Origin of the sequence: Microcoleus sp. N9_A1 (genome assembly GCF_036701795.1) — a bacterium.
GTDB lineage: Bacteria > Cyanobacteriota > Cyanobacteriia > Cyanobacteriales > Microcoleaceae > Microcoleus.
Window position 1 is genome coordinate 1 of sequence record NZ_JAUBRI010000009.1, and the last position, 57,671, is coordinate 57,671.

Below are 57,671 nucleotides of genomic sequence, written 5' to 3' on the forward strand. Positions count from 1 at the left end.
GACCACCGTAGCGAGAGTAAAACTTTGGGTATTACCTAAAGCTGCTTTGTCCGCAGAATCTCAGCGGCTTCAGCCCTGAGAGTGTCAATTCCACTGACCCAACTGGCATCATCCAGACCTTTAATGCCGGGGCCGAACGGATGCTGGGTTACAGTGCCGCAGAAATAGTTGGCAAAGTCACACCCATACTCATCCACGATGTAAACGAGGTAATCGATCGGGCCGCATCCCTCTCAGCGGAACTGGGGCAAGATGTGCCTCCGGGCTTTGAGGTTTTTGTTGCCAAAGCACACCAAGGCATTGTCAGCGAAGAAGAGTGGAGCTATATCCGCAAAGATGGCGATCGCTTTCCTGTGTCCATATCCATCACCGCCCTCAAGGATGCCAATCAGCAAATTATGGGCTTTTTAGGCATCGCCAAAGATATTAGCGATCGCAAACGAACCGCAGCAGAACTACAGAAACTATCAGATCGTCTCGCCTTGTCCCTCAAATCTGGGGCGATCGGCTGTTGGGAATGGGACATTGTACACAACATCATCCTTTGGGATGAGCGGATGTACGAACTTTATGGTGTCACAAAACAATCTGATTCCCGTGTGGTCTACGACATTTGGGTAAGCGGACTACATCCCGATGACCGCACCTCCACCGAAACATTGCTCCAGCAAGCTGTTTTAGGACAGGCAGAATACGATACCGAGTTTCGGGTGGTACATCCCGATGGCAGCATCCACTTTATTAAAGCCTATGGGGTTGTGGTGCGAGATGCACAGGGCAATCCCCAAGGTATGACGGGAGTAAACTTTGATATTAGCGATCGCAAACAAGCTGAACTCGAACGGCAGCAGTTAATTCAAGAACTCTCCGCTTTCAAACTCGCCCTCGATCGGTCTGCCATTGTCGCCATCACCGATGCTCAAGGGGCGATATCCTACGTCAACGATCGCTTCTGTACAATCTCTGGCTACTCCCGGGATGAACTACTCGGCCAAACCCATCGCATTGTCAACTCTGGCTATCATCCCCCCGACTTTTTCCAAAACCTGTGGCGCACCATTACCAACGGTCAAATTTGGCGCGGTGAAGTTTGCAATCGGACGAAGAACGGTAGCCTGTACTGGGTTGCCAGCACCATCGTCCCCTTTCTGGACGAAGGCGGGCGGCCTTTTCAGTATCTAGCCATTCGCTTCGACATTACCGCCCGCAAGTTGGCTCAAGCAACGCTTCAGCAGGAAAATACTTTCCGTCAACAAATTGTAGAAAACATGGCAGAAGGGCTGTGTGTTTGCCATGAAGTTGAGGAGTTTCCCTTTGTCCGCTTCACGGTCTGGAATCAGCAAATGCAAGCGATTACGGGCTACACCTTAGAAGAAATCAACCACTTGGGTTGGTATCAAAGTGTGTACCCGGATGTAGAGGCTCAAGAACAGGCGATCTCCAACCTCAGACAGATACAAGAAGGGGAAAGCTTTATTGCTCAGGAAAGGGAAATCCAGCGTAAAGATGGGCAGAAACGCACAATCGCCATTACTGCCTCAATCCTATCGAGCAACGACGGACTGATTTATATACTGACCTTGATCCAAGACATTACCGATCGCAAACAGATTCAGGCTCAATTAGCAGAGAGTGAAGGTAAATTCCGGCGGCTAGTAGAAGGAGGTAAAGATGTGATTTGGTCATCCGATCGAGATGGCATTATCACTTATCTCTCACCGCAATTCAAGAATGTTTTTGGCTGGGAAGAGAGTGAATGGATTGGTAAGCCGTTTATAGAGCTGGTGCATCCAGACGATCTCCTATTCGTGCATAGTGATTATGAGCAGAATATCAATTTTTCTAAAAACTCAAGTAATTCTGAGTTCCGACATCACCACCACAATGGTAATTATATTTGGGTGAGAACCAGCATCACAGCTATTACAAATGCTCAAGGAGTAGTGATTAATATCCAGGGAGTTTTATCGGATATCACCGATCGCAAACAAGCCGAACTGAGATTGGAACAACAGGCAAAACAGGAACGCTTGCTGGGATCGATTACTCAAAGGATGCGGTCATCTCTGAACCTGAACGAGATTCTCAATGTCACTGTTGAGGAAATCCATCAGGTTTTGCAATCCGATCGAATGCTAGTCTATCGCGTGTTTCCGGGAGGAACGGGGGCTGCTATTGCGGAATCTGTTTTGCCCAAATGGCCGCGTATTCTGGATATCGTCTTTCCTGAAGAAGTTTTCCCAGAAGAGAACTACGATCGCTATCTCCAAGGAAGAGTGTATGCCCTCAGCGATCGCGAAGATGAAAACCAGCCAGTCTTACCTTGCTTGATTGAATTCCTCGAATCCATCCAGGTCAGAGCTAAAGTTGTAGTTCCAATTATTGTGAATCAAACTCTGTGGGGATTACTGATCGCCCATCAGTGCGAGCGTCCGCGCCAGTGGGATGATTGGGAAATTAATTTATTTAAACAAACGGCTAACCAATTAGCGATCGCGATTCAGCAGTCTAATCTTTTTGAGCAATTACAGACAGAATTAGCCGAACGTCAACGGGCAGAAGCCCAACTGACCGAAACGAACGCCCAACTCGGCATTTCCAACGAAGAATTAATCCGCGCTACAAGGCTCAAAGACGAATTCCTCGCCAATATGAGTCACGAACTCCGCACTCCTCTCAATGCCATTCTGGGCATGAGCGAGGGGCTACAAGATCGAGTCTTTGGCATCGTCAACGAACGACAAATTAAAGCTTTACAAACCATCGAGCGCAGTGGCTCTCATTTGCTAGAATTAATCAACGACATTTTGGATGTCGCCAAAATTGAATCGGGTCAAATGGAGCTGGATTGCACCCCAGTTTCTGTCAATCATCTCTGTCAATCCAGTCTAGCATTTATCTCACAACAAGCCCTGCAAAAACGCCTCCAGCTAGAGACTAAACTGCAACTCAATCTGCCCGACTTATTGATTGATGAACGGCGCATCCGCCAAGTCTTGATCAACCTGCTCAACAACGCTGTCAAATTCACTCCAGACGGAGGACGCATTACTCTAGAAGTCAGCCGTCAACAGCGCCCGGCCGACCCTGATTCTGCCGATTCCCCACCTCATTTTTTGGTCAAAGAGATACTGCGAATTGCTGTGATTGATACGGGCATCGGTATTGCCCCAGAAGATATCAACAAACTGTTTCAGCCCTTTATCCAAATCGATAGCGCCCTGAACCGCCAATATCAGGGGACAGGCTTGGGGCTTGCCCTGGTGAAACGCATTGTCGAACTCCACGGCGGGCAGGTGTTGCTCACTAGCGAGGTGGGTGTAGGAAGTTGCTTCGCGATTGAATTCGAGGGCAGGCACGGGGGCACTGCCCCTACTGGTGCGCCCTCCTCTCGTGACCTAGAATCCCAGACCGATCCCCGCATCGAACCCAGCCAGCCCGAACAGGAAGGTTCTCCCTTAATCTTGCTGGCCGAAGACAACGAAGCCAATATCAGTACGGTTTCGAGCTACCTGAGAGCTAAAGGCTATCGCATTCTTTTGGCTAAGAATGGAGAGGAGGCGATCGCCCTGGCCAAGTCGGAAAACCCCAATTTAATTCTGATGGACATTCAAATGCCTGGTATGGATGGTCTAGAAGCTATGCAGCAGATTCGCCTCGATCCTAACTTAGTCGATGTGCCGATCGTTGCCCTAACTGCCTTAGCCATGACAGGTGATCGCGATCGTTGCCTTACCGCCGGAGCTAATGATTACCTTAGTAAACCCGTTAAACTGAAGCAGTTAGCTGCCACCATTCAACACCTTTTAACTTCTCAGGGAAGATAATTCATGAATGTATTATCTGTTTTGGTCATTGACGACGAACCTGATAATTTTGATGTGATTGAAACTCTGTTGAACGATCGAGACTATCAATTGCATTACGCTGCCAGCGGACAAGAAGCGATCGATTCCTTAAACCTCTTTGAGCCAGATGTGATTTTGCTGGATGTGATGATGCCAGGGATGGATGGCATTGAAGTTTGTCAACGCATTAAAGCTATGCCCAAATGGGAAGCTGTGCCGATCGTTATGGTGACTGCCCTGACAACCAAAACGGAGCTCGCAAGATGTTTGACGGCTGGGGCGGATGACTTTATCAGCAAGCCCGTGAATCGCTTGGAATTAACAGCAAGGGTGCGATCGATGTTACGCATCCATCGACAATATCAGCAATTAGTAACCTTCAATGCCCGATTAGAAGCAACGGTGCAACAGCGAACCGCCCAGTTGCAAACCATGATTTTTCAGGATGCGCTTACAACGCTACCCAGTCGGACTTTCTTACTTCAGAAGTTGGCTGAGGTTTTACAAGCTGGGGAATCCTCCTTTGCGGTGGTTTATCTAGACTGCGATCGGTTCAAACTGGTGAATGGTTCCTTTGGCTACGCTATTGGCAATCAATTGCTGATCGCCATCACAGAACGGTTACAGCATCATCTGCGCCCCGGCGACGTGTTAGCGCGTATGGGTGAGGATGAGTTTTGCTTTTTGCTGCACCAAATTGATGGTGCGATCGCCCTTGAACCATTTATCCAAGCTATTCTACGGGGCTTTGACACATCGTTTGTGGTTGCCGATTGCGAACTCTTTATGACTGCTTGTATCGGCATTGCTCTAGGCAGTAGTGTTTATCAACAACCGGAAGAACCCTTGCAAGATGCTGATACGGCAATGTACAAAGCTAAACTTCGAGGTAAAGGCTGCTATCAAATCTTCGATCGCCAGATGTCTTTGGCAATGCTGAACCGCCTGACGCTGGAAAATGATTTGCAGCGAGCGCTGAAACATCAAGAGTTTGTCACCTACTACCAGCCGATTGTGAATCTTCAAACCCAAAACGTCGTTGGATTTGAAGCACTGGTACGCTGGCAACATCCCGATCGAGACATGGTTTTACCAGGAGAATTTATCCCCTGCATGGAGGAAACAGGGCTGATTGTGCCAGTCGGGATGCTGGTGTTGAAGCAGGCGTGTCAGCAACTGCGTGCATGGCAGCAACGGGGCTGGACGCAGTTAACCATGAGCGTAAACCTTTCGGTGCGGCAATTTACTTGCCCCACCCTCTTGGCTGATATCGATCGGGTTTTGGCAGAAACCGCTGTCAATCCCGCTCTCCTGAAACTGGAAATTACCGAAAGCGCGATCGTGGACAATGCTCAGAAGGCGATCGCGCTGACTGAACAATTGCGATCGCGGCAAATTCAGATCAGCATTGATGACTTTGGCACGGGGTATTCTTCCCTGGGTTATTTGCACTGTTTTCCTGTGGATAACCTCAAAATCGATCGCTCTTTTGTCAATCTGATCCAAGCAGGAAATCGCAACTATCAAGTTGTTAACACCATTATTACTCTGAGTAATCAACTCGAACTTGCCGTCATTGCCGAAGGCATTGAAACGACTCAGCAACTTCAGTGCCTCCAACAACTGGGCTGTGAATTTGGACAGGGTTATTTATTTTCTAAACCCCTCGCGGGGGCTGAAATTGAAAGGATTTATCTCAAATAGGTTGGGTTTAGCCTTTTGCAAAATGCTCGTTGAGGCACATGGCGAAATTTCTGTCAGAACCAACCAACCGCAAGGAAGCATTTTTGAAATCACTTGGGCAGCACAGCTAAAAACTATCACCTAAACCCCTAAAACTTTATACATTCTTGCACGGGTTACAACCATGTCTCAATTCTCTATCTTAATTGTTGATGATGAGCCGGATAACTTTGATGTACTTGAAACGTTGTTATCAGAGCAGGAGTATGAATTGTATTACGCTGCTAATGGTCAAGAGGCGATCGGATCTCTAGATTTATTTAAGCCCGATATAATTTTACTCGATGTGATGATGCCAGGAATAGACGGGATCGAAGTTTGTCGGCAAATCAAAGCGATGTCAAAATGGAAAGCTGTTCCAATCATTATGGTAACGGCATTAAGCTCAAAATCCGATCTTGCCCAGTGTCTAACCGCCGGCGCCGACGACTTTATTAGTAAACCTCTGAATGGAATTGAACTGCGTGCCCGCGTACATTCAATGCTCAGAATCAAGCAACAGTATGATAATATCCAGAACTTATACTACATCCAAGAAAATACCATTAATGTCTTGGAAAGCACCCTCAATGAACTGCGTGGCAACTTAGCTTCTAGTCTGTCCCACGAACTGAATACGCCCCTCAATGGCATCTTAGGCACGATCGGGTTGCTCAAGGACGATCTCGAAGACATGGATATCGCCGAAATCCGTGAGATGTTAGGCTGGGCCGATGAATCAGCCCGTCGCCTAGAAAAATTAACGAAAAAATTCCTGATTTATTTAGAATTAGAACTATCCGCAAGTCGCCAGCACAAGATCCAATCTGCCCGGACTCAATTTTCAGCTTCCGCCATTGAAGCCGCGTTGAAATCCCAGGCTGAGAGCGTCAACCGTAAGAACGATCTCGTGTTGGCATTTGAGGAAGCGGAGATCGCTCTATCAGAGCGATATCTATCAACGATTGTCTATCAATTAGTTGATAATGCGCTGAAATTCTCCTCACCAGAGACAACCATTAAAGTTAGTAGTCAAGTTGTAGGGAAGATGCTGAATATATCTGTACATGACTCAGGGCGAGGCTTGACTGAAGAGCAAATTGCTAAAATCGGTGCTTTCATGCAGTTTGATCGCAAGACTTATGAGCAACAGGGCCTCGGTATCGGCTTAAAAATTGTCAAGAAAATTGTCGAACTCGCAGGAGGAGAGTTCTCAATTACCAGTATCTATCAAAAGGAAACAACGGTACATATCACTCTGCCGATTGTCGGCAATTAGCATGAGTTTTTATATCAACTCCGGTGGCATCGTTTTTTCAATTTGATACTGATACCAGAGGAGGCAACATTGCCTGAATTGCGATATTGAACGCGGGAAATTCCAGCGGTGAAATGCTCGCAGTTTCCCCAATAATTACTTCGCTTTGATACCCATTTTCAGCGGGTTCTCGAAAAACATGGAGTTGTCGCTCATTCACATTTAGCACCCAATAATCGGCAATTCCCGATCGCCCGTAAGCTTTGGCTTTAATTTCGCGATCGAAAGTTAAGCTGCTGTCGGCCACTTCGATAATTAAATATACCTCTGAGGGAGTCGGATGGTGAGTCGCATAGTCAAACGGATCGATTCTGACTACGGCGATATCCGGTTCGGGTTCAGAATTGTCATCGAGTGCGATCGGATCTTGCATTCGTACCCACGCCAGATTTGCAAAAAGGCTTTGCAGCAATCTATCTGTACGCCCTAACGCGGAGGTGTGAGCAGTTCCTTTTGCACTCATTTTGATGATATTTCCTAAAAGTAATTCGACTCGTTCCTCTGGGTGAAAAAATCCCATCTCTCCCAGTTTGTGATACTCTTTAACTGTCCATTTACGGAGCGTGAAAGCAGGTTCTGTTGTTAGCATATCTCGATTGATAAATTTATAATTAGATGTGGGATGATTTTATTTTAGCTTATGATATTAACGGATTTAACTGGTTCCCAGGCAGAGCCTGGGAACCGATATCTAGAGGCTCTGCCTCGGAAGCTTTTATCGAAATTGGAGGCACAGCCTCCGGATCTGCGTTACCAGGCAGAGCCTGGTAACGAGTAGACCAGTTAAGATGCTCCGAGATTGATTTTTGTTACTTCACCGGCGACAACATTAACTGTTTGTTGAATTTGACTACCGTCAACTTTCAACTGATAAGTTCCTGGAGAAAGCTCGATCGCCCCAAACCATCCTTTACCATCCGCGCGCAGTTGGCGCACTTTGCCCGCAGCATCGATCGACTGCAATGTCAAGCTGGCACCGTCGCAAGTACGCGCGGCGAAGCTATCCCGTAGGGAATCGCAGCGCTGCAAATTTCCGGCGATCGCACCTGTAGTCGGCCGCGACTTCCAAGGCATATCGGGAACCGCTGCTGCTGTCGCCCACACAGGCTGTGTTTCATAGGTTTTGCCCGTCGCAGCATCAACGTATTGACTCGGCTGCGAAAGCGCGGTGTAAAACAAATCGTTGCTTTGGGGAACGTATTTCCAAGGCTGGCGGGGCAAATCACCGCTACCGCCCGATCGCAGTTCCACATTCGTGTACACGTTGCTGCTAGCGTAGGAATAGAGCACCGTACCGGCTACGTGATTTCCTTTTGCAGAGGGATCTTCGGCGCGGCGAACCTGCGCTAGGGTATCTTCGATGTAGTTGAGGTAATTGCCGGGGCCGATCGCAATTTGGCGGTTGTACTGGTGGTCTTTGGCGTACTCGATCCAGTGGTCATAAGCGAGTTTTTGCGATCGTTTGTACTCGCGCTGGTAAGTCATCGGCATCGCCATGTCTACGATCCCTTCTTCCAGCCAAGCGCGCCAATCCTGCAATACTTCTTTGTAAGGCTGCGTTTGATACCACCCTGCATCGTTTTTTGGGCCGTCGCCCCAGGCGATCGTGGCGGCGGTAATTTTAACACGCGGTTTAATCGCAAGGCTTTCTACATAAAGCTTCCGCACTAAATTTGTCACCTGATCTCGCCGCCACTGCATCCACGCGGGATCGGTGGGTGCGGGTTTGCCCGATCGACCTGTTTGCTGATTGAAACGGGCGATCGCAGTCGGATTGTAGCCCCAAGTCGGCCCGCCGTAGCGCACATAATCCAACTGTACCCCGTCCACATCGTAGCGCTTCAGCAAGTCCAAATAGACGGAAACAGTATAATCTAGGGCGTCTGGATGGCCGGGATCGAGATAGCCTTGGGCTTCCCCACCGTAAGTCAGCATCGCCCAATTGTCGCTGCCGGGGGCAGAAGGCCCGTGTTGTTGCCAAACGTGACCGGCGGGAAGTTTGGTGCCCGAAACCACCGGCAGCGTCACCATCCAAGCGTGTACTTCAATGCCTGCGGCGTGGGCTTTGTCAATCAAATCTTGCAGGGGATCGAAACCGGGGGGAACGTTGGGATCGAGGGTGCGGGGTTCGATCGCACTCGTGTAAAAAGCATCGCCACGGCGGCGGACTTGGGCGACGATCGCGTTGGCATTTGCCCGCTGCGCGTCTGCGATCAATTTTGTGACTTCTTGAGGGGTTTTGAAGCCGGGGTTGAAGGCGTCCACCCAGAAGGCGCGAAATTCGGCGGTTTGGGTTGGCGGGGGCATAGTTGCGTTAGCGCGGGATGGGAAGTTGGAGAACCAACCAGGAGTCAGCAGAAAACTAATTGTTAAGCCAATCAGGAACAAGCTTGACAAAAAGAATGTTTTGGTATTTCGCATCAGAAATGTGTGAGAGAGCGTTTAACAGTCCTTTACGGACTTTTGGTTTGAGCGTCCGCTTGACATTTTCGCACAATCGTACATTAATTGGGTCGATCGGTAAATAGTTGAGTAATACCGCTGGGAGAGTCGAGGATGAGATTAAAATTGACCTCGGCAAAATTGGCGATATTTTCCGATCTTTCAATATAGCGGTTGAGCCAGTAAATTGAATCCGCTACACCACTTAACATAGTTTTAGAGGCTAAATAGGGTTTTAATGATTTTCATTTTGGCTGTATCAAGGCCGGGTTCAAGTTTGGCAATTGGAGTTAGGCTTTTCCACTTGCCTTTATTCGCGGTGAAGATAGCATCGGCTGTTTTTTCGGCATCAATATTTTCAAAGCCTCCTATTTTATTGGTTGATAAGTAATTGAGACGATCGAAAATCTCATCTCTTGATGCACGTTTCACGCTGACTGCTTGAGGAGGAGGAGGCGACGGCGGTGGCGGTGATATAGAAAATACTTTAGTAATACAATCTAATCTCGCCTTAGTCAATCCACATTGTAGCTTAGTCAGAGGGGTAAAATCTGACCATTGCTTACGGTTAGAGTCTACAATTTTTTTGGCAGCTTCAACCGGTTTTACTGTCTTCCAATTATGTTCTTTAACTAAGTATTTAAGTACAGCTATAATAGTATCTTCTGATGCTGTACTCAGATTGACTGTGGGAATTGCTTCTCGTGCTAAAATCTTTGCTTGTTCAATATTTGATGGTTTTGGATCAATAACAATGCACCATACTAGCTTTAATTTAGCTTGTTGAGCTACAGCATAGACAAAGTTATTGCTCACAACTTGATACTTAGAATCGCCTGTTTCTTTGACGATAATCGGAATCCAGTTGCGATTACCTGCTTGTAGGACGGTTTCTGCTGCTCCGGCAATGATAAACTCTGACTCTGAGCATGGTTCTGCTGATTCAATTTTAGCCAACTCCAAGTGCATTAACTTACCGATATTCTCTGAATTACTCATACAAAAAATACTCCTTCGCTAATTTTAAATAATATTCAGCGGCTTTTTTGTGTTGAAAAACCGCTGGTCTTCGAGAAAAAGCTGCACTTGAAACAACTTCATATTCTGGAATAGTGAATATAGTTGTGTCAATCTCCGATTTTGTAGATTTAGGCCAATAATAGGGTAACAAGTTATGGTCGATAATATGATTCTCCCCTTTCTTAACTGTAAGAATTGCTTTAATTTCTGCATTTGCTCTTTTCTTTGAAGCCTCTGTTTCTTTATGTCTATTGAAAAAAATCGGCAAGGCAATAGGGCCACCATCCTGCCTTAGCTTCTTAACTTCCGGTAAGAATTCTGTAATAACTTTAGCAGCATTTTTTAAAGATGAAAAGTTATTATGTTCTGTTGGCATAAGAATTACATCAGAAGCTCTCACAGAACTTTTACTAAAAAAAGTCCAGTTCGTAGGCGCATCAATTAAGATGTAATCATAATTACGAACAAAAATATCAAGCAAATCTCGCAGCATTGCTGAACCTTTCTCAATTTTTGCTTCATACTCATAACCCATGAACTTAGATAACCCTGAATCAGATGGGATTACATCAAATATCTTAACTAATTGACCTGCTTTATTCTTTAGATTAAAGGGTTGAATAGTTTCTTTAACATTCAATGATTCATCAACCAGGCAATCAGATAATTTGACTTTTCCCTCCTGTAAGCCTAATGAATCTGTTAAATCTCCTTGTTGGGGATCGAAGTCAACAACAAGCACTGTTTTCTGCTGTTGTCGAAGAATCGCAGCCAAGTTGATTGTCGTTGTAGTTTTTCCCACGCCTCCCTTATCATTATAGATGCAAATTGTTAAAGCTTTGGGTTGGTTGTCCAGCAATTTCTTAATTCTAGTAATAATGTCAATGATGTTATTTTGGGTTATCCTCATGCAGTTAGTAGCAGGTAGTACGATTTTACCATGTCTGCGGAATAGCTGGATATCTGTTGAGTTGGTGATGATACCCCATTGAGATGTGTGGCACTTAGGAGCAAGAAGATAACCTGTTATCTGTTCTTTAGTTTTTTTGTACATGGGAGTACCTTCTGCTAAGTTAATGATTGCCTTTCCTGATACTCTACCTTTAACTTCAATGACTAAGTTTGGGTTAATCTTAGAAACTGAAAATTTATCAGTATCGTGATTCTTGCGAGCAGCAAAATCAGCAGGGCCCTTTCCTGTTTTAAACTGTTGTACCCACTCATCAGGGCTGAATCCAAGTGCATTTAGAAGGGGTTTGACAAATCGATCTTCGACTTCTGGCTCTGCTGCATTTTCTGAAATACTATCTAAAACTTCATTCCAGTTGATAGTTGTCATGATTTAGGCCTAGATACTTAAGTAAAATCATAACGCTTGGTTTGAGTTTGTGTCATCGTTAGCTACCTCCCGATCTAGCTATATGAACAGTCAACATACTTTTGTATAAGTTATATATTGTCGAAGGCGCTTGACTTTTTTGCACATCGGTGAAAATTTAGGCGAAAATACACTGAACTGGCGATCGGCAACATCACCTAATTTTCTGGATACTTTCTTGAACTGTGAAGGATACGGATAATTTCTACGTTTTCTTCTTTTACTCGATAGATGATGAGATAAGAGGTATTGGAAATGACCAATTCTCTAGTAGCTTCTACGCGACCAACTCTACCCATAAAAGGAAATTCGGCGAGTTGACCTACAGCACTCTGAATCCTTAAAATTAATTGCCTTGCTGCCTCTGGATCGTCTTTGACAATATATGCGTGAGCCTGTTCTAGATTTCGCAAAGCTTGTCGCAGCCACTTAATTTTCATTAGTCAATTTGGCAAAAACTGCTTGGACTTCATCATCGCTGGCAAAGTCTCCAGCTTCGGCCTCGGCAACGCCTTTGTTAATCTCATCAACCAGCCATTGATAATTTTCTAGGTAAGAAGCGATCGCTTGGTTCAAAACATAAGTTAAATCGCGATCGGTGACAGTAGCGATCGCCCTCAGCGCTTCTTTTTTATCGCTGTCTAGTAGAAATGTAAAATTTTCTTGACTCATGGCTGCCCTTTGCTGTTATGGGAAGAGAGTAAACTGCTACTATGATAGCGTAGAGATTCCTATTTTGGCGAAAATACACTGAACTGGCGATCCTCTTCGAGGGCTTCGCTAACGCACTTTTCTCAAAAAATGATAGCACTTCACTTTCAAACCCTAGCCCTGCCGCATGACAGCAATTTACTCGATCGAGTAGATGGCTGGCGCCAAGAAGCAACCCGAAAGTTGCAGCAAAGCCAGAGAGGAGAAAAGGGACAATTTTTAACACCTTCCTCCGTCGCAACTTTGATGGCGGGAATGTTTGAATTTAACTGTCCCGATATATCGCTTTTAGATGCCGGGGCTGGTATTGGTTCCCTGTTAGCAGCATTTGTTTGCGAACTTTGTCAGCGCCCAAATAGACCGCGTAGCCTGCACGTTACAGCTTATGAAATTGACCTTATTTTGATTGAATATCTCAAGGAAACTTTAGAATTGTGCAGTATAGAATGTCAGCATTTTGGGATATCTTTTACCTGTGAGGTGCGCGAAATTGATTTTATTCAAGACAGCGCCGATATGTTGCGGCCCAATCTATTTACACAACCAGTAAAACGGGAATTTACCCATGCAATTATCAATCCTCCCTATGCCAAGATAGACGCTAAATCCCAAGCCCGAACCTTGCTGCGTTCTATAGGACTAGAAACCAGCAATCTCTACGCTGGCTTCACAGTTGCTGCTGCTCACCTGCTCAAACTAAACGGTGAATTAGTATCGATTACTCCCCGCAGCTTTTGCAACGGTTTATACTTTCGAGATTTCCGCAAAGTATTCCTTCAAATGATGGCTTTACGCCAAGTACACATCTTTGAATCCCGACAGTTGCCATTTCGCGATGATGCCGTGCTGCAAGAAACTATTATTGTGCGCGCCACCAAACAAATAGAACAGCCAGATACTGTACTAATAACCTCAAGCAGCAGCGTGGGCGACGACCTGGTTTTGTCTCACCAACTGCCCTATACCGCCCTAATTAATCCCCAAGATTCCGAGCAATTTATTCGGATTTTACCGGATTCTGTCAGCCAGAAAGTAGTCGATCAAATGGCTCAATTTACTTGCACACTAGAGGAATTAGGCTTAACAGTTTCCACCGGAAAAGTTGTAGATTTTCGTGTTCGCTCTGACTTGCGGCTAAAACCGGAAAACGGTACAGTTCCGCTGATTTATCCCGCCCACTTCTGGGCTGGCGGTGTTGAATATCCCACAGCCACGAGAAAGCCTCAAGCTTTAGCTGTCACGGAAAAAACTGCTGCACTCCTCGTACCTAACGAACATTATGTTTTGAGCAAGCGCTTCTCCTCAAAGGAAGAGAAAAAGCGAATTGTTGCAGTTGTCTGGGATGCCAATAAAATTAATAGTTCTAGCGTTGGTTTTGAGAACCATTTGAATTACTTTCACCAACAGGGACGCGGATTAGACCTCACCCTGGCGCGGGGATTGGCAGTTTATCTAAATTCGAGCTTGGTAGATGCGTTTTTCCGACTGTTCAACGGACACACTCAAGTTAATGCTACGGATTTACGCAATTTGAAGTATCCTAATTTAGAGCCATTACTTTTACTGGGCGCTCAAATAAGAGAAATATTTCCTACACAGCGGGAGATCGATCGACTTGTCGAGACACAACTGCTGAAGGCGACAAGTCCGTTAGAAAATAGTCCGATAACAATCAAGAACCGTATTGATGAATCTCTAGAAATACTTGCAGCGCTGGGTTTTCCAAAAAGTCAGCTTAACGAACGTTCCGCCTTAACTCTTCTGGCTTTGCTTGACCTCAAGCCAAAGGATGCTTGGGAATCGGCAAAATCTCCACTTCGGGGAATCACACCAATTATGGAATTTATGGATCGGGAGTACAGTAAAAAATATGCACCAAATACGCGGAAAACTGTGCGCCGCCAGACTGTGCATCAGTTTCTAGATGCAGGTTTAATTGTTGTTAATCCTGACAGTCCCGAACGTCCGGCGAATAGTCCAAAAACTGCATATCAGATAGAAGAAAGTGCTTTGGAACTACTGCGAACTTATGACACTTCTGACTGGGACAAGAATGTTCGCGCTTACCTCGTTCATTTTAAGGGAGAAAAAATTTTGCAGGCTTATTCCAAAAATGAAAATATTTGTGACTCAGAATGATGCTAAAATACACCATTTATATGGCTGCCGCTGGCATCGGAATGACATATACTGTGATGCCAGGGGTTGAATAGACCGGAATTGTCGATCGCACTCCGTAAATCAAATAAGTAACTAGGTAAAATATCTCTGCAATGGAAAAAAAGCATAACGCTGGATTGTGGGTATCAGTATTATACTTCGCTCAAGGTCTCCCTTACACCGTCGTTAATTTAATGTCGGTGATTTTTTTGAAAGGTATGGGAACCAGCAACGAACTCATCGGCTTGACAAGTCTTTTGTCTTTTCCTTGGGTTTTAAAAGGTTTGTGGGGGCCAGTGGTTGATTTGTATTCCACCAAACGCAAATGGATTTTAACAACCGAAATCATTTGTGCTTTTCTGTTTGCTTTCCTAGCTTTTGGCGTATTAACGCCGGCACCGATTATTATATCGCTTGTTATCTTTACGGCGATCGCCTTTGTGTCAGCTACTCACGACATCGCCATTGACGGATTTTATTTAAACACTCTCAATAAAGACCAGCAAGCCTTGTTTGTCGGGGTTCGCAACACGGCTTATAGAGGTGCTGTCATTGCTGGTAGCGGTATATTGGTTTTCTTCGCCGGGAAACTGGCCGAACAGCATTTAGTCACCGGAAATACAGGCGATACCAAAATATATCAAGACATTCCGCTGTCACTTTTCGGTTCGGATTTTAGCGTGTCTGCGCTTAACTACGGATGGGCGACAGCCTTTGGCATTTGTGCCATTATGTTTGTGCTGATATATCTCTTTCAGCGGTGGTATCTTCCCTATCCTAGAAATTATGCTATGGAAGCCGACGCACCCCAACAAACAACAAGCTTTATCGAAGCATTTAAAAGTTATTTTCAGCAAGATAAAATTGGTTGGATTGTTACTTATGTCGTGATTTTTAGGTTAGGCGATGCCTTGACGTTTAAAATGGCTCCGCCATTTTTAATGGATAAAGTGGAGAAAGGAGGATTAGCAGTTTCTACCTCGGAAATGGGTTTATTATCCGGTACTTTAGGGGTAATGTTTCTGTTAATTGGAGGGTTGTTGGGCGGCTATTTGATTGCTAAACAAGGATTGAAAAAATGGATGTGGCCGACGGCAATTTTGCAAAATTCAACTAACGTGCTGTATTGGCTGTTGGCAATACATCAACCGGGGATTGAATGGGCTTATGCCGTAAATTCGATCGAGCAATTTACTTACGGACTTGGCGTAGCTGCCTATACAGTGTTCTTGATGCGGACTGTCCGCCCTGAATACGAAGCATCTCACTATGCAATTACAACGGCTTTTATGGCCGCAGGAGTGCTGATTCCGGGCGTTTTTAGCGGCTACTTGCAGGCGAATCTCGGCTATCAAAATTATTTTTTGATGAGCGCGCTGGCTGTGATTCCCGGTATGCTAACCATTTTCTTTCTGCCACTAGAAGATGAGAAAAAATTAGCAGCCATGCCCAGGCCTGGACTTGACGATTTCGATTAATATCAAGTCCGGTCGCTATAATTATAAGAGCCGGGCGGGGCGGGTTTACCAATGTCTGCACTACTTTTTCGAGATTGCGGTGAACCCGCCCCAGCAGGAATATTGATGTTTTTAATCATGGAATGAGTATAAATTCTGTGTGGGGTTCCTAAAATAAAATAAGGACACAACATTGTTGTATCCCTACCGAATATCTGTATTGCCAGCAGCCAACTAAATCGCAATAAAATCACTAGCTGTTAGCGGACTACTTGGAATGCCTGGAATACTGGCAAGAACTTCGCCGTTACTGGCAATTTCGATCGTTGTTATAAAATCGCCTGCAGTAACTCTCACTTGGTTGAATGTCAAACCTCCGCTCAAACCGATTAAATCTTGACCTTTTTGAAAGTCTACAAGTGTATCTGTACCGGCACCTAATCCTAACACCAATACGTCGCGTCCAGCGCCACCAATTAAGAGATCCGCACCCACTCCGCCAATGAGCGTATCGTCTCCTTCTGCCCCGTTCAAATTGTCATCCCCTTTGCCACCTAATACCAGGTCGTTGCCGGTGCCAGCGCTGATAATATCGTTGCCTTTGTTGCCGCTGAGAGTGTCGTTTCCCCCATTGCCAGTGATAATATCGTCCCCTCCAAAACCTGATGCTGTATTGTTAGCATCGTCGCCTACTAAATTATTAATTTGGGAGAGATTGAGAGCAGTTTGCATTGCCACAACATTTGCTAAAGACGAGTTTCCCGGAGCGGTTCTTAATTGTTCTAAACTGCTGCGCGATTCCAGCGATGTTCCCAAGGCAGGCAGTGCAAAGTCTAAGCCAGCTAACAGCTCTAAATAATCTGAATCTGTGAAAGTGAAATCCGGGCGGTTCAACTGGTCTACAGAGATTTCGGCCTGAGTTAAGCCGGGAGGAGGAGCAGTTAACAAACCGCTTTGGCTGTGCTTGTCCAAGACAAGTAGCGGGTTGATAATCGGGTTAGTAAATGTTTGAAGAACTACTTTTCCCGGTAGAAAAGCTTCTCCTCCCAAACTCACAAAATCGCCGCTAACTATGTAGTGAGTTACATTTTTTCCGGCGCCGGCTTTCTGCTTGAATGTATTGACTGTACTCTCAGCAACTCCAGGAGAATTGAAGGTGACAACATCTCCGATCGCAGATGTGAATTCAGTGGCGGCTAGTTGCGTTATGGCGCCGCCTAAGCTGTGTCCGAGAATGTCTGGTGGCAAGCGGCTGGGGTTTTTTGCTGTATCTTGACTGATTTGGGTCAACCAATTTCCTAATGCTTGTTTGTTGGCTTCAAATTGGTTGAAACCGGTGCCGCGCGGGTCTGCGTTGGCAATATCGTCTACAGGCGAGTCGGTGCCGCGAACTACCAAAACGGGCGGTTTGTCTGGGGTGGTGGAAATTAAGCCGATCGCGTGAAATCCAGTTCCGGGATCGTCAAAGGTGCGATCGATTTGGTACCCAGCAGCACTCAAGCCTGTTTGAACTAAAGTTTGAAACTCGGGCTTGTCATCTAGGTAAGCAAGTTGCTTGGCTATAGTTTCGTAAGCAGCGGGGGAGGATGGCATATTTTTTTATTTCCTGTCGTTTGATCGGGAATTGATTTTTAAGTTAGTTAACTCATTGTAGATTAAGTGACGCTTATTAAAAAAATTAGTTTCTCATATCGCCCTGCTTTTTAGGTTTGGCTTAGCCAACAATCTTTTTAATAAAAAACAATTTAGCTACAAAACCCGCCCAGCTTTGTAGGGGCGGTTTAGCCAAAAATCCCTTTGATAAAAAACAATTTTTGCACTAAAGTCGCCCAGCTTTCCCGCCACCTCAACTACCCAAATTTCTAGCACTAAAGCTATACAAAATCTACCCGAGTAATATCGCTGGCAACTACGCCTCTGAGGGTAGCCAGAATTTCACCAGTAATCGGGATAGTAATTAAAGCTCCGTCAACACCTTGGGTTACTATAACTTGAGGAAAAGTTAGACCCCGTGACAGTGTAATTAAATCTTCACCATTTTGAAAATCGACAATCACATCTGCTCCGCCACCGGATTCTAATACAAAGCGATCGCGCCCCGCACCACCAATTAAAAAATCGTTGCCAAACTCGCCGGAAACCAAATCGTTTCCGTCGCCACCCTCCAAATAATCGTTATCTCGGCCGCCGTACAAGAAGTCGTCGCCATCACCACCGATGATGCTGTCATTACCTCGATTGCCTCTGAGAGTATCGTTACCGCGATTGCCGATAACTGTATCCTCTCCAGGGCCGCCGGTAGCAGTATTGTTGCGATCGTCCCCTGATAAATAATTCGGTTGTAAGGGAGCTAAACCGTATTGCATTTGTCTGATTAACTGCACAAAAGAAAATTCTGGTGCTGTTCTCAAACTCTCTGCACCGGCTCTGGTTCTGATGGCGACTGACACATTGGGCAGGGCGAAATTCATCGCAGCGATAAATTCGTTAAAATCTGAGTCGTTGTTATAAGCAAACTCGGGACTGTTTAATTGTTCTACAGAAATTTGCCTCTGCAAAAAACCCACGGGCGGAGTAGTTAACAAATTTTCAGTTCGATGTTTTGCCAAAACAGTTAAGGGATTAATACTCGGATCGGTAAAACTTTGGATAAATACTTTTCCCGGAATGAATGCTTCGCCAAACAAGCTGACGAAATCTCCGCTGACAATGTAGTGATTGACATTTTTGTTGCCTGCCCTGCTGAGATTTTTCCGAAAAGTGGTGAATGTACTCGCTGACACTCCCGGAGAGTTGAAAGTAAAGATATCGCCGGTCAGAGATGTGTATTCGGTTGCTACAATTTGAGCGACTGCTCCGCCCCAACTGTGTCCGATGACATCGGGCAATAATTGGCTGGGGTTTTTACCAGTATTTTGACCGATTTCTGTGAGCCAGTTTTTGATATTATCTTTGTTTTTTTCAAATTCAGGTAAACCAATGTCTCGGGAGTCGGAAAAGATAGCGTCGCCGTCGATGAAATCTGTACCTTTAAATACGAGGGCGGGCGGGTTTCGGGAGTCGGTCGAACCGAATCCGATCGCATAAAAGTTTGTTTCTGGGTCGTCGAATATGCGATCGATATAGTAGCCATTAGTATTTAGGAAACTCGAAACTTCATTGGCTGCGCTCGGCTTTTGATTCAAAAAAACAATTGATTTAGCTAGAGCTTCATAAACAGCAGGCGAGGCACTCATAATATTAGATTTTCTGTTAGTTGGTATTTGCGATCGCTCAGGCTTGAGCTAAGTGTCCAATGGCAGCTATTATAGCTGACAAGATTTGTATGGTAGACTTGATAATATCAACTCAAGAATCAAGTTTTTACGGTTATGGCTATCATTCGTCAATACATTGCTCCACTTATAGCGATATTAGTATTTTTCGTGGCTCTGGTAGCAGTCAGCGCTCGCATCTTTTTGCCGGCTGACATGGCTGCCCCGGCACCAATTGAGGAAGCGATCCCGCAAAAGCAAGCGGCAGCAGTGAATCCAATTTTCTTGGGGCTAAATTATTCCCCTCTCCGTGTCCGCTAAACCGATGTCAGCCGAGATATTACCGGGCTACGGGCTGCGATCGGGTTCTGGACTCGATCGCGCAAAACTGCTAAAGTTCCTGCACCATACTTACCGAGAGCTTTACCCCGATCGGGAATTGGGACATTTGGCTCAAACTGTCGAGCAGTATTTTTCTAACCAGACGCCGCTTTGGTGGGTTGAGTGCCTGAAAAACAGCCAGGAAGAGGGAGAAAGTTTTTCCGCACTCCCCTCGCAGTCTGCCAATCTCAAATCGGTTGTCGGATGTTTGTGGTTGGGAAATGCGATCGAGCAAACCACTGGAGCCCGCCACGCTCACATTTTTCTGCTCTACATAGCACCGGAACACCGCCGTCAGGGACTCGGTGCAGCTTTAATTATTCAGGCAGAAAATTGGGCCCGTTCAAGGGGCGACAGGCAAATTGGTTTGCAAGTTTTCTTGAACAATCAGCCTGCAATGAATCTCTATCAAAAATTAGGCTATGAGAGTCATTCTGTCTGGATGATCAAATCTCTTTGAAAAACCAGAGGTATTTGTTGGCAGTCAGAACTAGAGTTCGGATTTATCTAAATTATGAGGACTCTTCCTCCTGCAGGGCGAACAATAGGAGGACTTGAGTCTTGAATCGGAATGCTTTTATTGCCCGGAATGCTAATTTATATTGACCGTTGACTGAGTTGCACCCGTAGCATCCTCTGTGCGGTAAAGTTTTTTTATGAACAATAACGACTACCCCAACGCCCTCGATCTTGAAACGGAACTGGAAAGCCCTTTGGATCATTTTGATGAGTCCGAACCCCCGCTACCAGATCCAGAGGAAATGCTGCCTTTGCTGGAATCCCCGGAACCTCAGCGCCGGATGATGGCGGCGCGGGCTTTTTGCGAATTGCAGGACGATCGCGCGATTTCGCATTTAATTAATTTGTTGAGAGACGGTTGCCCCTTGGTGCGGGTGAGTGCGGCCTATGCTTTGGGGCGAAATCCGAGTCCCGATGCTGTGGAACCGCTGATCGAGCAACTTAACCGCGATTGGAACGGTTACGTTCGCAAAGGGGTAGTTTGGGCCCTGGGAAATTGCACAGATCACCGCGCCTTAGCGCCCTTAATTGATGCTCTGAGAACTGATATTTCGGCGGTGCGTTTGTGGGCGGCGAGTTCTCTGGGTCAAATGGCAAAAGTTGGTTATTATGTGGTGATTGCTGCGATTCCGCCGTTGATTCAAACGCTGCGGGGAGATTCTGTATCTGCTGTGCGGAGCAACTGTGCTTGGGCGATCGGGCAACTGGCGCGGGAGTTGCCGAATAATATAGTGTACGCTGGGGCGATCGACGCTTTAATTGAATCTTTAGAAGAAGATGCAGATATGGGCGTGCGGGAAGATGCGAAATCTTCCCTCTTGCGAGTCGGCGATCCGCGCGGTTTACAGACAATTGAAGATTTAGAAATGGAAGGAATGTTATGATGAACTTTTCACAATTAAACACCGTTTATCAATTACCCCTTACCCGTTACCAATTATGATATTCATCAATCCCAAAACAGATTTTGGCTTCAAAAAAATCTTTGCCTCGCCCCAGCACAAAGAAGTTTTGATTAGCTTCCTGAATGCCATGCTTTACAACGCAGAGCCGACAATTCAAGACTTAGAAATCATCGATCCCTACGCCGCACCAGCCATTACCGGTTTAAAAGACACTTACCTGGATGTCAAAGCCAAAATTACAGGCAACAAAACTGTAATTATCGAAATGCAGGTCATTAATGTAGAAGCTTTTACTAAGCGCGTCATATACAATGCAGCCAAAACCTACGCGACTCAGCTAAAACCGAGAGAAGGCTACTCAAAATTAAATCCTTTGATTGCTTTAACAATTACAGATTTTGTTTTGTTTGACAACACAGAGAAATTTCTCACTCATTTTGTCTTTAAAGAAGTCGAAGAAAATATCGAGTATTACAGAGAAATAGAGTTATTTTTTCTGGAACTGCCCAAATTCAACAAAAAATTAGAACAAGTTGAAGGTTTGATTCAAAGTTGGGCTTATTTTATCAAAAATGCTCCTAATATGGAGGAAATACCGGAGAAATTTGCGTCTGTACCAGAAATTAAAACAGCTTTTAACATTGCTAATAGGTCTAATTTAAATCTTGAGGAATTACAAGCATTAGAAAAACGGGAAATGTTTTTTGAAGACCAACGTGGTGCTGTGATTAAAGGTCGTCGAGAAGGTAGAATTGAGGGCCAAATAGAATTAATTCTGCGTCAAATAGGGCGGCGCACTGGTGAGATTTCGCCGGAAATTCAAACTCGCATCCAGCAGCTATCTCCCGAACAATTGGATGATTTAGGTGAAAATTTGTTGGATTTTAGCAGTCAAGAGGATTTGATTGCTTGGCTTGAATCGGTGTCAGCGTAAATTTCTAATTATCTCAGGCAAAAAAGACACGGTAGTGCCGTTTTCCTACGGATATTATGTGTTAATCTAACAAATCAGGTTCCCGGTGTACAATCATGTCATAAAGCGGTTGAAAGCTAAACCATCCCATGCGGTGCGAGCCTACTTGTTGCTGTGTCAAACGCGCACATTCTGGCTTAATGAGAATCGGTTTTCCCGCTGCTTGGGCCATTAACTGCGCTTGACAAGAACGTTCCATCGAAATAAACCACCAAGCCGCTTCATCTACTGTCTCACCTACTGTTAACAGCCCGTGATTTTGTAAAATAATGGCTTTTTTCTCACCTAAAGTTTTGGCGATGCGTTTAGCTTCTTCGATTTCCAAAACAACTCCGGTGTAATCGTCAAATAAAGCTTGGTCTTCATAAAAAGAACAAGCATCTTGCGTCAGCGGGTCAAGCAGGCGGCCCAAACTCGACCAACTTTTGCCGTAGGGAGAATGGGCGTGGGCTGCTGCGATTACGTCGGGGCGGGCGCTGTGCACTTGGGAATGAATGGCAAAGGCTGCTTCGTTTACGGGTTTATTTCCTTCAACAACTTCGCCTTTGTGGTTGACTAAAATTAGGTCGCTGACTCGAATTAAACTAAAGTGCATTCCAAAAGAATTCACCCAGAAATGGTCGAGGTGTTCGGGATCGCGGACTGTGATGTGTCCGGCGATTCCTTCGCTAAATCCGAAGCGACCAAATAACCGAAGTGCGGCGGCTAAACGCTGTTTGCGGTGGCGGCGTTCTTCTTCAAATGAGTTGAATGTTGGGGGTTGAAAAGTGACTTTGGGAACTTTTACTGCTATCATAAGCTGTTTGGTAATTGGTAATTGGTAATTAGTCAGTAGTCATTAGTCATTAGTCAGTAGTCATTGTTTCGTATTCACTCAAGCGCAAACCTGTTATGTTTTTGCAGTCGAAAGTGGCGTTATTGCCGGGGCGACGTTCGATTAATTCGATGATTTGTCCGGCGGGATTTTGCAGAAACCACTGGGTTAATGATCCGTAGTCTAAAGGTTGATCTGACAGGGGTTTAAAGTTTTTATTTTGCCATATTGTAGCAGCATTCTGCACGTTTTCGACTCGAATCGCGACGTGGTGAACTGCTGTCAATCCCCTTTCTTGCTGGAAGCGGTTTTTTTGGTCGCCGGCTGCGTGGGGCGCATCCAATACTACTAAGCCGCCGGCTGGCATTAATAAGGTCATTAAATGCAGCCACAAGTCGGAGGGAACATTAATGTTTTCCGAACAAAAGTTGATCGGGAACAAGTCGGGGCCTTCAACTGTTTTGGCGCCGAAGGGGCGAAAAGATGCGGCGTATTTTTCGAGTTCGGTGCGGCTGGGAAATGTGATGACAAAGTGGTCGATCACAACTTGTTCGTCGTACAGGTGTGTTTCAAACGTCCAGGCTGTTAAAAATTCGGGACTGATAAATTTGGGGTTGAATTCCAACAAGCCATTTTTTTCGATGAAAGGTGAGTCAAGATGGCTGTCAAGGTTGCGATCGAACTTTAGGGTTTGTAGATTCAAGTTTTTCATCTGTCTTCCCCGATGTTATAGCAGTGGACAGTGGACAGTGGACAGTTGACAGTTGCAGAATCAGGAAATCAAACCGTTTAGGCTATGGGTTAGGAGGCTCTATTCATGAGGTTATTTATGTCCTAACCGCTGTGGCGATTGCTATAACTGTGCAAAACAGCGAATTTTGTCTCCAGGCTGAAGTTGACGCACATTGAGTGCGCCTTAATTCAAAAATAACACAAAATTTAATACAGGCAAGCCGATCGCCCGATCGCCACTCCCAAACCTCGATCGATCAAAAATCGGCTGATTTGCCGATCGCCATTCCAGCCAACCACGCCGTAGTCCAAGCACTTTGGAAGTTGAAACCGCCAGTTACGCCGTCGATATCCAAGATTTCGCCAGCAAAGAAAAGTCCCGGACAGCGGCGGCTTTCCATTGTCTTAAAATCGACTTCTTTGAGGTTAACACCGCCGCAGGTGACGAATTCTTCCTTAAATGCGCCTTTTCCAGAAATCTGATATTCGCCTTGAATGAGTTCTAGCAAGAGGCGATCGAGGGTTTTGTTGGATAAGTCGGCCCAGCGTTTTTGTTCGTCAATGCCGATCGAACTTGTCAAACGCTCCCAGAGGCGGCGCGGCATCGGAAACGGACAGCTAGAGACGATCAAGCGGTGCGACAACTGCGATTTGACCGCTACCAGTTGCTGCCGCAAAACCTCCCCATTGTACTGGGGAAGCCAATTAATCAGCACAGATGTTCGATAATGGCGATCGTGCAAAAATCTCGCACCCCAAGCCGAAAGTTTGAGTACAGCAGGCCCGCTGACACCCCAGTGAGTAATTAACAAAGGCCCGCTTTGTTCTAATTTTGCTCCCGCCAATTTCACCTTAGCATTCGGAACCGAAACTCCGGCTAAATCTTTGATTCTGCTATCAGCAATATTAAAAGTAAATAGAGAAGGAACGGGCAGTTCTACAGTATTACCTAACTCTTTTGCCCACTTATAACCCGACGGATTGCTGCCTGTAGCGAGCAAAATGCGATCGGACTTAAATATCTCCCCCGATTTCAACTCAACTTCAAACATAGAGGCAGTGTCCCCGCGGCCGTCTTCTGCACCGTTCCCCATTAACTTCTTTACTGAAACGACTGCATCACCCGTGCGAATTTTTACACCGGCATCCTCAGCGGCGCGGATCAAACAGTTAACAATTGTCTCCGAATCATCTGTGATTGGAAACATTCGCCCGTCTGCTTCTGTTTTCAACTTCACACCGTGACTGGCAAACCAATCAACAGTATCGCGGGGTTGAAATCGAGTAAAAGCACCGCGCAGAGCTTTCCCTCCTCTGGGGTAATTCTGCACTAAAACACCGGGGTCAAAACAAGCATGAGTGACATTGCAGCGCCCGCCGCCAGAGATGCGAACTTTTGCCAGGAGTTGCCGGCCAGCTTCTAGTAAAGTGACGCGGGCCTGGGGGTAGGTTTTCGCGCAGGTAATCGCACTAAAAAAACCCGCTGCACCGCCACCAATGACTGTAATTTTGAGCATTCGATCGGACAAATTTTTTCTCGCTTATTCTTCTGGTTCAAAATCGGATTTTGCCGCCCCGCAAGTGGGACAAACCCAATCGTCGGGGATATCTTCAAAGGCAGTACCGGCAGCTATGCCTCCGTCGGGGTCGCCTTCTGCTGGATCGTAGACGTAAGCGCAAACTGTACAAACGTATTTTTGCATTTGCTTAACTCAATTTTAGATTGTCAGCCTATAGATTGTAGTTGATAACGCAACCTAATGCAATACTAATTTCAAAAAATCATGAGATTTTCAGCTATTCTCAAATGATTAAAAAATAAGTTTTTCATAATTATAAAATCTCAAATCTCAAATCTCAAATCGTCAAAGCCTCCAGAACCGCAGTTCTAGAGGCTTGATGGTGTTTTTTATTAGTTTACTGCGAGATTGCAAGACTAGACTTTCGCTAAAGGCTTAGTCCAAACGCCGGTTTCATCTTCTTCGTACTCCTGATGAATAGCGTTCCAAGCGGTATGTTCTGCTTGTATCGAGTCGTTGCTTTCGTCTAATGCGGTGTTGTAGGATTCGATGAAGGTTTTTTGTGCTGCTTCCGACAGGTGCGATCGCACTTCTGGAGATAAGTCTGCCGGACTGTTGCAGCGACCTTTGACGGCGCGCGGCAGCGTCATCTCGCTAACTGAAACTTCTTGACCACCGGCACTTTCTAGCAAGAGTTGAAATTCGCCCGAACGATCGGCGGCGACTTCTGCCATCACGAGAAATTCGCCTGCTTCAACGCGGGTTTGATAGATAGTTGCTTTGTCTTCGGGCATTCCCAAAGCGACTAAAGCGGAAACTAGACCCGCACCGGCCGAACCTGCGATCGCGCCGCTAGCTGCACCCAACAGTACAGCACCCAGCGGGCCTGCCGATACTACTGCACCGACAAAGGGAATAAACAGCACGCCCACGCCTGTTAGCAAACCCAAAAAAGAACCGAATAAGGAACCAAAAATCGCTCCGCTTCGCAAGCCTCCTAATATCACATCTTTTTTAGTAATAAAGCCGGCAATTTTAGTTTTAGATTGAAAGTTTTTTCCCATTACTGAGATGTGGTCGCGGGAGACTCCGCGATCGAGCAACCGCCGAATTACGCCGTCTAATTGTTCTTCTTCCTTAAATACGGCTGAAACTGTGCGTTCTGCTAGATATTCCTCTGTCATTGTTTCTCCTTGATGGTTTGTCGATTAGTTGTGCTGGTATTTAGTATAAGAGGACACTGTAGGGCGATCGCATCGATCTTGAGAGAGAGGTGAATGCGATCGGAGATAGTTTGAGGCTCTATCAAAAGAGTTAAGGAATTTTGTAATTGGCGATCGCTCAACTCTGACAGAGACTTATTCATCTCTGATATAAGCCCCCATAAACTCCAATTGATTTATCATTTTTTCCGCTGACTTGGTAGCCATCAAATTCAAAATTCCTCGCCATTGATCGCCTACTGAGTAACGCTGTTGTTGTGCAAGAATGATTTCGGCATGATTTCTCTAGCCTTCCTAGAGCCAAAATTGGCGATCGCCATCCAGCGCCCCAGGATAAATGCCTTGTAACCGCCGATAAGCCATGCGATCAGAGCCAAAAAGTGGTATTGGCAAACGTGGCTCATTCAGCGAGCCATGATGCAGCAAAGTAAGTTTTACGGTTGTTTCTACCACACTTTCAATTGACACTTGCTGTCCAGGATATGGAATAACATTCAAACGAAGTGGCAGAGGTAAACCCATACTTTCTGACTTTACTTCAGTTGTCACTAAAATTGCCTCAAAATCAGATATACGCAACGCTAAACCTTTTCTTGGTGGCAGCACCAATTTTTCTGTTAAATTGTACATTCTAGGAATACCAGACTTGTAACACTCCACCAGAATAAACTTGGAGCTAATTGCATTAGCTCGTTCCCGTAAATATTTGACTTCTTCTCCACAAAAACGCCCGTCTCTGTAAATTAAAACAGTTTTATTTTTCAGGTCAGCCGCTGGCAAAAAGCTCTCTAGAATGCGTTGAGGTATTTCTTCTCCTTCAATCAGAGCATCTTCGAGCCGATAGCGAATAAACTCCCCTTGCTTGCCATATAGACGCACGCTCGCACAAGCATTCATGGTTCCGGCTCCCTTTTTTTTGGAACCTCTGGAGATATCTAAACCGATAAAATAATCCGCAATCTCTAACGGCTCAGCGAGAATAAAAGGTAAGTTACCTAATTTAGCTAAGACTCCTGGAATTACCTGATTGAGAAGATAATTAGCTTGGACATTTCTCAAGGTATCTTCATAAATCACTTGGCTAGCAATTCCACGTCGGAGCAACCGCGAGTAAACCCAAGAATAGAGACTGCCCCCTTCTTTGTCGTCAGCGTGGCGATCGCTTGTGGGTAGAAATGTCAACACAACATCAGGCTGCCTCACCATTAGGTCGTCAACAGCTTCTTCAACTTTAGCTCTAGCTTCAGCCCCTCTTAAACTATCTACAGATAATTCCTTTTTGTTCTCTTCAGGAAGAATACTTTCAAACCCATACCGTTTTAGCCGTTTCTGAAATTCACTTAGAAAGGAACCGACCTTAAAATTGCAAAGTTTTAGAGCGGCAATACGAATTGGTCTTGATGGATCGAGGTAATCTTCATGACGGCGATAGACACCGCCTTTAGATAAACCCGTGAGAATTTGACTTTGGATGCCAGTAAAATTTTCCCCAAACATTAGTTGGGTTTGTTCGACCTTGACTTTTGGTTCCCAGAATAAGTTAGGACAATCGCGGCTGTTAATACTGCGCTCTAGCTGAAAGCCATAATTATAGAGAGCCTCTCCTGCTTCTTTTTTGTACAAAACTAAGAGGTCTTTTCGGTCTTTGTAGGAAACTTTAGTTGCTTTGAGTAATTCTCCGTAGTCAACCTCGAATCGCTTAGCAGTTTCTGGCGTGATGCAAGGACGCAGTGCGGCCATAGCATAGTGAAAAGGCTTGGCATCTTTGCCAAATTGAACAGCAACAACTGGTTGCTCATTTGGTGCATCTTTAAGTGCTTGTTTGCTAATTGCGCCAGTTGCTTCCTTGAGAAGTTGATCTCGGTGTTCTTCAATCGTTCCAACAATTCCAGTTATTCTAGCAAAACTATTATGTTCAATGTCTCGAACCTTTAACCCAATCAAAATATTTTTAGGATCTTGCCGATAGGGATGATTCTCGTAGAACTGAGCTAAATCGCCCTTGAATAAGATACGGCTGTGAATCGTTAAAGTTAAAGCAGGCTGTAGAACTCCTTGCAAGTCAATAGTTTCTGCCCAAAAGTCCACCTCACGCCTCACCTGAACCTGATTCTCAGACATAACGCTATTAGATGAGAAGGGACGAGCGATCTTTAAGACTCGAACAGCTAACTGAGCCAGGATGGAAGCTGTGACTTGCGGTTCCCGTACCCATTGAATAGAGTAGTAGCGATCGCCAATATCTTTTTTCAACTCCTCCAGAATTTCTGCCAGTTTCAGTCGCCATTCATCTTGGCTGGGCATTGGTTGATCGGGTTTAGCCAAAACCCAGAAATATTTATCTTGCCAGATCGCAACAACATCAGGGAACTTCTGACTGAAACGCCAACTCAATCGGTTGCCTATTTCGCGATCGACTTCAGGAGTTACTCGAAAGCCAATTAAATTGAGTTGAGAAATCCTCAAAGGGAAAATTTCGCTCAAAAATATTGGGGATGCAGGTTGAGTGTGAACTTGAACAGCAACAGTCATGCAGCTACCTCGCAAGGGGAAAATTTACAAATTGAATTGAACGAACAGAACGAACACATTACACCAGGATTTGGCGGAAAAATTTGGCTAAACTCAGCAGTTCGAGCGCGGTAACGGCTCAAATCTTTCTGATGCCTTTTAGCTATGAGCGTTAGTTCTATTTGGAAGCATTTTAGTGTCTCGGATGTTGCAGATATTGGCTCCGACCATTTGCCATTTTCTAAGTTATAGAAAATGGCAATCGCTTGCCGTTGCGGGTAGAGATAGCTAGCTGCTAGCAGATAAATATAACCCTGTCGCAGATCGAAGTTTGATTTACCCGTCTTAAAGTCCAAGATGTGCAGTGTGTCATCTGTGAGACTAAAAATGCAGTCAATGGCGGCATAAAATTTAAATAAATAATTCCCCTCTCGAATCAAAATTGGTTCGGGATATCCCTCATCACCTCGGCTTAACTGGATAATGTTTTTTCCGACAAGAATGGGATTATCGCGGTAATTTTTCAGGATAGAAATGACTCGTTCCTGAATTTCCAAGGATTTTTGGCTTAATTGCAGAATCTCTGCTATTTGCTGAACGCCGCCTAACTGGTGCAATAAATCGGTATTTTGATGAAATTCATAAACTCCTCTTTGTGCCAGAATGCCAATCTGTTGAGGAATGCTGTCTTGCTCCAAGAGTGCTTTAACTTGGGGTTCTTTATTTCGCGCCTTGGCAAAACCCCGCTTCATATCGCAATGCAAGTGTTCTTGACCTATTGCTGGAGCAAATTGCAACCACAAGTTATAACTAGCAAACGGTAGCCAATTTGTTGCCATTGTTAAACTTCAACTGATAGTTGTAATTTTTTGGGTTCTTTCCAACTGTGTTGGATAGCTACTTTTTTCAGCACGTTTTTGATAACTTGTTCAGAAGCCGAAGACATCAAAATACCGGGGTAAACGGCACTGCCCCAACTGGGATGCTCCAAAACAGAGCAACTATTTTGAACGATCGGCAAACCTAACAAAGCTTTGACAACTGCGGTATCGTCGTGGGCGATTTCTCCGGGACGCGAGAGTTGGGGATAACCAGTACGGGGGTCAATCAGATCTGTTAGGAAACCGCGATCGCGCAGATTGCGTACTACGCCTGAGCCGAAGTTGATAAACCTTTCCCGCAACCTATCCTTCTCCCTCTCAATGTGGAGTGCAGTATCCGTTAGAGGGTAGCGGGATTGCTGTAGCACCACAACCACTCGGCAAGTAGTCACGGGCAGAACCCAATCGGGAAAGACTCGCTCTAGGTTTTGGGCGATGAACTGACTGCACCGATGGACTGACATCTGAACAGCTTGTCCCGTTTCCGCAACCCTGTTGATTCGAGAGCCGCACTGGGATGTACCTAGCCTTGACAGCTCTACTTGATGTACCTTGTTCTCCGCAATCTTTCTTGTATACACCATATATAGTGCCTTATTTTAGTTGATGTACAGCGTCAACCTTATTTAGATGGTAGCGCAGGTTGACGTGGAGCGTCAACCCCTAGTATGATTGATAGGTAAGTAGGAAAAAACCGTGACTCAGACTTTTGGTAAGCGTATTCGTGAAGCTCGTCAGAATAAGGGATACAGTCAGCGCGATTTGGCTGCATTGGTAAAGGTAGATTACACCTATCTTTCCAAACTAGAGAACGATCGCGCTGAATATGCCCCAAAGGAGGAGGTGATTAAGTTGTTAGCGCATCACCTAGAGTTGGATGCGGAGGAACTAATCTATTTCGCTGGTCGAATCACCTCCGAAGATGCCAAAGTTGTTCAAGAACTGGCCAAAACCTACCAAAAACAGATGCCAGTTTTGCTCCGTCAAATGCGAGATAATCCTGAACTCACTCAAAAGTTTATTCGGGAAGCAACACAAGCAGAAAGCCAGGAGAAGCCAACTTGAGTGTAATTAAGCCCTATCGGTACTTGACAAAAAATGCAATTGAGAGTGAGGCTAATGAGCTTCTTTTGCAGATGCAGGGAACGCCTAATTCTCCTAAATGGCCCTTTGTAGCTGACCAGGCAGCTAATTATTTAAAATTGAGTGTCGTCTGGGACAGCTTACCTTCTCACAACAACAGACCAGTATTCGCGAGGATTTATCCGCAAACTCGTATAATAGAATTTAATGAAGATATCCCGGAACTCCAACAAAACCGAGGACTGGAACAATCGACACTGGCACATGAAATTGGACACTGGATGCTTCATGTGAATCAAAATGAGGCTGATGGTTTTGTACAACAGCTAGAGTTATCTCTATCTGATGAAACAGCAGAACAGCCATTTTTGTGCCGGAAAGTTACCGAGCAACATATTTCTAAAAGTAGCACTAACAAGCAGTTTGATTCAATTGAATGGCAAGCGCAATATTTTGCTAGTTGTCTGCTGATGCCGACCCATATCTTGGAAGAAAAACGAATAGGGCGCGATTTAACAAGGGAGTTCCACCTCGATGCAATGGCTCAAGATATTGGCGTCACAAAATCTAATCTAAAACATCGTCTCAAAGATGTTGGGTGGATTTGCATTCCCAAAGGGTCTAAGCAAATTTATCTAGGTAATGGTGTACCCAATGAACAGATGAGGTTGTTTTAAGAGCGATCGTATCTCACCCACTTAACTACATAAGATTAGTGCTAACTATGAGTAATCTATTGTTATGGCAACTTGTCTACCACTTGTCAGGGCTGACAATTTTAGGGAGAACAGAGCAAGAACCATTGGGATCTTTACCAATTCCAATACGGACGGCTGTTCTTAAAACTATTGACCTGCCAAATCCAGGAACCATTGAAGTCACATTATTCAAAGAGTCTCTTCTGTTCGCAGAAGGTGAGTACGAGTGGGTAGATAGTTGGGGTTTCCCCAAAAAAACGGTTAGTGAGTTGATAAAACAGGAGTATAATCATCCAATACTGCACCAGCTTTCCGAGCGATATTCCACATATCAGAAAGTAGCTTTCACATTAATATGGCAAGCTGTAAACGGCGGAAAATCTCGCCTCAAAATAGCTGATTACCAACCGACAGTTGCAGCCTTGGCTCTAGCAGTGCTAGATTCATTAGCCTTAATAGAACGGGTAGCAGAACTGTACGGATTACCCGTAGAGTTACCAGAAGTTGACCTCTACTTAGTAGGGTCAGTTGATGAGTTTGGCGTAACCCAGCTAATGCGTTATTATCGGGGTGCTGCATTTGATGAAACAGCAAGTAATATAGATTATTGCCAAACTACTGTGCAATTGGTGGCAACAACAGAGTTGCCAAGCGACGTGGATTTTCTGTCAGTAGCTGAGTCTTTATCTTACAAGGAAAATGAGACGAATTACACTTTTGATAAATTAGAAAAGTTTGTTTTGCCTTTTCTGGATTATGTGGGAAATGTGCCACCTCTGCAAGCACGCCCAGTTTCCTTTGGGCGACCTACACTAGACTACTTTGCCCGTCGTTATTTTTTAGTTCCAGAACTTAAGCCAGAGCAAGTAGAACTGATACAGAAAGCTTTATCCAATGAATCATGTTTGGGGCTGTTACCAACAGGATTTGGTAAGTCTTTGATCTATCAACTCTATGCTTTGTTAATTCCTCGCACTACCTTAGTAATCAGCCCTCTACGGGCTCTGATCCGCGACCAAGTACACAACTTAAGTCGCCCTGGTCTTACCTGTGTAGAATCTATTAGCTCTCTGGATCGGACTCAGGCTAAAAAAAATGAAAAGCTTCGGCTTTGTTTTCAAGAATTTCGCTACCGACTGCTATACATTACACCTGAACGCTTACAGATCAAAGAATTCTACGACGAATTGAAAGCGACGATGCAGAACTCTCCAGTGGGTGCTTTAGTTATTGATGAAGCTCACTGCGTGTCTGAGTGGGGACACGATTTTAGACCGGCATATCTGCAAATTGAGCGTTTGCAGCAAGCTTTAGAAAAAGCTTCCGGACAACCCGTACCGATTATTGCTCTGACTGCAACCGCCTCGGAACCTGTGCGTAAAGACATTTTGCGTGTGTTGGGGCTAACTTCAAATAGTGTAGTGCAACTAGCAAGTAGCGATCGCCCTGAGTTGAGTTTATCTGTACATTCGGCAAGCGAACCCCAAGATAAGCCAGTTCTTCTGGCGGATCTAATTCAAACAATTGTTCCCCAGGTACTCAGCATTTCCTTAGAAGAATTAGTACCCACGAACGAAAGTCCTCCTTACTCCCATGCGGGACTTATATTCGGAATTTATGCCAACTCTCATGGACGTAGCACCATTGGTGAGGGAGTACACCACATTGCCTACGAACTCAGAAATCGGTTAATTTCTGACAATAGCATCATCGAAGTTCACGCTAGTAGTGTTCCAGATTGCTGCCCAAAATGTGGTTCATCCGTAATGAAAGATGTTAGCAATAAGCATTGCCGCTGTCTGGAGTGTCAAGAAGTTTTTCAAGAGTCCCAGACAAAGCCACTTAAAAACTGGGATAAACTCATTCAACAGCGCCAAGATGATTTCCAACATAATCAATTTCCATTGCTAGTTGCTACTAAAGGTTACGGCATGGGAATTGATAAGCGCAACATACGCTTCGTCATTCACCACAGCCTGTCCAGCAGTCTTGAAGCGTACTACCAAGAAGCCGGACGCGCAGGTCGCGATAAGCAGCACGCTCATGTAGCAATGCTCTATCATGCACCTCACCCAAAGTGCAAAGAGGAGTACATCGATCGAGAAGTCGATCTTCAGCCCCCCTGTGTTTCCAACGACCATAATTTTCACTTTTGGAAGTGTCCATACTTTAAAGATCATCTGTGTGATTACGGGCATCAAGCCCGTTTTATCCGTGGTCATTATCCTGGTTTAGAAGAGGATGTTAAAAGTATTATGGATATTTACAGAAAACTGGTCGCTGGAGAGAATCTTACAGTCAAGGGAGACAAACAAAACAAGAAAACACAATTAGCACTCTCTAGACTACAGCAGCTTGAAATCGTTAAAGAATTTTCCATCAAGTATCATTCTTTATATCAAATTGAATATCAAGTAGAGTTTGACCGCTCTTGGTCGCTGCCAGAGGTAGCTGATACTCTTAAAAAATTATTAGTTCAGAAAGATGTCAATGAAAACTACGCCAAAACACAAATCAATCAAATTTTGGTTCCGTTCTTCAGTCAATCTCTTGAAAACTGGCGCGAGCGGGCGTTAGCTGAAGCATTATATCTTATAATAGGGAGGATTTATGAAACAGTCCCTCGGATGCGCTATCAAATGCTGCAAAATCAGTTGGATTATGCTAGAAGTCACGAAGAGGGAACCTGTCGTCGCGTTGTCCTCAGAAGTATTTTTGATTCCATCGATCATTTAAAGACTGGCAACTACAAATGTAATTTTTGCGATGTTTGTATTCCCGATCTACAATTTAATAACGAAAAAGCTACTGTTCTTCAGCAGGATGCTCAAGTCGATGAAATTCCAGCTCAGCTTTCTACCCTATTACAAGGATTTGAGCAAATTGCTTTACAAGAAGTTTTGCAGTTCGCTATAGAGCGTGGAGCAGTAGCGGGAATGTTTGCCCTTGTTACTAACCGCCTAGAGCGTGACCCTACAAACCTAGCTGCACTCTTTTTGGCAGGTGCGCTAGCGCGGGAACGCCAACGTGAAACTCGGGCTTTTGATTATCTGAGATTCGGGTTTAATGAAGGAATTAAACAGGGGTTATCTCCCGATAATCTTCTACTTTTCTATGAAGAAGGTGTGCTTTTACAGCCTAAAGAAGCTTTTGAATGGCTAACTCAGGTTGGTGGATATTGGGATACTGAGGAGGGATTAAAATTCTTGATTCAGGAAGCAGCTCAAAGGTTCGGTACTGATTCCACGCATTACCGTGTACTAATTGTGAGGTGGCTTCTTGGAAGGTTCAATGAAGTCAGTGATGATTGTGCTGCTTTCAAGCCAACGATTGAGGTTATCAAAAATGGCTTTGAGCGAATGAGTTAAATTATTATGTGAGGTAAAATCATGGCAGAATTTTTGGATAATTTAGAGCTACTGGAGAAAGAAGTTGCCAAATATCGTAGTAAATTTCAAGAGTCTTCTGAGGTTTTGAATGATTTGGCTAAAGTTCAGCTTGATTTTGAGAAGCTTGCAGAAAAGTATCAGAAGTTAGAAGAAGAGTATCATCAACTAACAGAACATATAAATAAAGCCAAAATAATTTCAGCTTCGTTACAATCTGATTCAAAGAGTGCCATAGAGCGAGTATTACAAGCACATAAAAGCTTTGAACAGCGCTTTTTAGAACTAGAAAATGCAACAAAGACAAGCACAACTCAAGCACGGGAAAGCTTGGCTCAACATTTTGCTAACTTCGAGAGCGCTGCTGATGACCGATGGGAGAAATTTTGCGATAGGTTTTCTGTCCGTTTAAACGAGCTGGAGCAACAAATTCAAGAGCTTAAAAAAGAATTTGCAGAACGTCTGAAAATTTTAGGAGCTAATGATTCAGCAATTAACGCTAGATTAGGCAGCGTCGAGTCTGAAATGAAGTCAATCAATCAAATTCAAGTAAGTGCGGCGGATCAATGTAAAGGTCTAGAAGAACGTCTGACCAAAACAGAGCAGTCGGTTTCTAATTTAGAGCTGGATACAAGAAAAACTCGCCGATTAGTATATACAATGGGGGCAATAGGAACCATATTAGCTTTATTTTTGGTAGGATTGCTATTTTGGTTCCAATCCCGAAATGCACAGCTCGATCGCCAAATCGAACAACCTCGGATTTTAAAGCCTGGTAAGTCAACTAAATAGCGAACTCCAATCACCATATTTATCTGGAGTAAATCATAATTAATCACCTGATTTACCCAAATAAATACAACAATATATAAACGCCAAGCCTGATCAAAATTCAATTTTAATTTTGTTAAACTTGAATAGCGCCAGAAGAAAGGCGCAGTTACATAAATTCTACCCGATCGCACTTTCGCAACATTAACCAATGCCACTAGCACCTTTGTTTCCTGTCGTTCACCCGATTCTCAAATCTACTTTTCCCGGATGTCTGTGGACGGGAGATATCAACAGCCGAGAAATAGCCCTAACATTTGACGACGGGCCGCACCTGCAGCACACACCTCAACTACTGAAAATTTTAGATAAATACGACATCAAAGCAAGTTTTTTCTGGCTGGGATTTTGCGTTGACAGACATCCAGAAATTGCCAAAGAAGTGTACGATAGCGGACACTGGATAGGTCTCCACGGCTACCAGCACGTATCGTTTGCCAAACTCAAAACCCATGAACTAAAACACAGTTTAGAAGATACGCAAAAAGCTATTAGCAAAGCTTGCGATTTAGACCCCAAATTAATCCGCGACGTGCGGCCGCCGAATGGCATTTTTATACCGCGAACATTAGAATTATTGCAGCAGTGGGAATATCGCCCGGTAATGTGGAGTGTTGTCCCGGAAGATTGGGTGCGGCCGGGGGTGATGAAAGTTATGAGTCGCGTGGTGCAGCAAACAGAAAACGGTTCAATTATTGTACTTCACGACGGTTATTGCGGTGGTGAAGATGTCGCGGCTTCTGCTGATAAAATAATTCCACTGCTATTATATAAAGGTTACAAGTTTGTAACAATCGATCGACTTTGGCAACAGGCAAACATTCAAGCAATAAAGGCAAATTAAAATCATGCTCAAAAAAACACTGTTTGTAGCATCTCTTTGTTTGGCAAGTACGGGATTGGCGATCGGGCTTTCTCCTGCTTCCCTCAGTGCTAAAACCCCACTTGTCGTACAGCAGCCAGCCAGTGACCTGTCCGTGCCTGCGATCGACTCGAAACGCCCTCAAGTCGAACTGGTAAATCCGGGAGTGGAACCCCGACAACAGTTGCGTTTAAAACCAAATTTAGGTGTTAAACAAACGACTACTATGGTTGTAAAAATGGAGATGGAAGTGTCTACAGCCGACAGAAGTACGAATGTGAATAAAGTTCCGACTATGGTCTTAACTATAGACACACAAGCCACTAAAATTGATGCCAATGGAGATATTCACTACGATTTTTCATACGCTAGCGCAGATATTGCTGCTGATACTCCAAATTTGCCAACTGCGGCCCTGGATAGTATGCGATCGGCAGTTAAAAAGTTAGTTGGATTGAAAGGTTCTTTCATCATGGATAGTCGGGGCGCGAGTAAAGGAGGTAGCTTTACTTTGCCGGAAGAAGCGGACAACAACACCAAACAAATGGTTCAAAATATGTCTAAATCTTTACAACAGCTTGCCTCGCCTCTGCCGGCAGAAGCAGTTGGAAAAGGCGCTAAATGGCGCATCTCTTTTCCATCTAATGTCAGTGGCATGAATGTGAATCAAACTGCTACCTATGAATTGATTGGCTTGCAAGATGGAGTTGCTACTCTCAAAACTAGCGTAGAACAACAAGCAAATCCCCAAAATATGACTTTACCCCAATTACCTGCTGGCTCTAATATGGCCATAAAATCTTTTGTGTCTCAGGGTCAGGGAGAAGTGATAATGCGACTGGATCAATTAATGCCTGTTCGTTCTGTCGTCTCTATCAATTCTAATTCTGAAATGACTATTAAAGTTGCAGGGAATCCAAAAGAATTAACAATGAAAACAAAAATGCTGATGGAGATGACTTTAGATTCTAAGTAGGTCTTAAATCTGGCTAACATACCTGATACGATCTAAAAATTACGAAAATTTCGATCGCAAACAAAGCAAGTAGAGGAGGCTGTTCTATGGTTCGATCGCACAAACGTCAAGCTGTCATCGCTTTAGTCGCAGCTTTGGGCACAATCATCGGAAATTTAGTATTTCCAGGCCTGAATGTAGCCCCGGCATTAGCCGAGGCCAAATTTCAGGATGTTAAAAACCATTGGGCCCAAGGTTGCATAGAAGAATTAGCAGACAAAAAAATCATCAGTGGCTACTACGAAGACGGCAGTTTTCGCCCGAACCGCCCAGTCAGCCGCGCTGAGTTTGCGGCAATGCTGCGTAGGGCTTTTCCAGATGCAAAAACAGTCCGCAATCCGATCGACTTTGCAGATATTCCCACAAACTACTGGGGTTATAAACCAATTCGAGAAGCTTATCAGACGGGTTTTCTATCCGGTTACAGCGGCAGTATTTTTAACCCGACTCTTAACATTCCCCGCTGGCAGGTTTTGGTAGCATTAAGCAGCGGCTTGAAATATACGCCTACAGGGCCAGCGGCTGAGATTTTGGATGCGACTTTTGAAGATGCGCCGGAAATTCCAGAATTGGCAAGAAATGCGATCGCCGCCGCAGCAGAAAAACAACTTGTGGTCAATTATCCCGCCGTCAAACAGCTAGAACCTACGCGCAATGCTACCCGCGCCGAAGTAGCAACTTTCTTGTGTCAGGCGATCGCCAAACCCGGACAAACAGCCTTAGTTCCCTCGCAATACATCGCCCAAGTCCCAACGAATGTCGGCCCGGCGAGAACCACAGAAACCTCGGAATCTGGGAATATTCGGGCTGAAGTTTCTTTCGTAAAAGAAGGAGAAAATGCCAAAAATATCCGCATCAAAATTATCCGCAACGGTCAAACTTTATTAGAAGAACCAGTGCTAATTCCCACTCGTTCCCTAGTAGATAATCCAGACAAAAAAGCCAACGAAGAAGTATCAGAAGGGCGTTTGTTATCGGTGCGAATCCGCGATTTTGACGGCGACAAAGAACCGGAAGTGCTGGCAGATTTAGTCTCAATCAATAGCGGTGTCCGCTGCTGCAATTATTCATTTATTTACCGCTACGACTCAGCAGCCAAAAAATACACTCACATCAAGCATTTTTGGGGCAATGTGAGTTACGAAATTGTCGATTTTGGCAAAAATGATATCCCGGAGTTCAAGAGTCTAGACGGGCGATTTGCAGAGGCTTTTACAAATTATGCGGATTCTCGGTTGCCGCTGCAAATTTGGCAGTACCGCCAAGGTAAAATGGAAGATGTTACTAAGCAGTATCCCGTGGAAGTATACACGAATTCTGCTGAACTATGGCTGGAATCTAGAAAGCGATCGAGCGAAGATGCAGAGGTAAAAGGGGTGTTGGCCGCTTTCATGGCTAGTAAGTATGTTGCGGGCCAGGAGGCGGAAGGTTGGCAATTGTTGGACAAAGTTTATCAAGGGCGCGATCGCACTCAATTCTTTGCGAAATTGCGCGAGTTTTTGGTAAGCACTGGTTATGCGAGTAAGTAGAGAAAGAACCCCCTAAATCCCCTTTTAAAAGGGGAGTAGGGGTTGAGGTTGAACGACTCATGTTTTCGCCTTAAGGAAGAGAACTTTCAAGACTTTCCCCCCCACGAAGGCAACACTCGAAAGTTCCGCCAACATCAGGACGGCGATATTCTACGCTAATGCTATCTGAGGGTTGATTTTCGGCAAAGGTTTTTACTTTGTACTTTTTGAGACTATAAACATTAAGACTTAAATAATTTTCCAAAAACTTTATAAATAAATACCAAAACCAGTTGCTGTTTTAGAAGTTGAGCTAAAATAAGTATAAAATATCCCACATAAAATCCCTGAAAATGGTATATCCACCTGCACCTTGGAATTTGCAAGGTTATGCTGTTCAGACTTTACAATTAATAGATGTGGCACGGGTGCGTCCCTTGGTTCCATCTGAGTTAGAAATAGTCTCTGTATTGCCCGGAAAAACCCTAGGTGGAGTTTATATATCCTCCTACGGATTGGGTTCCGTGATGGAGTACAATGAGTTAATTGTCGTAAGCGCGATCGCCAATTATGCAGGAAAATGGGGCGCTTGGATTTCCCACATCTACGTAGACAACCCTAACTCAGTAGCCGGCGGGCGCGAAATTTGGGGACTTCCTAAAGAATTAGCTCAATTTAGTTGGGAAGGCAACGATTCGGTAAAAGCAACACCGCTAGGCTACCGAGTTACAGTTAGCCAAGCAAACCGTCAACTGTGCAGTCTCAATTACAGTCAACAAAGTTTAGCGCTACCTGTATCTTTTAGCGGAAATGTTTTCAGCACCTATCACAGAAATTTGCTACTATTCAAAGGAGAATTTCAGTCTCGACTCGGTTTGATTAAAGGTAAATTAGAAGTAACTGAAGAAAGTCATTTTGCCAGTTTAAACTTAGGTCAGCCCTTGCTTACAGTTGCCTGCGAAGATATGCGTTTAATGGCAGGTGCGCCGGAAGTTGTGGGAAACATAGCTGCTGAATTCAGTTATTAGCTGGAAATTGCTATTGACCTGCAATTCCCGCTTTACGCAGGAATTGCAGGTCAATATTAAACCAACCTTTTGCACCATTAAAAGCGTTGATGCAGTATGTTTGCAAGAAAACTGGTTTCTGATTGCTCGTGCTGATTGTACTGAAATTAAATCAATTCCAGTTGTACTCATACATGATGTTAACTGTTAACAGTCAACATTCAACAGTCAACAGTCAACAGTCAACAGTCAACAGTCAACAGTCAACAGTCAACAGTCAACAGTCAACAGTCAACAGTGAATTTACTATTCCGATGAAGAGAGGATTTGATATTAAATGCCAGCCCCCGGAGCGGCTTCAGCACCCATTTCTAAAACTGTACCGCGCAGGAAATCAATTTGCTGCTGAAAATCCATGCCCTTAATCTTTGCTAATAAAGCATTTCCAGCTTCGGGAAGTTTATAGTCGGAAGGTACGGGAATAATAGTTCCTTCGTCCATTCCTACTGCCAGGAAGTACCAAAAAGCCAGCTTGGTTTCAGGGCTCATCGAGCCGTACATCCGGCTGATTTCAGTATTGGCTTTTGAGGCAATGTCGCGCATTACTTGCAGTTGTTCTTCCTTGGGCAGCGGCTTGACTTGCTCGAACAAACCCTCAGCAATTTCGGAACCGGCAGCACCCGGAGCCGCTGGCGTGATTGACTTGCCCATTTCGGTGTAAACAAACCACAGCAAACCTAATTGATCGTCTACATTCAAGCTCTGCATATCTGCTTTTCCTTGGTCGTAGGCGCTGGTAGTAGAAAATGTCATGTCAGTCTCCAAAATAATATGTATTGCTCTGTTTGTTTATGGCAAAAACTTGTTTTGCTACTGAATAAAAATTAGCAAATAAATAGGGAGGCTAGAATCTTGCTGAAGGTAGAGATGAACCCGACAGTAATTAGTGGTGGCGGCTCCGAAGGTGGTAGGAAGTTTACAACTAAAGGATGATGCGGTGTGTCTCAGGTCAATTACGATTAAGAGCGTCAAGTTCGATCGATCGCAATTCAGTTTTTGTTCATTTTTGAGTACGTAAGTGCGATCGCTCGAACATTTTTTGCCGTTGGAGCGAATACGCTATTATTCCCAAAAAAATAGGCTGGCGAACAGCCAGCCTAGAATCAGGAGAATTTTAATTGAAACTTGTTGAAATTCTAGCTAAACAAACCCGAAATACCGCCGACTGCTATTGCTCCAGCCAGAGCCGAAACAACCACAGAAGTTAGAGCCGTACCGAACAGCCACCAAGCAGCAGTTGCTGCAGCTTCGCGCGCATCTTCTGCTTGCTGCTTGGTCTTTTTCTTGATATCTTTAATGCGTTTTTTGGCTTGCTCTTGCAGGCGTTCCGAGCGCGACAGCACGCTGTCCCTGGCTCCTTCAATTTGGTCGATAATTTTGTTAGCTTGGCCTTCTGAAATATCGGAGCGAGAGCTAATTACTGCGACTAAAGTACCGCGATCGAATTCGCCTAAACGCTCTTTAATCGCGTCAAATCCGGCCTGCGGGTCGTCAAACACTTTGCGGAAGTCTCGCTTGATGCTTTCGTAGTTGAGTTCTGGTCGATCGAGCGAATTGAGGTAATCCCGAATTTTGGCGAAAATACCGTCAATTGCCGACTGGAACTTGTCTTGCACCATTTGAAGTTGTTCGACAAACTCGTTGCGGACAGATTCGATCCGATCGGCAATTTGGTTGGCTTCCTCTTCGGAGATGTCTTCCCGCTGCGACAGCAAGGCTACCAGCGTACCGCGATCGAAGTGCTTGAGCCGATCGCCCAAACTTTGCATCCCCGTTCCCGGCTCGCTAAACAGCAACTGCAAATCGCGCTTGATACCGTCAGGATTGAGCTCTTCCTTGTTGGTATTCTGCAAGTAATTTTCCAAACTTCCTTGGAAATCCTTGACAGTTTTTTGAGCGCGAGATGCCAAACGACGGGGCGATTTCACGATGCTGCGAATCGAATCTTGCACGCGATCGATCGTCCGATTGATTTGTTCTTCGTTCAAATCTTCCCGCTGCGAAAGCAACTTGACCAAGGTTTCGCGATCGACCTGAGACAGCCTTTCCCGCAGCGCCAAAGCGCCTTCTTTCGGATTTTCAAACAATTTGGTCAAATCCCGATTCAGACCTTCAGGATCGAGTTCTTCCAGGTTGGTATTCCGTAGGTACTCACCAATTTTGCCAGTAACTTCCTCGTACTGTTCCTTAGCTTTATCCGCCACGATCTGCGGTGCGTGGACAATGTTGTCGCGCACGGATTCGATTTTGTCGATCGCCCCATTTATCTGTTCTTCGTTGAGGTCTTGGCGCTGCGACAGCAGTTGCACCAGCGTATCGCGGTCGAATTGAGACAAGCGTTCTCTCAGCGCTTTCAATCCGGCTTCCGGGTCGCTTAACAGCGTTTGAAACTCGCGCTCGATCGCTTCAGGATTGAGCTCTTCCTTGTTAGTATTGCGGAGATACTCTTCTACCTTTTGGCGCAATTCTTGCGCTTTCGATTGCGCTTGCTCTTGCAATTCTTGAGCTTGAGAAATCACGCGATCGCGCGAACTTTCCAGCCGCCCAATTAACTGATCTGCTTCTTCCGGGCTGAAATCCTCCCGCTGACCGAGCAATTGTACCAAAGTATCGCGGTCAAATTGCGACAGGCGATCGCGCAACGCCTCAAAACCAGCATCGCGATCGTCCAAAAGCGCTTGGAAGTCCTTCTCGATACCTTCAGGATTCAATTCTTCCTTACCAGTCGATCGCAAATAATTCTCAATCCGGCTGCGTAAATCTTGAGACTGTTCCTCACCAGCAGCATCTCGAACAATGCCCAAAACTTCTTGACGGACACCTTCAAGCTGTTCGGCAATTTCCGTCGCCTGTTCCTGACTAAACCCCTCGCGGCGGCCCAAAATCCCTACAAAATACTCAGGATTAAACATCTCTAACTGGCGCAAAACTGCCCCCGGAGAAGCTTCGGGATCGTAAATAACATCCCTAAATTCCTGCTTGATAGTTTCTCGGTTGAGATGCCAAGGTTGAGTATTCAGTAAGTAATTTTCCACATCAGCCTTAGCTGTATTGAAAGGCAGTGCAGGCAATTTATCGCCCACCTTCTCGCTCAAAGACTTAGCTTTTTCCTTTCCTTTTGCAGTTAGTTGCTGCAACTGACCAGAAATTTTTTCAACATCCAAATCCGACAAATCAGTACGCGACAAAACAGTGCCCACCAGAGCTTCCACGCCCAACTGTATCGCCCGGTTAATGCCCCCGCTGGACTCCGATTTGTTGTCCCGATTTTCCAGGATTTGAGACAATTTGGCGTTGAGTTCGTCAGACTTCAGCAAATCGGGAGCCGCAAACTTGAGAAAATCAACTAACTCTAAATTCGGGTCTTTCTTTTCTTGCTGCTTGCCAAATGTTTGCTTCCAAACGCCTTCGAGTTGGTCGGCAACTTGATTTATTTCTTCTTGAGAAAAATCACTGCGGCTGCTAATCAAATCCACAAAAGTCTGGCGGTTAACATTTTTTAAAACATCGGTTCCCGCCAGAGATTTGATATCGGCATCCCCCAGCAACTTTTCAAATTGACCGCGAATTTCCTTGACATCCAACTTCGGCAACTGCAAAGAACCCACATAATCTTGCAGTGTTTCGCGAATGCTCTCCGGGTCTACAGCCGAGCTCAATTCGCGGCGGACAGCAGCCACAGATGCTTCCACAGTATTGACCATTTGGTCGCCTGCCATCTTGCCGCCGATCGCTGAACCGGCAGTACCCATAACGCCTTGAATGCCCGAAAAAGCAGTTTTTATCAAGGAACCAATCATCGAGCCGACGGCGCTAGAACCCAGCCATACTAAGGTTAAAAAGTACGCAGCCCAAATGACAACACCAATAATTGCCGCTCCATCTACCGAGGAAATTGAAGTTAATTTGACGGCCAGAAAACAAGCTACAAATAAAGCTATGTTAACTGTGACTAAAATCCAACCGCCGACTAGACCTTCAGTCTTCCGAACTTTAGTACCAAAACTTTCGGAATCGTCATCATCATCGGGTAAAGCGTCGTCCCAATTAGATATTTTGGCGGCAATCGAGAAATTTGTTAACAGGAATTGGAAGCCGAAAGCCATAATGACCCCGGCGATTAATGCCACGAAAAACTGAGGACTTAGAAACATCAGCCCTGCGACATCCGGGTGCTGGAATGGGACATCTCTTTGCACCGGCATTTGGGCAATATTGAATTTGGGACTGTACAGCGACATTAATAACTCGCTTTCAAACATAAATTACCTCCTAAATTTTGATGCCGAATCAGGCATATTGAAATTATCCCCTAACATTTAACTAGGGGAATGGACACTTTTTTGATGGTGGTTTTTTTCGTCAGGCTTTATCTTAAGGAAGCCCTAATTCGTAAAATAAGGATGAATAGTAAATCAGTTCTTTAGTTATGTCATCCTTACTGCTGATTATGGCTCTGGAAGCGGAAAAATAAATCCCTCTAAAGTCAGAAATGAGTTGATTTGGGAGGAGTAGCCGTAGAGTTCGCCCAAAAAATGCAGGTTTGAGGCGGGGGCGATGGCTAGTAATTATCACAGGGGCCATCAAGACTTTTTATGTAATTAATAGGGCGTGGTTACTTAATAAAGTGCGATGTGGCGCACCCTACATATCGTAGAGTGCGCTGTCTTTTTAGGATTCCGTTTGATTTTTAGGCTGAAAACGAGCTAGTAATTCCGGGCGATCGAGCTGCATACTCAGTCGCGTGCTTTCAAGAGGTTCTAGTTGAATCAAAGGCTCAATTATTTGGGCTAATTCTTCATCGATTTCGCCAAATCTTACTTCTAATATACTCTCAATAATCTCGCGTTTACCTTGCTGAAAACCTTGCTGAAAACCTTGCTGAAAACCTTGCTGAAAACCTCGCTCGATACCTTGCTGGATACCTTGCTGAAAATATTGCTCGATACCTCGCTGAATACCTTGCTCGATACCTCGCTGAGTTGCTTCTTCAAGCCGTTGTAAATAGAGCGGTGACAGTTCCATAATTAACTCCCGATTTTCTCGATAGATCATAAATATTCAAGTGATATTTAGCGCACCCTACATATCGTAAAGTGCGCTGTCTTTTTAGGATTCCGTTTGATTTTTATGCTGAAAACGAGCTAGTAATTCCGGGCGTTTGAGCTGCCTAATCAGTCGCGCGCGATCGAGGCTTTCTAGTTTAATCAAAGGCTCAATTATCTGGGCTAATTCTTCATCAATCTCGCCAAATTTCACTTGTAGCATACTCTCAACTATCAAGCGTTGACTGCGCTGGATACCTTCTTGGATACCTTGCTGTATACCTTCTTGGATACCTTCTTGGATACCTTGCTGTATACCTTCTTGGATACCTTGCTGGATACCTCGTTGAGTTGCATCTTCAAGCCGTTGCAAATAGAGGGGTGACAGTTCCATAATTAACTCCCGATCTTCTCGATCTATGTCTTGGCGGATTTCTAAAATCGTTCGCAAGTTGTACAACAATTCTAACGCGCTCAACCGAAAGAAATTATCAGAGGGTAATTCTCTCAATTCGGCAATAGCTTGCTTTTGCACGTTTCCCTTCCCCAAAATCCTCAGCCACAGCGTTTCGGGAGTGCGGGGCAGTTGGTGAATGGCAATAATTGCTGCTTTCAGAGACGGACTCAGAAAATAAACTCCATTTACCCAATTTTCGGGTTCGGGAATCGCTCCAAATCCAGCTAACATAACGTCGGAAACCGTCGGCGAGAGTATCCAGAGTTGGGGCAAGTCTGCCTCTGCAATCTTGCTATTATCTCTGGCTGCGACTCGTTCATATTCGGCGTGGACATCAAATAGTTTGCCCAAACAACTGCGAATTTCTCCAGTTTGAACAGGACTGCGGAATGGTTCCAATACAGCGGGTTTTGCTGCAATTTGACCCAAAATGCCGAGGGCTGTTGCTTCGACTTCTGGTTCGGCTTTGGGGGCAAAAAAAACGTCAATCTGCCTCACTTCTCCAGCAATGTCGAGGCTGGTTTCGACTTTGCCCAGAGGGGTTAATAGTTCTTTGAGATACTGTTTTGCGAATTGGTCGTGAATAAATCTAGTCATGAGAATTGTCAGCTATCAAGTGTTTAAAAATCTCGCCATCAACTCTTAACTGTCAACTGTCAACTGTCAACTGTCAACTGTCAACTGTCAACTGTTTTCATCTTTTAAGGCAATCCACTGAGATTGCAGAGTAGGAGAGTGACAATTATCAAATGCTGTCATACCTTTTTGATAATTTTTTCAAATTTTGTTCATAGATTTAATCAAATCTGGCTTAGTTCTGATAATATCAGAAGTTAATCTGAGATTACAATCATCCGGTCTTTTAAGGAAATCAGCTATGCGACTCTCTCAAATGCTTTTTGTCACCCTGCGGGAAGACCCTGCAGAAGCAGAAATTCCCAGCCACAAACTATTACTCCGTGCGGGATACATCCGGCGCATCGGTAGCGGCATTTACGCTTATCTGCCTTTGATGTGGCGAGTTCTCAAAAAAGTCTCCCAAATTGTGCGGGAAGAAATGGATGCTACCGGCGCTCAAGAATGCCTTCTCCCGCAACTGCAACCTGCAGATTTGTGGCGGGAATCCGGTCGCTGGGATACCTACACTAAAGCTGAAGGTATCATGTTTTCTCTCACAGACCGCCGCGATACTGAGTTGGGATTGGGGCCAACTCACGAAGAGGTAATTACTACAATTGCTAAGGATATGGTTCGTTCCTATCGGCAGTTGCCTTTGCATCTCTATCAAATTCAAACTAAGTTTCGCGATGAAATTCGCCCGCGTTTTGGGTTGATGCGCGGTCGCGAGTTTATTATGAAAGATGGCTATTCTTTTCATACTAGCGAAGAAAGTTTGAAAAAAACTTATCAGGATATGGATCGAGCATACAGCAATATGCTGCGCCGATCGGGCTTGGAATTCCGAGCAGTAGATGCCGATTCTGGTGCAATTGGTGGCTCTGGCTCTCAAGAGTTTATGGTGCTGGCAGAAGCGGGTGAGGATGAAGTTCTTTATACTGAAGATGGTCAGTATGCTGCTAATGTGGAGAAGGCTGTATCGATTCCTGCTGATGCGGAACCGTCGCCATTCGCAACTTTTGAAAAGCGGGAAACGCCGGGAACTGACACAATTGATAAACTGGGCAAGTTTTTGAAATGCTCTCCGACGCAAGTTGTCAAAAATGTGCTTTATGAGGCTGTTTATGACAGCGGTATTACAGTTTTGGTATTGGTAAGTATTCGCGGCGACCAAGATGTGAATCAGGTAAAGTTGCTGAATGAATTGACGAAGTTAGCACCAAATTATCAAGCTAAAACTGTTTTATTTTTGACGGTTCCTGATGCGGAAGCTCAGGGGAAATGGGCGACTAAATCTTTGCCTCTGGGTTATATGGCTCCGGATCTTGCTGATGATTATATCGCTGGAAGCAAGGAGGTAAATTCTAAGTTTTTGCGTTTGGTCGATCGCACTGCTGTCGATCTAACCAACTTTGTCACTGGTTCTAACGAGTCAGGATACCACGTTGTCGGGGCTAATTGGAACAAAGAATTTCCGCTACCTGCAACGGTTGTGGGTGTCAGAACGGCCAAAAAGGGCGATCGGGCGGTGCACAATCCCGAACAAACCTTGCAAAGCGCCAGAGGTATCGAAGTCGGCCACATCTTCCAATTAGGCACAAAATACTCGCAAGCAATGGGCGCCACCTACACCAGCGAACAAGGGGAAGAAATGCCCTTTGTGATGGGCTGCTACGGTGTCGGCGTGTCGCGGCTGGCTCAATCTGCCGTAGAACAATCCTACGACAAAGACGGGATCATCTGGCCAGTGGCGATCGCGCCGTATCACGCCATCATTAGCATCCCCAATATTTCCGACGCCCAACAAGTAGAAGTCGCTGAAAAACTCTACGCAGAACTCAATCAATCTGGCATTGAAACCCTACTAGATGACCGAGACGAACGAGCCGGGGTTAAATTCAAAGATGCCGATTTAATCGGCATTCCCTATCGCATTGTTACAGGTCGTTCGCTGAAATCAGGTAAAGTTGAAATTGTGGAAAGAGCAACTCACAAATCCCATGAAATTCTCATTGAGGAAGTTAATGCTACTTTGAAAAACTGGATTGATGCCGCCATCAAATAAGTTGTTATAACAGTAAGGTGCGCGGCGCGCACCTTGCATTAGCCCAAAATATCAGTTGTTATGCGTTTAAATTTTATCTCAAAAAACAATCAAACCATAAGTGTGTGGGTTTGATCTGCATCCTGAATGTGCAGCTAGCAAAGTGCACAGCCTGCACCCTAAATTAACGAGTAGTAAGGTGCGATATGAATCTGAATCTAAGTCAGTTTCTTCGATTCCCTCAATCCCGAATTTGGCGCTACTTAGCCCAAGTAACTGTCGTTGCGATCGCTTACGCCGTGGGGGCGAGACTAGCATTTGCAATTCAAGGTGTCAATCCCTTTGCTTCCTCGGTGTGGCCGCCCGCAGGAATTGCACAAGCCGGACTTTTATTATTTGGTAGAAAAGTCTGGCCTGCGATTGTTTTGGGTATATTTATACTCAATTTTGTTAACCCAACTGAACAGATCTTTGCACTTTGGCTGGGAGGAAACATTGGCGCTATTCTGCAAGCTGTTTTTGCAGCAACTGTGCTGCGCTGGCTGGGGTTTCGTCCCTCTCTAGAACGATTGAAAGATGTAGTTAATTTAATCTTGTTTGGCGGTCTAATTTCTACTCAAATCAGTTGTACTATCGGCGCGCTTTCCATATATTTGGCTGGCAAAGTAGATTTGTCAGAATATTGGTCGCTTCGGTGGAATTGGTGGTTGGGTGACGCAATGGGAGTTTTGATTTTGACTCCCTTAATCCTCATTATTTTTCGTCCTCAAGTAACTGCAGATCGCTTAAAAATAAAAACACATCTTCCGAAAAATTATTTAATTTGGCGGGGAGTATGGTTGATATTATTAATTGGGGTGAGCTGGTTTGTATTTGAGTCAAAAAATGACGCTTCTCTTTCTCGCTATCCCCTTGAATATTTGCCGTTTCCTTTGATAATTTGGGCGGCGCTCCAATTCGGTCAGCGGGCCGCTGTTCTGGCATCGTTAGTTGTCTCAAGTATCGCAATTTTAGGCAGTTCTAATGGAGGTGGCCCGTTTATAGCCAAAGCAGAAAATATTAGTCAGGCTATTTTATTTTTACAAGCTTTTATGGCTGTAGTTACGATTACTTCGCTGTTATTGGCAGCGACGGTAGCCGAACGCGCAGCAGCCGAAAATTCTCTGCGAGAAAGCGAAATTAAATATCGAGATTTGGTGGAAAATGCTAACAGCATTATTGTCAAATTGGAGCCAAAAGGCACAATTATTTTTTTTAATGAGTTTGCCGAAATATTGTTTGGTTACAATCAGGAAGAAATCCTTGGAAAAAATGCAGTGGGAACAATTATTCCCCAAACCGACCTCGAAGGGAATAACTTAGAGTTGGTTTATAATGAAATTTTACAAAATCCCGATCGCTTTACTAACTATGAAAATGAAAATATCCGGCGTGACGGATCTCGCATTTGGGTATCTTGGGCAAATAAACCGCTGTTTGATGCAGCGGGGGAACTCCAGGGCATCCTCTGCATCGGCACAGATATCACCGATCGCCGAAACGCTGAAATAGCCTTGCAAAAGCTGAATGAAAAGCTGGAAATCCGAGTTGCAGAGCGCACAAATGCCCTGAAACAAAGCGAACTTCAGCTACAGAAACAGAAATCGGCATTAATTGATTTAGCCAAAAATAAAGCGCTGAATCAAGGGGACTTAACCAAAGCGCTTCAAGAAATAACTGAAACTGCTAGCCGTACTCTGGAAGTTGCGCGATCGAGTGTCTGGTTGTACGATCGCCCTAAATCTAAGATGGAGTGCTTGGATTTGTTCGATCGCACCGCCAAGCAGCACTCAAAGGGTATGGAATTAGCAGAAGCAGACTATCCTGTCTATTTTCAAGCACTGCGAGAAGAACGCGCAATTGCTGCCTTTGACGCGCAAAAAGATTTTAGAACTAGAGAATTTGAGGAATTTTACCTAATTCCCTTGGGCATCACTTCCATGCTAGATACCCCGATTCAAATAGGCGGAGAAATAGCAGGAATTCTCTGTTTGGAACACGTAGGAATGCCCCGCAATTGGACTATTGAAGAACAAAGTTTTGCTGTTTCTCTAACAGATTCTGTAACTTTCGCAGTGGAAGCGCGGGAACGCCAGCGCGCTGAAAAAGCGCTGCGACAAGCTGAGGCCAAATACCGCAGCATTTTTGAAAATGCGATCGTCGGCATCTTTCAAACTACTCCCGATGGGGAATATCTCAGCGTCAATCCTGCTTTGATTCGCATTTATGGTTACAGTTCCTGCGAGGAGTTGATGGCAAATTTAACTGATATCAACCGCCAGCTATATGTAGACCCAGAACAGCGGGCAGAAGTCATAGAATTAATGCGAAGTAACGGCAAAGTATCGGATTTGGAATCTCAAGTTTACCGTCAAGATGGCAGTATAATTTGGATTGCCGAAAATGCTTATACTGTCTGCGACATACATGGAAATTTGCTTTATTACGAAGGTACTGTTGAAGATATCACAACTCGCAAAGAAGCTGAGGCAGCTTTGCGCTTAGAACAAGAAAAATCCGATCGCCTCCTGCTCAACGTGTTGCCACAAGCGATCGCCGAAAGACTCAAACAAGACCAAAGCATCATCGCCGATACTTTTGCCGAAGTAACAGTATTGTTTGCCGATATAGTCGGTTTTACCCAAATTAGTTCCCAAATTTCTCCGCCGGAATTAGTTTCCTTGCTTAACGACATTTTTTCCACCTTCGATCGCCTAGCCCAAAAGCACGGATTGGAAAAAATTAAGACCATTGGTGACGCTTACATGGTAGTTGGAGGGCTGCCCCTGCCCCGCAGCGATCATGCAGAGGCGATCGCCCAAATGGCCCTGGATATGCAGCAGGCAATTATTGATTTCAGCCACACCCAAAATCAAGATGTCAGCATCAGAATCGGCATCAACAGCGGCCCGGTTGTCGCCGGAGTCATCGGCATCAAAAAATTTATTTACGATTTGTGGGGAGACACCGTTAACACCGCTTCCCGCATGGAATCCCACGGCTTACCGGGAAGCATTCAAGTCACCTCTGCAACTTATGATATATTGCAGTACAAGTATGTATTTGAAAGTCGTGGCGCGATCGAAGTCAAAGGCAAAGGTGAAATGAACACTTATTTTCTCACAGGCATTAAATTGTAAAAGAAGGAAGAAGGAAGAAGGAAGAGGGAAGAAGGAAGAGGAAAAACAGAGGGAAAAAGGAATAAACAATGTTCAGCTCATATTTATGCAATTAATTAGATCCTAATCGTCTTGGCTGTGGGCATAGCCAGTTAAAAATATAAAGCTCAGTATGAACCAAAACAAAAATCTGTTTCTGCGATTTGCTCAATCTATAAATTGGCAATACTTAGCAAAAATAGCTGCCATTGCCTTTGCTTACGCTTTAGGAGCAAAAATAGCAGTTTCAATCCCCGGCGTAAATAAATTAGCTACCTGCGTCTGGCCGCCCGCAGGAATTGCACAAGCTGCACTTTTATTATTTGGTCGGCGAGTTTGGCCGGGAATAGCTTTAGGCGTATTTTTTTACGAAACTATTAACCTTAATGTGTCTTTAACACTTGCAATAATTAGTGCTTTTTGTGCTTGTTTACAAGCTTTATGCGCTTTTACTTTGCTGCAAAAGCTCAACTTTCGCCCCTCACTTGAGCGGCTAATCGATGTAGTCAATTTAGTCTTTTGCGGTGCTGTAGTTGCCACTCAAATTAACTCCACTCTCGGCACGCTGCGCCTCGGTGTAACTGGTTTAATTGAGTGGAGCGAATATTGGCCAATTCGCTGGAATTGGTATCTTGGAGATACATTGGGAGTTGTAATTTTTACTCCCCTGCTGCTGATTATATACCAAAAACAAGCCACACGCCATCCACAAAATACAGGCAGTCAAACAATTGTAAATCGAATCAGTGCCGGAATATGCCTGCTGTTATTAGTAACAGTCAGTTGGCTCGTCTACAACTCAAAAAGTGAAAGTAATCTCTCCGGGTATCCCCTCGAATACTTGCCATTTCCCTTGGTAATTTGGGCAACCATTCAATTCGGTCAGATCGGGGCTGTTTTAGCATCTTTCATTGTATCCTGTATCGCCATTTGGGGCGGTTCTCAGGGAGGTGGCCCCTTTATTGCCAAAGCGGAAAATATCAATCAGGCAATCTTATTTTTGCAGGCTTTTATGAGCGTAATTGTAGTTACATCGCTGCTGTTGGCCGCCACTGTAGCCGAACGCGCCTCAGCAGAGGATTCGCTGCGACAAAGCGAAATTAAGTATCGGGAATTAGTGGAAAATGCTAACAGCATTATTTTAAAACTAGATACGGAAGGAAATATTACTTTTTTTAACGAATTTGCACAGATTTTTTTTGGTTACGATGAAAAAGAGATAATTGGCAAAAACGCCGTGGGAACAATTATTCCCCAGAGAGATACAACAGGAAATGACTTGGCAGCAAAGTTGAGAGATATTTTGCAAAACCCAGAACAATACACGCGAAATGAAAATGAAAGTATCCGGCGCAGCGGCGATCGGGTTTGGGTATCGTGGGCAAATAAACCGCTGTTTGACTCGGCAGGAAATTTTGTGGGAATGCTGGCAATCGGTACGGATATCACAGACCGCAGGCGAGCTGAAATGGCGCTTTACAAGCTGAATGAAGAGTTGGAATTTAGAGTGAAAGAACGAACTAATGCTCTGAATGATACTTTAAGTGCACTGCGAGTTCAACAGGAACAATCGGAACGCTTGCTGTTGAATATTTTGCCTGAAGAAATAGCAAATCGGTTGAAGCGGGGAGACAGTACGATCGCAGACACTTTTGCTGATGTTACTGTCTTATTTGCGGACATAGTAGGCTTTACTCAACTCAGTTCGCGAGTTACTCCAACGGAATTAGTTGCTTTGCTGAATGATATCTTTTCGACATTTGACAACCTAGCAGAAAGACACGGTTTGGAAAAAATTAAGACGATTGGCGACGCTTACATGGTAGTTGGAGGGCTGCCAATTGCTCGCCCGGATCACGCAGAAGCGATCGCAGAAATGGCCATCGATATGCAGCAGGCAATTACTGACTTCAGCAATATCCACAATCAAGATTTCAGCATTAGAATCGGCATCAACACTGGCCCGGTTGTCGCCGGAGTCATCGGTATTAAAAAATTTATTTACGATTTGTGGGGAGACACCGTTAACACCGCTTCCCGCATGGAATCTCACGGCAAGCCAGGGAGTATTCAGGTAACAGAAACAACTTATCAGCAATTGCGAGAAAAGTATTTCTTTGAAAACCGCGGCCTTATCGAAGTTAAAGGCAAAGGCCAGATGACTACTTATTTACTGCAATGCCGAAAATTGCTCTAGTAAAGGTTTTTCTCTAAAAGTAAGGGCGATCGCACTCTCAAATGTGCGATCGCCCTCATTTTAATTTAGCCAAGTTTTTTAAAGCTTGTAAAGATTAATTCCAGCTTCCTTCGCCATGATTTCCAAACCCTTGTGTTGCAAGGTTTTAATCGCCTTTGTAGAAAGGTGCAATCTTACCCAGCGCTTCTCCTGCGGCCACCAAACCCGCTTCCACTGCAAATTTGCGCCTTGCAACTTGTGAGTGCGGTGGTGCGAGTGAGAAACCGCAAAACCGTTATTCGCCTTCTTCCCCGTTAGCTGACATTTCCGTGACATATTGCCCTCCAGACTACTTGTTTGTGATGCAGCCTTTTATTATAGAGCAATCGCGGACTACGCCCCTAGCCCCCCCAAAAAAAGGGGGGACAAGAAAAACCCTGTAGCCTCACTGCTGAATGGGGTACAAGCAAACCTGCTGTTTCCAGCAGAGACCGCAACAAGCAAACTCTGCTGCTCCCCCCTTAGCAAGGGGGTTGGGCGGGTTCTTACATTGCACGTTCTGTTAATTTTGTCAAGACATTGTTCGATCGCTCAACAAACTCCTGCATCCCTTCAGCATCGAAACCCTTCTGGGCCATCAAAGCCAAGTCGTAAACGTGGTGACAAATCATACTCGCCAACTCAGCCGACGGAGACTCCCCGCCGCCTTGAATAATCGCACCCTGACTCAAACTAGCCAGATTTTGAATCAGCGGGTGAGAGGTATTCACCAACAAAACGTGTTCTTCGGGGAATTCGGCGGCTTGCTGCTGCAAAAGCGCCGTCATGTCGCGCATCCGGCGCAAAGCTTCCGGTAAAAGTACGATCGCAGGTGGCGCACCCTCCGTAGAGTCAGACTTCAAAGCTTCAGTGCGAATGTTCACTTTCGGCTTATTGAGAGCCTTTTGGAACATTTCTTTAACTTGTTCGCTGCGAGTCTTATTCGTCGCCGGATCGACAATTTCCGCTTCTTTCTCTTTGTCAATTAGCGTGTCGTCAATGTCCGAATCCACCCGCGAGAATTTGACATCTGAGTATTCTCTTTCCAAGAAGCTGATAAAGTGCGTGTCGATGAAAGAATCCATAAACAGCACTTCTAAACCTTGGCTTTTGTGCAGTGCGACGTAAGTTGCTTGAGACGCAGGTTCTGTGCAGTAAAACACCCGATTTTCGTGACGTGTTTGATTGCGTTCCAAATACTCTTTTAGAGTTGTGTAAGGCTGCGTGGAACGAGAATTATCCGACTTCGGAGTGACATCTTGCCATAAATCTCCTTCCTCTGTTTGCACCTGAACTTCTGGCGTTGCAGTTTCTGGCTTCTCGGCTGTTGGTTCGTAGGTGCTGCGGTAGATTAAAATATCTTCGACTTGCTTTTTGAACTTGTCATCGTTGAGAGTTCCGAACTTGACAAAAGTGCCGATATCTTGCCAGCAGCGGATGTATTCGTCACGGTCGTCGCGGTAGAGTTCTTTCAGGCGATCGCCCACTTTTTTCGCAATATAGTCAGCGATTTTCCGCACCGTGCGATTGCTTTGCAAAGAACTGCGAGAAACGTTCAGCGGAATGTCGGTACTGTCAATAACTCCCCGCAGTGGCATCAAGAATTTCGGGATAATTTCTTCGCAGTGGTCGCTGACAAAAACCTGGTTGCAGAATAGCTTAATATTGCCTTGGGTAACATCAACATCCGGCCGCAATTTGGGAAAGAAAAGAATCCCGTTGACAATGAAAGGATAATCTGTATTCAGGTGTACCCACAGCAGCGGCTCATCTTGGAACGGGTAAAGGTAGCGGTACAGTTCCAAATAATCTTCTTTTTGCAAATTGCTGGCTGATTCCCGCCAGATTGCTTTGTGCTTGTTGATTTCCTCTCCCTCAAATTTGATGGGGACAGGCATGAAATCGCAGTAAGTTTTGATTAACTGCTTAATCCGGGTGGGATCTACATACTCTTGTTCTTCGTCTTGGAGTGTCAGAGTAATCGTAGTACCGCGTTCTGTGCGTGCGGATTCTGATAGTTCAAAAGCTGGGGAACCGTCGCAAGACCAGTGTACTGCTTGGGAGCCTTCTTGGTAAGAAAGAGTGTCAATCTCTACTTTCTGAGCCACCATGAAAGAAGAGTAGAAACCGAGGCCGAAGTGACCAATAATTGCGTCGTCGCCACTGCCTTGGTATTTTTGAATAAATTCTTCTGCGCTGGAGAAAGCGACTTGGTTGATGTATTTTTTTACCTCGTCGAGGGTCATGCCGATGCCGTTATCGGAAATTGAGAGGGTTTTGTTTTCTTTGTCAATTGCTATGTTGATGTGCGGTTCGCCAATGTCGCCGCTGTACTCTCCGGAACGGGAAACCATTTTGAGTTTGGCAATGGCATCGACGCCGTTAGAAATTAGTTCCCGCAAGAAGACTTCGTGGTCAGTATATAGCGACTTCTTGATAATCGGGAAAATATTTTCGGTATGGATTGAGATTGTTCCCTGTTCTAAAACTGTCATAATTTTTCTCTCTGATGACTGCTAATTGCTTAGAAATAGCTATTTAATGATTTTCGGCGATCGTGCTCTCTTCTGCAAAAGGGATTACCACAAAAAGATGATTCGGTTTTCCCCACATCTTGCACAATTCTCAATCAGCCTTTCACGGGCGGGCTAGAAAATGCCAACTCCTACTCCCCACAAGATAATTCACTTTTTGTCGGACAGGCTCGAAAGGCCTGTTAAGCGAACATGGTGCAAGATGTCAGTTGCCCTCACATAGTAGCTCACAAAGGCAACTGCAGGAGAAAGGTGCTGCCGGAACCCAATTGGCTGCGGGCGCTGAGGCTGCCGCGGTGGGCGCGGGCTATGGTTTGGGCGATCGCCAATCCCAGTCCCGAACCGCCTGTATGGCGCGATCGATCGCTGTTGACTCGGTAAAATCGATCGAATATTCGCTCTAAATCTGCCGCCGCGATCCCAATACCGGTATCTTGAACCTGAACGATCGCCTCGATGTGATTGCAATCTAAAATAACTGTTACTTTCCCGCCCGCCGGAGTGTATTGAATGGCATTAACAATTAAATTAGCAACTAAGCGATAAAGTTGGTCGGAATTGCCGACAACATTTAATTGTTGTTGCACCCGCACGGACGAGGTTATGGCTACCTTAGAAGCGATCGCCAAAGCTGCCAATTCCTCTACTAAATCGCTCACCAAGTCATTCAAACAACACAATTGAGGGCGATCGCGTATCGCTTGATTATCCATGCGAGCCAGCAGCAGCAAATCAGCCACTAACTGAGTTAACCGTCGGTTTTGGCGATCGACTGTTTGCAAAATTTCCCGCGCTTCTTTTTCATCTAATTGAGGCGTCAACAGCGCCGATTCTACAGTTGCTTGAGATGCCGCTAAAGGCGTCCGCAATTCGTGGGCAGCATCCGCTGTAAACTGTTGGATTTGTCGGTAGGAAGAATAAATCGGTTTCATCGCCAATCCGGCCAATAACCAACTAGCAAAGCCGATCAAAATTAATGCTGTAGGCAATCCTAGTTTCAAAACCCATTTCACTGTACTGAGATAATCATTAAAGTCTTGCAAGCTCCGCCCAACTTGAAAATATCCCCAATCTTGCTGTGTTTGGGTATGTAGCGCTACAGAAATTTGATGATAAACATTGCCTTTGGTGTCAGTTATTGTTTGCCAGTATTGGGAGTTAAATTCGGCTGGTAATTCTTCGGGATAAGCGCCTGCTGTAGCAATTAATTTCCCCGAATAATCAAATAAACGAATATAGTAATAGCCTTGGTTGATAGCGCTTAAAATATGGCGGCTTGGTAACTGTTTTTTAATGCCATTCACTCCTATTACGCGGAGGTTGGGCAAAAGCTCATTGACTA

General features: G+C 44.9%; 42 protein-coding genes and 3 pseudogenes (1 of these 45 running past the window's edge). 20 read left to right on the forward strand and 25 right to left on the reverse strand.

Annotation, left to right across the window (positions count from 1 at the left end; genetic code table 11):
* Window positions 1-80: 80 nt before the first annotated feature.
* The 3 genes and pseudogenes from QUA58_RS06090 to QUA58_RS06100 form a co-directional block, all read left to right on the forward strand.
* Window positions 81-3,827 (forward strand): annotated as a pseudogene (locus QUA58_RS06090) (PAS domain S-box protein); the annotation flags it as partial.
* Window positions 3,828-3,830: 3 nt separating this feature from the next.
* Entirely contained in the window at window positions 3,831-5,552 is a 1,722-nt protein-coding gene (locus QUA58_RS06095) for an EAL domain-containing protein (RefSeq protein WP_333393335.1), read from the forward strand.
* 163 nt (window positions 5,553-5,715) lie between these two features.
* Window positions 5,716-6,849: a hybrid sensor histidine kinase/response regulator gene (locus QUA58_RS06100; protein ID WP_333393336.1), complete on the forward strand. Its 1,134-nt coding sequence runs from the start codon at window positions 5,716-5,718 to the stop codon at window positions 6,847-6,849.
* Window positions 6,850-6,886: 37 nt separating this feature from the next.
* Here QUA58_RS06100 and QUA58_RS06105 read toward each other — a convergent pair whose 3' ends face one another.
* From QUA58_RS06105 to QUA58_RS06135, 7 genes and pseudogenes are all read right to left on the reverse strand, one after another.
* On the reverse strand, window positions 6,887-7,477 hold the full coding sequence (locus tag QUA58_RS06105) for a Uma2 family endonuclease (RefSeq protein WP_333393337.1): 591 nt from the start codon (window positions 7,475-7,477) through the stop codon (window positions 6,887-6,889).
* 194 nt (window positions 7,478-7,671) lie between these two features.
* On the reverse strand, window positions 7,672-9,309 hold the full coding sequence (locus QUA58_RS06110; RefSeq protein WP_333393338.1) for a family 10 glycosylhydrolase: 1,638 nt from the start codon (window positions 9,307-9,309) through the stop codon (window positions 7,672-7,674).
* Between the two features lie 107 nt (window positions 9,310-9,416).
* Window positions 9,417-9,542: pseudogene (locus tag QUA58_RS06115) on the reverse strand (alpha-E domain-containing protein); the annotation flags it as partial.
* A gap of 4 nt (window positions 9,543-9,546) precedes the next feature.
* Entirely contained in the window at window positions 9,547-10,329 is a 783-nt protein-coding gene (locus QUA58_RS06120; RefSeq protein WP_333393339.1) for a hypothetical protein, read from the reverse strand.
* On the reverse strand, window positions 10,322-11,689 hold the full coding sequence (locus tag QUA58_RS06125; RefSeq protein ID WP_333393340.1) for a ParA family protein: 1,368 nt from the start codon (window positions 11,687-11,689) through the stop codon (window positions 10,322-10,324). Before QUA58_RS06125 ends, QUA58_RS06120 begins: the two co-directional genes overlap by 8 nt.
* Before the next feature lie 197 nt (window positions 11,690-11,886).
* Window positions 11,887-12,168 carry a type II toxin-antitoxin system RelE/ParE family toxin gene (locus tag QUA58_RS06130; RefSeq protein ID WP_333252573.1) on the reverse strand — a complete coding sequence of 94 codons (282 nt, stop codon included), beginning with the start codon at window positions 12,166-12,168 and terminating at the stop codon, window positions 11,887-11,889.
* The gene (locus QUA58_RS06135; RefSeq protein WP_333252571.1) at window positions 12,158-12,400 is read right to left on the reverse strand and encodes a CopG family transcriptional regulator; all 243 of its coding nucleotides are present in this window, start codon (window positions 12,398-12,400) and stop codon (window positions 12,158-12,160) included. The genes QUA58_RS06130 and QUA58_RS06135 overlap by 11 nt, the downstream gene beginning before the upstream one ends.
* 129 nt (window positions 12,401-12,529) lie before the next feature.
* Between QUA58_RS06135 and QUA58_RS06140 the strand changes: the two genes are divergently transcribed.
* Both QUA58_RS06140 and QUA58_RS06145 read left to right on the forward strand, forming a co-directional pair.
* Window positions 12,530-14,578, forward strand: a complete 2,049-nt coding sequence (locus QUA58_RS06140; protein WP_333393341.1) for an Eco57I restriction-modification methylase domain-containing protein — start codon at window positions 12,530-12,532, stop codon at window positions 14,576-14,578.
* A 134-nt stretch (window positions 14,579-14,712) separates the two neighbouring features.
* Window positions 14,713-16,077: an MFS transporter gene (locus QUA58_RS06145; protein WP_333252569.1), complete on the forward strand. Its 1,365-nt coding sequence runs from the start codon at window positions 14,713-14,715 to the stop codon at window positions 16,075-16,077.
* A 213-nt stretch (window positions 16,078-16,290) separates the two neighbouring features.
* Here the strand turns inward: QUA58_RS06145 and QUA58_RS06150 are convergent, their stop codons facing one another.
* Together QUA58_RS06150 and QUA58_RS06155 are read right to left on the reverse strand one after the other, a co-directional pair.
* Window positions 16,291-17,649, reverse strand: coding sequence for a calcium-binding protein (locus QUA58_RS06150; protein WP_333252568.1), 1,359 nt, complete (start codon window positions 17,647-17,649; stop codon window positions 16,291-16,293).
* 281 nt (window positions 17,650-17,930) lie between these two features.
* Complete coding sequence (locus QUA58_RS06155; RefSeq protein ID WP_333252567.1) at window positions 17,931-19,292, reverse strand: calcium-binding protein; 1,362 nt, start codon at window positions 19,290-19,292, stop codon at window positions 17,931-17,933.
* 135 nt (window positions 19,293-19,427) lie between these two features.
* On the opposite strand from QUA58_RS06155, the gene QUA58_RS06160 reads away from it, so the two are divergent.
* The 4 genes from QUA58_RS06160 (at window position 19,428) to QUA58_RS06175 (ending at window position 22,049) form a co-directional block, all read left to right on the forward strand.
* Entirely contained in the window at window positions 19,428-19,631 is a 204-nt protein-coding gene (locus tag QUA58_RS06160; protein WP_333252566.1) for a hypothetical protein, read from the forward strand.
* 4 nt (window positions 19,632-19,635) lie between these two features.
* On the forward strand, window positions 19,636-20,151 hold the full coding sequence (locus QUA58_RS06165) for a GNAT family N-acetyltransferase (RefSeq protein WP_333252565.1): 516 nt from the start codon (window positions 19,636-19,638) through the stop codon (window positions 20,149-20,151).
* A 196-nt stretch (window positions 20,152-20,347) separates the two neighbouring features.
* On the forward strand, window positions 20,348-21,094 hold the full coding sequence (locus QUA58_RS06170; RefSeq protein ID WP_333252563.1) for a HEAT repeat domain-containing protein: 747 nt from the start codon (window positions 20,348-20,350) through the stop codon (window positions 21,092-21,094).
* Between the two features lie 55 nt (window positions 21,095-21,149).
* Entirely contained in the window at window positions 21,150-22,049 is a 900-nt protein-coding gene (locus QUA58_RS06175; protein WP_333252562.1) for an Rpn family recombination-promoting nuclease/putative transposase, read from the forward strand.
* A gap of 61 nt (window positions 22,050-22,110) precedes the next feature.
* On the opposite strand, the gene QUA58_RS06180 is transcribed toward QUA58_RS06175, so the two are convergent.
* From QUA58_RS06180 to QUA58_RS06220, 9 genes are all read right to left on the reverse strand, one after another.
* On the reverse strand, window positions 22,111-22,884 hold the full coding sequence (locus QUA58_RS06180) for a class II aldolase/adducin family protein (RefSeq protein WP_333252561.1): 774 nt from the start codon (window positions 22,882-22,884) through the stop codon (window positions 22,111-22,113).
* 49 nt (window positions 22,885-22,933) lie between these two features.
* On the reverse strand, window positions 22,934-23,614 hold the full coding sequence (locus QUA58_RS06185; RefSeq protein WP_333393342.1) for a hypothetical protein: 681 nt from the start codon (window positions 23,612-23,614) through the stop codon (window positions 22,934-22,936).
* Between the two features lie 277 nt (window positions 23,615-23,891).
* The gene (locus QUA58_RS06190; protein ID WP_333393343.1) at window positions 23,892-25,151 is read right to left on the reverse strand and encodes an NAD(P)/FAD-dependent oxidoreductase; all 1,260 of its coding nucleotides are present in this window, start codon (window positions 25,149-25,151) and stop codon (window positions 23,892-23,894) included.
* 24 nt (window positions 25,152-25,175) lie between these two features.
* On the reverse strand, window positions 25,176-25,337 hold the full coding sequence (rd, locus tag QUA58_RS06195; protein ID WP_333379706.1) for a rubredoxin: 162 nt from the start codon (window positions 25,335-25,337) through the stop codon (window positions 25,176-25,178).
* 233 nt (window positions 25,338-25,570) lie between these two features.
* Window positions 25,571-26,338 carry a ChaB family protein gene (locus QUA58_RS06200; RefSeq protein ID WP_333393344.1) on the reverse strand — a complete coding sequence of 256 codons (768 nt, stop codon included), beginning with the start codon at window positions 26,336-26,338 and terminating at the stop codon, window positions 25,571-25,573.
* On the reverse strand, window positions 26,335-26,520 hold the full coding sequence (locus QUA58_RS06205) for a hypothetical protein (protein WP_333393345.1): 186 nt from the start codon (window positions 26,518-26,520) through the stop codon (window positions 26,335-26,337). Before QUA58_RS06205 ends, QUA58_RS06200 begins: the two co-directional genes overlap by 4 nt.
* Before the next feature lie 151 nt (window positions 26,521-26,671).
* Entirely contained in the window at window positions 26,672-28,909 is a 2,238-nt protein-coding gene (locus QUA58_RS06210) for a Piwi domain-containing protein (RefSeq protein ID WP_333393346.1), read from the reverse strand.
* Window positions 28,906-29,727 carry a PD-(D/E)XK nuclease family protein gene (locus QUA58_RS06215; RefSeq protein ID WP_106149694.1) on the reverse strand — a complete coding sequence of 274 codons (822 nt, stop codon included), beginning with the start codon at window positions 29,725-29,727 and terminating at the stop codon, window positions 28,906-28,908. Before QUA58_RS06215 ends, QUA58_RS06210 begins: the two co-directional genes overlap by 4 nt.
* Before the next feature lie 2 nt (window positions 29,728-29,729).
* Window positions 29,730-30,353 (reverse strand): methylmalonic aciduria and homocystinuria type D protein, encoded by a 624-nt coding sequence (locus QUA58_RS06220; RefSeq protein ID WP_106149693.1) that lies wholly within the window; start codon window positions 30,351-30,353, stop codon window positions 29,730-29,732.
* A 112-nt stretch (window positions 30,354-30,465) separates the two neighbouring features.
* Here QUA58_RS06220 and QUA58_RS06225 point away from each other — a divergent pair, with 112 nt between their 5' ends.
* From QUA58_RS06225 to QUA58_RS06260, 8 genes are all read left to right on the forward strand, one after another.
* Complete coding sequence (locus QUA58_RS06225; RefSeq protein WP_106149692.1) at window positions 30,466-30,834, forward strand: helix-turn-helix domain-containing protein; 369 nt, start codon at window positions 30,466-30,468, stop codon at window positions 30,832-30,834.
* Complete coding sequence (locus QUA58_RS06230) at window positions 30,831-31,529, forward strand: ImmA/IrrE family metallo-endopeptidase (RefSeq protein WP_106149691.1); 699 nt, start codon at window positions 30,831-30,833, stop codon at window positions 31,527-31,529. Before QUA58_RS06225 ends, QUA58_RS06230 begins: the two co-directional genes overlap by 4 nt.
* A gap of 47 nt (window positions 31,530-31,576) precedes the next feature.
* On the forward strand, window positions 31,577-34,918 hold the full coding sequence (locus QUA58_RS06235; RefSeq protein ID WP_333393347.1) for a DEAD/DEAH box helicase: 3,342 nt from the start codon (window positions 31,577-31,579) through the stop codon (window positions 34,916-34,918).
* A gap of 21 nt (window positions 34,919-34,939) precedes the next feature.
* On the forward strand, window positions 34,940-35,728 hold the full coding sequence (locus QUA58_RS06240; protein WP_333393348.1) for a hypothetical protein: 789 nt from the start codon (window positions 34,940-34,942) through the stop codon (window positions 35,726-35,728).
* 190 nt (window positions 35,729-35,918) lie between these two features.
* Complete coding sequence (locus QUA58_RS06245) at window positions 35,919-36,611, forward strand: polysaccharide deacetylase family protein (RefSeq protein WP_333255547.1); 693 nt, start codon at window positions 35,919-35,921, stop codon at window positions 36,609-36,611.
* Between the two features lie 4 nt (window positions 36,612-36,615).
* Entirely contained in the window at window positions 36,616-37,605 is a 990-nt protein-coding gene (locus tag QUA58_RS06250; RefSeq protein WP_333255549.1) for a DUF6263 family protein, read from the forward strand.
* Between the two features lie 86 nt (window positions 37,606-37,691).
* The gene (locus QUA58_RS06255; protein ID WP_333393349.1) at window positions 37,692-39,173 is read left to right on the forward strand and encodes an S-layer homology domain-containing protein; all 1,482 of its coding nucleotides are present in this window, start codon (window positions 37,692-37,694) and stop codon (window positions 39,171-39,173) included.
* 332 nt (window positions 39,174-39,505) lie between these two features.
* Window positions 39,506-40,180 (forward strand): acetoacetate decarboxylase family protein, encoded by a 675-nt coding sequence (locus QUA58_RS06260; protein WP_333393350.1) that lies wholly within the window; start codon window positions 39,506-39,508, stop codon window positions 40,178-40,180.
* Window positions 40,181-40,492: 312 nt separating this feature from the next.
* Here QUA58_RS06260 and QUA58_RS06265 read toward each other — a convergent pair whose 3' ends face one another.
* The 4 genes and pseudogenes from QUA58_RS06265 to QUA58_RS06280 all read right to left on the reverse strand — a co-directional run bounded on the left by QUA58_RS06265 (window position 40,493) and on the right by QUA58_RS06280 (window position 46,318).
* A complete protein-coding gene (locus tag QUA58_RS06265; protein WP_333393351.1) occupies window positions 40,493-40,972 on the reverse strand; it encodes an orange carotenoid protein N-terminal domain-containing protein in 480 nt (159 codons plus the stop codon).
* Window positions 40,973-41,355: 383 nt separating this feature from the next.
* Window positions 41,356-44,481, reverse strand: coding sequence for an MFS transporter (locus tag QUA58_RS06270; RefSeq protein WP_333393352.1), 3,126 nt, complete (start codon window positions 44,479-44,481; stop codon window positions 41,356-41,358).
* A 409-nt stretch (window positions 44,482-44,890) separates the two neighbouring features.
* Window positions 44,891-45,271 (reverse strand): annotated as a pseudogene (locus tag QUA58_RS06275) (hypothetical protein); the annotation flags it as partial.
* A gap of 57 nt (window positions 45,272-45,328) precedes the next feature.
* Window positions 45,329-46,318 (reverse strand): hypothetical protein, encoded by a 990-nt coding sequence (locus QUA58_RS06280; protein ID WP_333393354.1) that lies wholly within the window; start codon window positions 46,316-46,318, stop codon window positions 45,329-45,331.
* Window positions 46,319-46,598: 280 nt separating this feature from the next.
* On the opposite strand from QUA58_RS06280, the gene proS reads away from it, so the two are divergent.
* The 3 genes from proS to QUA58_RS06295 all read left to right on the forward strand — a co-directional run bounded on the left by proS (window position 46,599) and on the right by QUA58_RS06295 (window position 53,777).
* Complete coding sequence (proS, locus tag QUA58_RS06285) at window positions 46,599-48,404, forward strand: proline--tRNA ligase (RefSeq protein WP_333393355.1); 1,806 nt, start codon at window positions 46,599-46,601, stop codon at window positions 48,402-48,404.
* A gap of 185 nt (window positions 48,405-48,589) precedes the next feature.
* Entirely contained in the window at window positions 48,590-51,562 is a 2,973-nt protein-coding gene (locus QUA58_RS06290; protein WP_333393356.1) for an adenylate/guanylate cyclase domain-containing protein, read from the forward strand.
* Between the two features lie 151 nt (window positions 51,563-51,713).
* On the forward strand, window positions 51,714-53,777 hold the full coding sequence (locus QUA58_RS06295; protein ID WP_333393357.1) for an adenylate/guanylate cyclase domain-containing protein: 2,064 nt from the start codon (window positions 51,714-51,716) through the stop codon (window positions 53,775-53,777).
* 78 nt (window positions 53,778-53,855) lie between these two features.
* On the opposite strand, the gene rpmB is transcribed toward QUA58_RS06295, so the two are convergent.
* From rpmB to rppB, 3 genes are all read right to left on the reverse strand, one after another.
* Window positions 53,856-54,092 carry a 50S ribosomal protein L28 gene (gene rpmB / locus QUA58_RS06300; protein WP_333255568.1) on the reverse strand — a complete coding sequence of 79 codons (237 nt, stop codon included), beginning with the start codon at window positions 54,090-54,092 and terminating at the stop codon, window positions 53,856-53,858.
* A gap of 209 nt (window positions 54,093-54,301) precedes the next feature.
* Complete coding sequence (gene htpG, locus QUA58_RS06305; RefSeq protein WP_333255570.1) at window positions 54,302-56,290, reverse strand: molecular chaperone HtpG; 1,989 nt, start codon at window positions 56,288-56,290, stop codon at window positions 54,302-54,304.
* 266 nt (window positions 56,291-56,556) lie between these two features.
* A protein-coding gene (rppB, locus tag QUA58_RS06310) for a two-component system sensor histidine kinase RppB (protein WP_333393358.1) crosses the window boundary here: on the reverse strand, window positions 56,557-57,671 show its 3' portion. It continues 217 nt past the right edge of the window; the window shows 1,115 of its 1,332 coding nt (coding positions 218-1,332); its start codon lies off the right edge, out of view; the stop codon is at window positions 56,557-56,559.

Excerpts from the sequence above, each read along its gene's own strand:
- QUA58_RS06095 (WP_333393335.1), top strand. The coding sequence starts at position 3,831 with ATGAATGTATTATCTGTTTTGGTCATTGACGACGAACCTGATAATTTT.
- QUA58_RS06100 (WP_333393336.1), top strand. The coding sequence starts at position 5,716 with ATGTCTCAATTCTCTATCTTAATTGTTGATGATGAGCCGGATAACTTT.
- QUA58_RS06105 (WP_333393337.1), bottom strand. The coding sequence starts at position 7,477 with ATGCTAACAACAGAACCTGCTTTCACGCTCCGTAAATGGACAGTTAAA.
- QUA58_RS06110 (WP_333393338.1), bottom strand. The coding sequence starts at position 9,309 with ATGCGAAATACCAAAACATTCTTTTTGTCAAGCTTGTTCCTGATTGGC.
- QUA58_RS06120 (WP_333393339.1), bottom strand. The coding sequence starts at position 10,329 with ATGAGTAATTCAGAGAATATCGGTAAGTTAATGCACTTGGAGTTGGCT.
- QUA58_RS06125 (WP_333393340.1), bottom strand. The coding sequence starts at position 11,689 with ATGACAACTATCAACTGGAATGAAGTTTTAGATAGTATTTCAGAAAAT.
- QUA58_RS06130 (WP_333252573.1), bottom strand. The coding sequence starts at position 12,168 with ATGAAAATTAAGTGGCTGCGACAAGCTTTGCGAAATCTAGAACAGGCT.
- QUA58_RS06135 (WP_333252571.1), bottom strand. The coding sequence starts at position 12,400 with ATGAGTCAAGAAAATTTTACATTTCTACTAGACAGCGATAAAAAAGAA.
- QUA58_RS06140 (WP_333393341.1), top strand. The coding sequence starts at position 12,530 with ATGATAGCACTTCACTTTCAAACCCTAGCCCTGCCGCATGACAGCAAT.
- QUA58_RS06145 (WP_333252569.1), top strand. The coding sequence starts at position 14,713 with ATGGAAAAAAAGCATAACGCTGGATTGTGGGTATCAGTATTATACTTC.
- QUA58_RS06150 (WP_333252568.1), bottom strand. The coding sequence starts at position 17,649 with ATGCCATCCTCCCCCGCTGCTTACGAAACTATAGCCAAGCAACTTGCT.
- QUA58_RS06155 (WP_333252567.1), bottom strand. The coding sequence starts at position 19,292 with ATGAGTGCCTCGCCTGCTGTTTATGAAGCTCTAGCTAAATCAATTGTT.
- QUA58_RS06160 (WP_333252566.1), top strand. The coding sequence starts at position 19,428 with ATGGCTATCATTCGTCAATACATTGCTCCACTTATAGCGATATTAGTA.
- QUA58_RS06165 (WP_333252565.1), top strand. The coding sequence starts at position 19,636 with ATGTCAGCCGAGATATTACCGGGCTACGGGCTGCGATCGGGTTCTGGA.
- QUA58_RS06170 (WP_333252563.1), top strand. The coding sequence starts at position 20,348 with ATGAACAATAACGACTACCCCAACGCCCTCGATCTTGAAACGGAACTG.
- QUA58_RS06175 (WP_333252562.1), top strand. The coding sequence starts at position 21,150 with ATGATATTCATCAATCCCAAAACAGATTTTGGCTTCAAAAAAATCTTT.
- QUA58_RS06180 (WP_333252561.1), bottom strand. The coding sequence starts at position 22,884 with ATGATAGCAGTAAAAGTTCCCAAAGTCACTTTTCAACCCCCAACATTC.
- QUA58_RS06185 (WP_333393342.1), bottom strand. The coding sequence starts at position 23,614 with ATGAAAAACTTGAATCTACAAACCCTAAAGTTCGATCGCAACCTTGAC.
- QUA58_RS06190 (WP_333393343.1), bottom strand. The coding sequence starts at position 25,151 with ATGCTCAAAATTACAGTCATTGGTGGCGGTGCAGCGGGTTTTTTTAGT.
- rd (WP_333379706.1), bottom strand. The coding sequence starts at position 25,337 with ATGCAAAAATACGTTTGTACAGTTTGCGCTTACGTCTACGATCCAGCA.
- QUA58_RS06200 (WP_333393344.1), bottom strand. The coding sequence starts at position 26,338 with ATGACAGAGGAATATCTAGCAGAACGCACAGTTTCAGCCGTATTTAAG.
- QUA58_RS06205 (WP_333393345.1), bottom strand. The coding sequence starts at position 26,520 with ATGAATAAGTCTCTGTCAGAGTTGAGCGATCGCCAATTACAAAATTCC.
- QUA58_RS06210 (WP_333393346.1), bottom strand. The coding sequence starts at position 28,909 with ATGACTGTTGCTGTTCAAGTTCACACTCAACCTGCATCCCCAATATTT.
- QUA58_RS06215 (WP_106149694.1), bottom strand. The coding sequence starts at position 29,727 with ATGGCAACAAATTGGCTACCGTTTGCTAGTTATAACTTGTGGTTGCAA.
- QUA58_RS06220 (WP_106149693.1), bottom strand. The coding sequence starts at position 30,353 with ATGGTGTATACAAGAAAGATTGCGGAGAACAAGGTACATCAAGTAGAG.
- QUA58_RS06235 (WP_333393347.1), top strand. The coding sequence starts at position 31,577 with ATGAGTAATCTATTGTTATGGCAACTTGTCTACCACTTGTCAGGGCTG.
- QUA58_RS06240 (WP_333393348.1), top strand. The coding sequence starts at position 34,940 with ATGGCAGAATTTTTGGATAATTTAGAGCTACTGGAGAAAGAAGTTGCC.
- QUA58_RS06245 (WP_333255547.1), top strand. The coding sequence starts at position 35,919 with ATGCCACTAGCACCTTTGTTTCCTGTCGTTCACCCGATTCTCAAATCT.
- QUA58_RS06250 (WP_333255549.1), top strand. The coding sequence starts at position 36,616 with ATGCTCAAAAAAACACTGTTTGTAGCATCTCTTTGTTTGGCAAGTACG.
- QUA58_RS06255 (WP_333393349.1), top strand. The coding sequence starts at position 37,692 with ATGGTTCGATCGCACAAACGTCAAGCTGTCATCGCTTTAGTCGCAGCT.
- QUA58_RS06260 (WP_333393350.1), top strand. The coding sequence starts at position 39,506 with ATGGTATATCCACCTGCACCTTGGAATTTGCAAGGTTATGCTGTTCAG.
- QUA58_RS06265 (WP_333393351.1), bottom strand. The coding sequence starts at position 40,972 with ATGACATTTTCTACTACCAGCGCCTACGACCAAGGAAAAGCAGATATG.
- QUA58_RS06270 (WP_333393352.1), bottom strand. The coding sequence starts at position 44,481 with ATGTTTGAAAGCGAGTTATTAATGTCGCTGTACAGTCCCAAATTCAAT.
- QUA58_RS06280 (WP_333393354.1), bottom strand. The coding sequence starts at position 46,318 with ATGACTAGATTTATTCACGACCAATTCGCAAAACAGTATCTCAAAGAA.
- proS (WP_333393355.1), top strand. The coding sequence starts at position 46,599 with ATGCGACTCTCTCAAATGCTTTTTGTCACCCTGCGGGAAGACCCTGCA.
- QUA58_RS06290 (WP_333393356.1), top strand. The coding sequence starts at position 48,590 with ATGAATCTGAATCTAAGTCAGTTTCTTCGATTCCCTCAATCCCGAATT.
- QUA58_RS06295 (WP_333393357.1), top strand. The coding sequence starts at position 51,714 with ATGAACCAAAACAAAAATCTGTTTCTGCGATTTGCTCAATCTATAAAT.
- rpmB (WP_333255568.1), bottom strand. The coding sequence starts at position 54,092 with ATGTCACGGAAATGTCAGCTAACGGGGAAGAAGGCGAATAACGGTTTT.
- htpG (WP_333255570.1), bottom strand. The coding sequence starts at position 56,290 with ATGACAGTTTTAGAACAGGGAACAATCTCAATCCATACCGAAAATATT.